The following is a 57,284-nucleotide window of genomic DNA, read 5'->3' as shown; positions in this document are numbered from 1 at the left end:
CATCAGCGCGGACGGAAGTCACAACTGTGGGCACCACCGGCCACTATCCAAAGGCCGCTCCAAGAACTGACTAATCCAAATCACAGGAACCGCGGCCACTATGAATTCAGGGGATTCAGCGAACGGATAGGAGCCTGTGATGGAACCGCGAAGTAATGGAAGCAAGGGTGCGGTTAAGGCCACAGCGCTAGTGGCGGTGGGCGGTCTGGCAGTTGTGGGGATCACCAACGTAACAGTAGACGCCATGAGTAGCACTCACGCCGCAGCATCCAGCACCAGCACGAATCAGAGCTCGCAAACCACCAGCGGAAGCACCAGCAGCAGCGGTACTTCAAGCGATAGTGGTACTTCAAGCAGCAGTGGATCCTCGGACAGCAGCGCTTCCTCAGGTAGTACGGACTCTTCCGGTGATACCTCTGTCCAGCAGGGCAACGGTGGAATGATCAGCGGCCAGTCAACGGGTTCTTAGGATGAGCAATCTCACGACGAGCGGCATTGAGAGAATCGCTCAAACCAACTGGATAGTATGGGGTCTTGAAGCGTCATTGACTGTCACCGACGCCTCGGTGCTAAATGCTGCGGAAGAGATTGTTCGGGAAGTTATAGCGCAGGTGGATGCTGCCGGCAGCCGCTTCCGGCCGGACTCAGAGTTGGCCAAACTTCAGCCTGAACTCGCGTCCGGGGCAACGGTTAGCTCAACCTTGGCCCTGCTGGTGGCTGGTGCACTCGACGCCGCCCGATGGACGGATGGGGCAGTGGACCCCACCTTGGGACGCGACATGGACTCCCTGGGCTATGACCGCGACCTCAAGGAAGTAAAACTTCGCAGCGGGCTAAAACACCCTTCGGCGTCTTCGGTGGTGGTGCAGGTCAGAACTATTGGACGTGCACCGGGCTGGGAGCGCGTTAAGCTCACTGGCCGCACATTGCAGATGCCGCAGACCCTTCGCCTGGACTTGGGCGCCACAGCGAAAGCAATTGCCGCAGACATGGCAGCAGACCGCGTTGCCGCAACCTTGGGCACCGGCGTTCTAGTGTCCTTGGGTGGGGATATTGCGACGGCGGGTCCGGCACCGCTGGGTGGTTGGCAGGTTTTGGTCCAAGACCTCGCCCAAGACCCGTGGCAGCAGGTTGGCTTAGCGGCTGGGCACGCCATGGCCACCTCCAGTACGCAGAAGCGGCGTTGGGTGCAGAACGGTAAAGAAGTTCACCACATTTTGGACCCACGATTTGGCACACCAGTGGAGCCCGTGTGGAGATCAGTCACCGTGGCGGCGCCAACGTGCTTGCAGGCCAATGCGTACAGCACCGCAGGAATTGTGCGCGGCTTTGGCGCCGTTGACTGGTTCAAAGCTGCCGGTGTTGCCGCCAGATTTGTTGATCAGCAGCACAGGGTAGTCACCACCGGCGGCTGGCCAGCGCCCGAGTTAGGGCGCTGACCACACCCAATCGCGAATTTCTGGCATATCCTCCAAATGTTCCTGAACATAGCTGGCGTGCCGGGCCAGCATGGTGTTGCAATGTTCAATCAATTCTTGGGCACCGTCAACGTGCTGCCCGGCCCGGCGGATGGATTCAAGTGCCAAGTGGTAGCGGCTCATCCTGTTAAGGACCACCATGTCGAACGGGGTAGTGGTGGTGCCCTGTTCGTTATACCCGCGCACATGAAAGCGGCCCGGGTGTTGGCGGCCGTGAAGGAGTTGGTGGAAGGCTCGGGCGTAACCGTGCCATGCAACTATCACCTCGCCGTCGGAAGTAAAAAGTTTTTCGAAGTCCGCGTCACTGATACCGTGCGGGTGCGCATCATCGGGCGGCAGGACCATCACGTCCATCACGTTGACTACCCGGACTTTGAGGCGTGGCATGTGCCGTTGCAGGAGCCACGCTGCCGCGAGGGTTTCTTCCGTGGGTACGTCACCGGCGCACGCCATCACCACATCAGGATCGGCGGCCTCTTTGGTTTCAGCCTCGTTCCCGGCCCAATGCCAGATTGAAGCACCAGCTTCGGCATGATGACGCGCCTCTTCGAGGGTCAAATACTGTGGGTGAGCTTGTTTGTCCACCACCACCAAGTTCACGTAGTCCTTGCTCAGGAGAACATGTTCGGAGACTGCTAGCAGAGTGTTGGAATCTGGTGGCAGGTATACCCGAACCACAGATCCGGAGAGCGAGAGGACCGTATCAATGAGCCCGGGGCCCTGGTGGCTGAAACCGTTGTGGTCATTGCGCCAACAGGTCGAGGTCAACAAAATGTTCAGGCTGGGAACGGGGTTCCGCCATGGCAAATCGCGTGCGTGTTGCAACCACTTGGTGTGCTGGATGGTCATGGAGGCGCTGACCATGGCAAAGGCCTCATAGGTGGCAAAAAGACCGTAACGTCCAGTGAGCGAATACCCCTCCAGCCAGCCTTGGCACAAGTGTTCGGAGAGAACTTCCATCACCCGCCCGTCTGGGGAAAGGTGGTCATCGCCTTCTTGAACCGGCTCCATCAGGCAACGATCGGTTACCTCAAACACGGCACCTAGCCGGTTGCTATTTGTCTCATCGGGGCTAAAGAGCCGGAACCGCGGATCGTCTGATGTGTCAGTGTAAATGTCCCGGAGCATCTCGCCCAGAACTTTGGTGGTTTCGTGCTTAGTAGAACCAGGAACGCCCACTTCGAGGGCATAATTTTCCAAGGGCCGGATGGGCAGCGGCGCCAAGGCTGGACCACCTTGAGCCCACTTACTGGAACCCATACGCGCTTCACCGGCCGGGGCCAAAGCCGCAAGCTCAGGCACTAGCCGCCCTTCGTCGTCGAACAGTGTTTCTGGTTTATAGGACCGCAACCACGCCTCAAGCTGGGCCAAATGCTCCGGGTTTTCCTTCACACCGGAGAGCGGTACTTGGTGGGAACGGAAGGTCCCTTCAACCGGGACGCCGTCCACCGAGGACGGTCCGGTCCAGCCCTTGGGGGTACGCAGAATAATCGCCGGCCAGCGGGGAATACCGTTAGTGCCGCGTTCCCGTGCCTGGGCCTGAATCTGCACAATGCGCTTATGAGCTTTTTCTACGGCCTGGGCCAGAGCTGGGTGAACCAATGCCGGGTCATCACCGGAGACCACTATGGGGTCCCAACCGTGAGCACTGAGCAAGTCCATTACCTGTTGGTCCGATTGGCGTCCCAACACAGTGGGCCCAGCAATCTTGTAACCATTCAGGTGCAGGATGGGCAAAACAGCACCGTCACGGCGTGGGTTCAAGAATGCGGGGATTTTCCAGGCACCTTCCAAGGGGCCGGTCTCTGCCTCCCCATCACCCACCACACACGCCACAATCAGTTCTGGATTGTCCATTGCGGCACCGGCGGCGTGCGAGAGTGCGTACCCCAGTTCGCCACCTTCATGGATGGAACCGGGCGTGGGCGGGCCAACATGGCTGGGAATACCGCCCGGGGTTGAGAACTGACGGATCATTTTCCGCAGACCCTTATGGTTCTCACTAACCTCGGGGTAAACCTCGGAATAAGAACCTTCCAAATAGACATTTGCGACGACGGCCGGCCCACCGTGGCCCGGCCCGGCAACAAAAAGAACTTTAGCGCCGGTTTTGTTGATCAGCCTGTTCAAGTGCACGTACAGCAAGGACAATCCAGGGCTGGTGCCCCAGTGGCCTAAGAGTCTGGATTTGATGTGCTCCACACGCAGCGGCTCACGCAAGAGGGCGTTTTCTTGCAGATAAATTTGCGCCACCGTCAGGTAGTTGGCTGCGTGCCAGTACCTGTCCAGCTCAACAAATTCTGCGGGAACGCCGGAGTTTACGGCAGGCGTGAAAGGTGACGCGTTGTGCTGGGTTTCTTCGTTGTTCAAGGCTTGCCCCGGATCCGTTGGGGTGGATGTCCACCGCGTTGGCTGCATGGTCAATGCTGGTAATCAACGTTCTTCCTCAGTGTGGCATCTGCCGGTGCTGACTGAAAGGGACTTTGGACCCTGTGCAGGAACGCTCGGCTACTGGAATATGTAAGGCACGGGACAACTGGGCCCACCACAGGGACAAAACGCAGCAACCACCGCTGCAGGACAGGTTGGCAGTTAGTGAGCCTTGCTGGAGTGAAAGAAGCAACGGATTTCCGCCGCTTCACTGCGCCTGAATCGGCCGGGGATGAGATTGGCAAAGTCCTTCAAGACTTGCAATCCAGGGACAACGGTCTTGATAGCGCCGAGGCCGCCAAACGCTTGCAAGCCGTTGGCCCCAATGCACTGAGAACACACAGGGCCAGTGGCTGGTCGGTCTTAGGCCGTCAGCTCAAAAGCCCCATCCTGATCCTGCTGATCATCACGGCGGGCTTGTCGCTATTTTTGGGTGACGCCACCAACTCCATCGTAATTGGTGTGATCCTCGTGGTCAGTGTGGGCTTGGGCTTCACCAACGAATTCCGCGCTGAGCGTGCCGCCGAAGCGCTGCATGATCGAGTGACACACACAGTGGTGGTCTTGCGGGACGGCAAAGAATCACGCATCAACGTGGTGGATCTTGTTCCCGGTGACGTGGTCCGTTTGGCCTTGGGCGGCTTGATCCCTGCGGACATCAGGCTACTGACGTCGCAGGGTTTGCAGTGCGATGAAAGCATTCTCACAGGGGAATCGCTCCCAGTAGATAAGGACCCAGCACCGTGTGAGGGTGACCGCGTCCTAGCGGAATTGTCCTGTTGCCTCTTTATGGGCACCATCATCGCCGCTGGCAGTTGCACCGGGGTGGTGGTTACTACCGGTGGACGCGCCGAGTTTGGCAAGATCGCTATGGGTTTGGGGGAGCGCCAACCACAAACAGAGTTCCAAAACGGGCTCAAGCGTTTCTCCTTCCTCCTGCTGCAAGTGGCGGTAGGACTGACCACTCTGATCTTTATTGCCAACCTCCTTTTGGGACGCCCGCTCCTGGAGTCACTGCTCTTTTCCCTCGCAATCGCTGTGGGCATTACCCCACAGTTACTGCCAGCCGTGGTGAGCACCTGCCTGGCGGCTGGAACTCGGGCCCTGGCTAAGCGGAAAGTCCTGGTCAAACGTCTGGTCTGTATTGAGGACCTCGGAGACATGGACGTGCTGGTCACGGACAAAACCGGAACCCTCACCGAGGGGCACATCAGTTTTGTGGCAGCCCACCCCGTGCGCACGGACGTTACCCAGGACGAGCTGTTTACCTTGGGCCTGCTCGCCACAGAGGCCGACTACTCCCACACACCAGTACTAACCCTGGGCCAGAACCCGCTGGACACAGCCCTGTGGGACGCAAGCGACGCCCAAGATTTCAGCACCACGGCCCAGCAGCAGTTGGCCATCCTCCCTTTTGATCACCAGCGGCGGATGACCAGCGTACTCATCAGCAGCTCCGCCGGTCACCAGCAGATCGTCACCAAGGGATCACCAGAGGACGTGATGGCAGTCTGCGCCGACGTCCCGGCCGCCGCCCAGCAACTTTTGGACAATGAGTACGACGCCGGATCAAGAGTTATCGCCGTTGCCTACCGGGAAGTGGTGGGCAAATCGGCTATTACACCGGCAGATGAGCACGGTCTGGTCTTGGCCGGGTTCCTCGTGTTTTTGGATAAGCCCAAAGTCAGTGCCCAAGATTCACTCAAGGCGCTCGCGGACCTAGGGATTGCCGTGAAAGTTGCCACGGGGGATAACGCAAGGGTGGCGGCAAAGGTGTGCGCCGACTTGGGTTTGGTTTCCGGCGGGACGCTCACCGGAACTGAGATTGATGCATTCTCCGCAGAAGAGTTGGCGGTAGCTGCGAATGAGGCGAGCATTTTCTCCCGTGTTTCCCCAGAACAGAAAGCACGGATCATCCGGGCCCTGCGCCAAAAAGGCCGGGCTGTGGGCTTTTTGGGCGATGGCGTCAATGACGCCCTCGCCTTGCACGCGGCGGACGTTGGAATTTCGGTGGAGACCGCCACGGATGTTGCCAAGGGTGCTGCTGACATTGTGTTGATGGACAAGGACCTGGGGGTTTTGGCGGAAGGTGTCCGGGAGGGGAGGCGCATTTTTGCTAACACCATCAAGTACGTCCTGATGGGGACTTCGAGCAATTTTGGGAACATGTTTAGCGCAGCAACGGCCTCTGTGGTCTTGAGTTTTTTGCCCATGCTGCCGGGCCAGATCCTGCTCAACAATCTGCTCTACGACACTGGCCAGTTGGCCATTCCGGGGGACCGGGTGGACAAGGAACAATTGCGAGCGCCATCGCACTGGGACATTGCCTTTATTCGCCGTTTTATGTTCCTCTTTGGTCCCATCAGTTCTCTGTTCGACTTCGCCACCTTTGGGTTGATGTTGTTTGTTTTTAATGCAGCCCCTGGCGAGTTCCGGGCAGGTTGGTTTATTGAATCCATCGCCACTCAAACGTTGATCATTTTTGCCATCAGAACCCGCCGTGTACCGTTTTTGCGCAGCAGACCTTCGGCAGGTTTGTTGTGGGCCTCGCTGAGTGTGGTGGCCGCCGGGATCTATTTGCCGCTGTCGCCGGTGGGGCCGGTTCTTGGTTTTGATCCGCTACCTGTGCCGTTCTTCTTAGCGCTTCTGGCCATGACAGTGGTGTATTTGGTACTTGTGGAGACCGCCAAGCACTGGTTCTTTGCCCGGTCCGCTCAAACGGAGCTACCCGCCACTGCCGCGAAGCCTCGTGGGCGGACGCACCATGTTCACCGCCGGGCGGCCCGCTTTAGTGTTTCTCAGCAGCTCTAGCGCGGAGCTACGGGTGAGCGCTTGTGGCCGTCGCCGAGGGCCCGGAGGGCGTTGAGGATGGTGGCCAAATCCACCAATTCTTGCAGGAGCGCGCCGGCAACGGCGGGGATCAGTCCAAATGCGGCTGCCACCATCAAGCCGAGGCTCAGTAGTATCCCGGTCCAAATACTGGTGTGAGCAATCTTGAGTGTGTACTGGCCAATCTCCACGGCGAGTGAGGTTCTGGATAGGTCGTCGATCATAATAACGACGTCGGCTGACTCGCTTGCCGCTGTGGCGCCTTTGGCACCCATCGCTATGCCGACGTCGGCCGCAGCGAGGACCGGTGCGTCATTGATGCCGTCGCCCACCATCATGACGGGGCGTTGGGTGATGGCTGCTACGGCGGTGACTTTGTCCGCGGGCAGGCATTCAGCATGAACCGTGCTGATGCCTACTTCGCGGCCAATGTGCTCGGCGGTTGAGGTGGCATCTCCGGTGAGGAGCAGAGTTTCTTGGACTCCAAGTGCGCGGAGTGCAGCCACCGTGGCGGGGGCGTTTTCGCGCAGCGGGTCACTCATCATGAGGGCCCCGGCGAACTGGCCGTCCACCCCAAGGTAGATGCCCAGTTGCCCGCTCGCAAGGATGGTTCGGGTAAATCCAGTGGTTGCTGCGGCCACAAACGCTGCTTTGCCAAGCACTACGGTGTGACCCTGGCACTGGGCTGTAACGCCGTCGGTGGCGTGTTCGCGGGCATCGGTGGCAGGCAAGAGGGCCAAGCCTTTGGCGCGTGCGGAGTTCATCACGGAACTGGCTAGCACATGGGAAGAATATTGTTCCGCGGAGGCCGCCAATTGCAGCAGACGATCGGCTGTGAGTCCTGCGGGCGCGCTCTGCGCGATCTGGATTCTCTCAAGGGTGGGGTGTCCATGGGTGAGTGTTCCGGTTTTGTCGAACACGGCAGTTTTGACCCGGGCAAGTTGTTCAAGGGTGCCGGCGTTTTTGATGATGATGCCGGCGTGGGCTGCACGGCTGGTTCCTGCCAAAAAGGCCACTGGTGCGGCGATCAGCAGAGGACACGGTGTGGCTACCACTAGGACTTCGGCAAAGCGGTGCGGCTCACCACTGATAAACCAGGCGAGTCCGGCCAGAATCAATGCTATTAGCGTGAAGGGGACGGCGTACCGGTCGGCCAGCCGGACGGTGGGCGCCCGGCTAGCAGCTGCTTCTTGGACCAACGCCACAATTTGGCTGTACTGGGAGTTCGCGGAAGTGGCCGTGGCCCGCAGGTGAACAGCAGCTTCGCCGTTAAGGGACCCGCTCAGAAGAGTGTCACCACGGACGTGCTCCACGGGGAGGCTTTCACCGGTGAGCGCTGACTCATCAAAAATCCCGGCCTCGGTGAGTAGCTCGCCGTCCACTGGAAGGATTTCTGACGGCTTAATCAGCAGCACATCCCCAATTTCCACGTCAGCTACGGGGATGTCCTCGGCAACGCTTCCCACCCCCTTGGCTTCGCGGTGAGCGATCCTTGGTGAGCGGTCCAAGAGCGAGCGGAGCTCCCGGGAGGCCCGGCCTTGCGCAAAGGTTTCCAGCGCTTCACCACCGGTGAGCATCAGGACAATAATCAGCGAGGCGATGTATTCGCCCACCAGAACTGTGGCCACAATGGCTGTCACGGCCAGGAGGTCAATGCCCCACTTTCCGTGAAAAATTTCCCGGACCATGGCGATGGTCCGGACCGCTGTGACGCCGAGTGCAAAAACGGTGGCTGTCCATTGGGCCGCCACCGGCTGGCCGGTCAGTAAAAGAATTCCGACGGCGGCACCCACCAGAACGGTCAAGGCCACCAGCGGGTATTGTTTGACAGCTCTCAGAACGGGTCCGGAGGTTTTGGTGCCGGGCTGGGCGCTCAGTGGCTCGACGTTAAGCGGCTCGGAGTTAAGCGATTCGGTGTTCAGTGGAAGGTCTCCGTGCGGGCGTCAGTGTCCGGTGTGGTCCAAATGTCAGGATGGTTGGTGGTGAAGCGTCGGCCGCTGATGGCCTCGAGGTTCAGGCGTAGGTAGTGGTTCTTTCTACCGGGCTGCCAAGGTTCTAGGTGGAGTTCATCAGCGTTGGCTTTTTCGCCATGGTCCAGCATCAGCTCGCTTTTGCCTCGAGCCACCACGGACCAAGCCTGTTCGGTGTGCGGATCATAGCCATCAATTTCGAAGGCGCACGGATCGCTCAGAGTGGCCCAGAGTTTGGTCCCGGAGGCGGTGCGGAAAACGATGCTGTTCTGATCGAGGACGTAGTTCACCGGGAAGATTTCCGGGTGATTGTCCACAATGACGGCTAGCCGTCCCACCGTGGTGGAGCCTAACAAGTCCCAGCACTCTTCGGGGCTGAGGCGTTCAATGTTTTCTAATTCCTGGTCCATGTACTGTCGCATCCGTCCTATTCGAGTCCTGCGCGGGTGGCATCATCCAAGGGGCTCCACCACGTCAGCGGCGGAGTCACGGAGAAGCGGCGTCCTGTGATGGAGCTGGGGACGATCCGGATGAAGTGGTCTTTGCGCCCGTCCTGCCAAGGGAACAACAACAGCCCCACAGTGTCCATTACTTCTTGGGTGAGAGTTACGGCGGTGGCTTCGCCCTTGACCACAACGCTCCAAGCCGTACCGCCATCGGGACTGACGCCGTCGGCCTCAAAAGCTACTGGGGTCTCACTCAAGGCGGCGTGAAGTTTGGTCCCGTCGCCGGTGCGGAACACCACTGTGCCGTGGTCCGCGCGGTAGTTGATGGGGAAAATATCCGGGTGGTCGGTGACCCAAAGGGCCAGACGGCCCACCGAGGTGGTGCGTAACAAGTCCCAGCACTGATTCGGTGCCAAGTTTTCCGGTTCCGGGGTGGTTGGTTTGTTCGTCATGTCCATGAGGCTACGCGTGCGCCACGTCAGAGACTAGGGTCCAATGGCCCAGTGGTTTACAGGGAGCGCGGTGGAGGTTGTGAACCAGGCATGGTGAACCGAACGTAGCGAACCAGATGCAGGGAACTGGGGCCAGCTGCACTCTAGCTAGTGCCGGTAGCCCCGCGTAGTCTGAGAGCGGCAGTGGCCGCGGCGTATATCCCTGCGTGGACATACGTTGTTTGATGGGTGCAGTGTTTGATGGGTGCAGTGAGGTGGAAGCTGGCATATGGAAAGTTCCAACACGGGTCCCCGGCGATTCCACGAGTTACCAGCGGTAGACGCGAAGATCGAAGACCTGCTCAAGAACTTTTTGGACCGCGGCGGTGAGCTCCTAGACGCTCAGCAGCATATGCGGGGCCTCCTTGAAGCAGTGGTTGCCGTGGCCGAGGACCTGAGCCTTGAGGCTGTCCTTGACCGGGTGGTGAACTCGGCTTGCCGGCTCTTGCATGCCCAGTATGGCGCTCTTGGGGTGATTGGTGAGGACAAGCAGCTCAGTCACTTCATCACCGTGGGCATAAACAAGGATTTGGCCCAGAAGATTGGCCCACTACCCACCGGTCATGGGGTGTTGGGGCAGCTTATTACCGAGCCGGCCCCGTTGCGGCTTCACGATCTGCGGGAACATCCCCATGCTTACGGTTTTCCGGCCAATCACCCGCCCATGAAAACGTTCCTAGGGGTGCCCATCACGGTGCGAGACGTGGTGTTTGGCAACCTGTATTTGACGGACAAAGAGGGGGGTAGGGACTTCACCGCTGAGGACGAAGAACTGGCCGTAGCACTTGCAGCGGCCGCCGGTGTGGCCATTGAGAACGCCCGGCTTTATGAGGATTCGCGGCGCCGGGCTTCCTGGTTGGAAGCGTGTATGGACGTTACGGGCCGGGTTCTGGGCGAGGAACACGCTGCTGGCTCCGCAGGGGTGACAGCTTCGGAGCACATAACCGGCGCCGAGCACGTGGCCTTTGATGTTGTTGCCGAGCGTGCACTCAAGGAATCCGGCGCCCGGCTCGCCCTCATTGTGGTCCCCGGTGATTCCGTGGAGGTAACCAGCGCCGCCGCGTACCGTGTGGCGGGAGCTGCCGGTAAGGGGTCTGCCGGATTTTCTGGTCAGTTGCTGGCCATGGATTCGCCCCTGATTCGTTCTGTTGTTGACACGGGAAAAACCGCCCAAGCTGAGGACGCAAGCACCGTTTTGGGTGGGCTCATTGGGCAGCATAGGGGACGATTATTGGCTATTGATCTCAGCGCACGCGGAGTGCACCACGGCTTGCTGATTTTGGTCCGTGGCCGTGGCGAGGGGCCCTTTTTGAATTCGGATGTGCAGATGGGCGCCGTTTTTGGTTCGCACGTGGCAGTTGCCTTGGAGCTTGACCGGAGTCACCGTTTGCGCGAGGAGTTGGTGGTTTTTACTGATCGGGACCGGATTGCTCGGGATCTGCATGACGTGGTGATTCAGCGATTGTTCGCGGCGGGTTTGAGTATTCAGAGCCTGCGCAGGTTCACGGATGGTGAGCCGGCTTTGTCCAGGATCGATGCGGTTACTCAGGAGCTGGACGAGACCATCCGGGATCTGCGCAACACCATCTATTCCTTGCATTCCACGTCCAACGGCACTGAGTTGTTGAGCACGCGCATCCTTCGCACGGCCAGGAACGTGTCTAGGCCACTGCCATTTGCGCCTCATCTTGAGCTACGCGGCAGGATCGATTCGATCAGCAACCCCACTACTGGGACGCATTTGCTGGCTGTGATCTCAGAGGCGCTGAGCAACGCTGTCCGGCACTCTGGGGCGGAAAGTATCCGGGTGAGTGTTGCCGTTGAGAACGGGGCGCTGTTGTTAAAGGTCGACGACGACGGTGTGGGTTTCGCTGAATGCACGCCCGGGAACGGGCTGGTCAACATGGATTACCGGGCCGCCGAGTTAGGCGGTTGGTGCACCGTTAGCAGCACACCCGGTGAGGGGACCCACGTTCAGTGGTCGGTGCCGGTGAGCACGGGGGCAGTTGGCTAAATACCAGCGCACTAGGCTGAAGCGTGCATTCAGCTACCCGGTTTGTTGGCCATGTATACGGCCGCTTGGGTGCGGCGCTCAAAACCAAGTTTGGCCAGCATCGAGGACACATAGTTTTTGACGGTTTTTTCAGCCAGCGTCATCTGTTCGCCGATCTGCCGGTTGGTCAGGCCCTGGCCCAAGAGCTGGAGTACTCGCCGCTCTTGCGGGGTGAGTGAAGCTACGCGCGGATCGGGAGTTTCCGGCTCTGTGAGGCCCTGAAGGATCCGCGCTTTTATGTCGGCATCAAAGAGTGATTCGCCACGGGCGGTCCGGCGAATGGCGCCCAAGAGATCGGTTCCGCCAATCTCTTTCAGCACATAGCCTGCGGCACCTGCTAGAACGGCGCCGCGGAGAGCTTGTTCGTCGTCGTAACTGGTCAGGATGAGGCAGCTCAGGGATGGGTCCACGGAGCGTACATCACGGCAGACTTCAATGCCGGTGCCGTCAGGTAAGCGGGCGTCCAGAACGCAAACGTCCGGGTGTAATGCCGGGATCCGGTGTGTTGCTTCTACGGCGAGGCCGGACATACCGACTACTTCAAAGCCTTCGCTCTCAAGGAGTTCTTGCAGGCCGCGGCGAACAAGTTCGTGGTCGTCTAGGACGAAGACCCTGATGGGGGCTTCTTGATGATCCACGGTTCTCCTTAGTTATGCGCGTTTGTGGTTTACAAGTGTCAGTGCCAAGCTACGTTTCTATCACTTGTGAGTCTTCCGGATGCGGTAGCTGCCATCAAGGGTCCAAAGTCCCGGTGCGGGCTGGGGATATTCGGGTGAGGTTCGCGCGTTCGGTGACCTTAGACTCTGGTGCTTGGCGCAGGCTCTCATCAGACTTGCAGTAAGACTAGCGGGTTGAGGTGGGAACACATGGGTAACAGTCCAGCACTGATCCAAATCCGGGATCTACGTAAGAACTTCGGTACGTCCACTGCCTTGGACGGGCTGGAACTGAACGTGGAGCACGGGCAAGTGCATGGTTTTCTGGGGCCCAATGGTTCCGGAAAATCCACCACCATCCGGATCATCTTAGGGTTGCTCCGCTCCAGTGGAGGTGACGTCACAGTGTTTGGACGGGATCCGTGGAAGGACGCATCGGCCTTGCATCAGCGCATTGCGTACGTCCCGGGTGACGTGAGTTTGTGGCCAAACCTTAGCGGGGGAGAAGCCATCGATTTGCTGAGCCGGCTGCGCCGAGGGGCCTCCAACAAAAAAGATTACCGGGAGAGGAAAGACCGTCTGCTGGCAGCGTTTGAATTCGATCCGTCTAAAAAGGGCAGGTCTTATTCAAAAGGCAACCGGCAAAAAGTCGCGCTGATTGCTGCCTTGGCAACACCGGCCCAGCTATACGTGTTGGATGAACCCACCAGCGGCCTTGACCCGATTATGGAGACGGTCTTTAACCAGGAAATTGAGCGCGTGGCAGGCGATGGCGCCACTGTGCTGTTTTCCTCCCACATTCTTTCCGAGGTGGAACGTTTGTGTGACAGGGTGACTATCATTCGGCAAGGCAAAACTGTAGAAACCGGAACCCTTGATCAGCTGCGTGGACTAACGCGCAGCGACGTTTCCTTTGGTGTGGGAGAGGCCCCTTCGGTGATCACGGAAGCCATGGCGAAACTGCGTCATACTCCCGGCGTCCAGGACCTTGCCTTGGAAACAACTGGCGCTGAAAGTGCGCGCATAAAGTTCACCGCTGAGAGCCAACACATGGCTGGTGTTTTGCCCTTGCTGGCGCAGTTAAACGCGCAGGCCTTGACCATCACACCGCCTTCCCTCGAGGACTTGTTTTTGCGTCACTACACGCTGGAACTGGCCCACGACGGCGTGAAACAGGACGGATTCACCAAGGACGGATTCACCAACAACGGCCTCCAAGCAGCCGGGCAATGAACGCCGTTTGGGTTTTGCTGCTCCACCGGCTCCGGCGTGACCGATGGCAACTGCTTGCGTGGATTGCGAGCATTGGCTTTCTGGGGTTCTTCTCAGCCGTTGCGGTGGCACAAACATATGGTGACTCGGTGGGCCGTGAAGGAATTATTCGCCTTGCTGTGGCAAACCCCGCCATTTTGATGTTGCGCGGTTTACCCCAAGGTACTGCCTTGGATGCTTTTGTGTTCTTCCAGATCTTTACGTTCCTGGCGTTGATGGCCGGGCTAATGAATACCTTTCTAGCGGTGCGGCACAGCAGAGCGGAAGAGGAATCCGGCCGCGCTGAGCTAGTGGCTTCAACCCCGGCGTCTAGGTACTCACCCACTGTGGCCACGGTGATTCACGCGTTCCTAGCCAACGTGGTGTTGTGTGCCGCTGTGGCTCTCGGGTTTATTGCAGGCGGCTTGGAGCCGTACGGTTCGCTGGTGACTGGGGCGGCTGTCGCTTCTACTGGTGTGGCCTTTTTTGGTTTCGGCCTGTTAGCGGCACAGTTCGTGCGCTCCGGCCGGGCGGCCAATGCTCTCTCAAGTTCCGCCGTCGTACTGGCTTATCTTTTGCGTGGACTGGGGGACGCCTTGGGCATTCCGCATGCGGACGGAACGCATATGACTGCGGCGTGGCCCAGTTGGTTTTCGCCGATTGGTTGGGGGCAGCAGAGCGCTGCATATACGGCCAACAATCTGCTGCCGTTGTTCCTGGGACTTGGCTTGGGGGCCCTATGTACCGTGACTGTTTTTGCCCTTCAATCCCGGCGGGACAGTGGTTCTAGTCTGTTGGCTGAACGCTCTGGCCGGATGGAAGCGCGGCCGGCACTGTCGACCTCCTTTGCTTTGGCATGGCGGCTGCAGTGGCCAACCATCATGGGGTGGTGCGTGGGTGCTGCGGCTACGGGGGTCTTGGCTGGTTCTTTGGCCAAACTGGTGGAACAAGCGGCCCAAACTAATGCCATTTTGGGCCAAACCTTACGCACTATGGTCGCGGCGGGGGAGACCAGTATTTCCCAAGTACTGATCGCTGCGATGTTCGCCATAGTGGGAGTTTTAGCGGCTGCGTGTGCTGTGCAGACAGTGGTGCGGATGCGCCAAGAAGAGGACAGTCGGCGGGCCGAACTGGTCCTTTCTACAACGGCGAGCCGGGTGCACTGGTTGGCTGACTACTTGTTGTTGGGTGTGGTCAGTGTGGTGTTGGTGCTGCTCACCGCGGCGCTGTTTGCCTCCTTGGCTGTGCTGGTTTCCGGGGACTCGCCGGAGCGGATGGGGGACGTATTTCTTGCCGCCGCGGCGCAACTTCCGGCGGCGCTCCTGTACCTGGGCGTGGTGGCACTTCTATTTGTGGTGGTTCCTGGCGCCAGCACCGTTTTGGGTTGGGCTTTCCTGGGCTCAGGGGTGTTTTTGGGTATTTTTGGGGGCATGATCGGCGCCCCGGAAGCGTTGCGGAATTTGTCTCCGTTCACTCATACGCCGGTTCCGCAGGGGATTCGTACAAACGTTGGCGGTGGGGTTTGGATGGTGGGGCTCGCTGTGGTGGTGGCCGCGGCAGCCGTGGTGGGCATGCGGCGGCGCGACCTACACACAGGCTAAAAGTCCGTCCCACTGAGCGCGGGACTTTTGGCCCTTACCCAGCGCCGGTAACCAGCAGAGACTGAAGTTATAGATGTTGGTTCCTAGCCATGTTCAATGTTGAAGAAAGTGCGGCGCAGTGATGAAGAAGTCGATTGTTGTAGGGGTAAACGATTCCGGTAGCAGTGAGGCAGCTGTTGAGTGGGCTATGAAGCGCGCGGCTCGTTTGAAGTTGCCGGTGGTTCTGGTTCACGCAGTAGATGACCGTTGGAGCTCTGAGGCGCCCGAGTTTCATAACGTACTCAGCAAGGCCGGCCACGCGCTAGTTGCCCGCGCCCAGGCCCGTGCATTGGAGCTGGAACCGGGAGTGCACGTTGAAGCGATGATGATGTGGGGCAGCCCAGGCTATGTGTTGAAGCGCCAGTCCAAACGTGCCGAGATGATGGTGGTAGGTTCGGGTAGTTCTTGGCCTAGAGGCCCGGTCACTGACCGCGCTTTGCAAGTGGCCGCGGCAGCCGCCTGCCCGGTAGCGGTTATTGCGGGAGCAAAGGACGACGGCGGTGCTGCCGCGGCTTCCGGGACGGGCGTCCTGGTGGGTGTGGACGGCTCTGAAGAATCCGTTCAGGCGGTGGCGTTTGCTGCGGCGGAGGCTGACCGAATGGGGCAAGAACTGACGGTGTTGCACGTTTTTGGTGCCGCCACTCGGTGGGTTGAGCGGGGGATCCCGGAGAGTGATCTGGCAAAGTTCATTGCTGAGGAAGAGGAACTGATTATGGGTGAGACTGTTGCTGGTTTGGCCGATAAGTACCCGGACTTGGTGGTTCACAGGGTGTTGGATTCTCAGCACGAACCAGCGGTGGCTCTTGTGGCCGCGGCTCAGCACGCGGCCTTGTTGGTTTTGGGCAGCCGAGGTGCCGGGGGATTCAAGCGATTGATGCTCGGATCAACGGCCCACGCTGTTCTCACTGAGGTGCCGTGTCCCACCATCATTACCAGGCTCACCAAGGTCAAGCTCAGTAAGTAGAACATAAGATGACGCAAGGAGGGGGCTGCTACTAGCAGCCCCCTCCTTGTTATGAAGTTCGATTTACTTGCTCTTGGGGGAGTGAACCACCAGGACTGGGCAGTGTGCCATTCCTACAATGGCAGAGCTCACGGAACCTAGAACAAGGCCGCCGAACCCGCCGTGCCCACGCCGGCCAACAACCACCATGTCAGCGGTTTTGCTCGCTTCAATGAGGCCTTCCCTGGCGTAACCGCGGGAGAGTTTTGCCTCAACGTTTTCCGGCAATTCTGTGCCGAACGCCTGGGTGAGGGACTCGGTGAGGATCTTTCCAGCGGTCTCTTCAAAACCGTCAATCCCCATGGTCAGGTAGCCCAAGTACATTTGCGGGAATTCCCAAAAGGCGGTTGCAATGACTTTGGCACCGGTGGGTAAGGCGAGGTGCTGAGCTTCTAGGAGCGCCTCAACTGACGCGTCTGATCCATCTACCCCAACAACGATGGTTTGTAGCGTTGATTCTTTGTTCATGTTTGACTCCTTGAACGTGCACAGAGGCTGGTACGTAAAAGCGTGATTCGTCCTCGGGTTTTGGGGTAGGGCCGAAGGTCACGGATCGGCGTGGAAAAAATAATTCAGTATGACCTTTGACACAATGAAACGATTCATGCTTTCATATTGGAAAGCGCTTGCCCACAATGACGGTGGGAAAAATTGCATTCATTGCAGGTCAAAGGAGATCCAATGCCAAACACAACTTCACCTGAGGTTGGTTTACCAGCATCCCGCCGCCGCGCCACGATGAGTGGCTGGGTAGGTAGTGCACTTGAGTATTACGACTTTTCCATCTATGCCTCGGCTGCGGCACTCGTTTTTCCGCAGGTATTTTTCCCCTCGCATGACCCAGCCGTCGCAGTGGTAGCCTCTCTGGCTACCTACGGCGTGGGCTATGTTGCCCGCCCCATTGGCGCGTTTGTCTTGGGCACCATGGGGGACCGTCATGGACGCAAGAACGTCCTGGTTCTTGCCATGCTACTGATGGGTGTTTCAACATTCCTTGTAGGTATTCTTCCCACGTACCAGCAAGTGGGGCTTTTGGCTCCCTTGCTCCTGGTCCTTCTTCGTTTGGTCCAAGGATTCGCAGTTGCCGGTGAACTCGGCGGCGCGGGTGCCATGATCATCGAACACTCGCCGGACAAGAAACGCGGTTTCTATGCGAGCTTTGCCCTTCAGGGGACCCAAGTCGGGTCCATTCTTGCCGCGGCTAGCTTCATCCCGCTTTCGGCCTTCCTTCCAGCTGCGGACTTTGCCAGCTGGGGCTGGCGTATTCCGTTCCTCTTGAGCGCCGTGGTTATTGTGGCCGCCTACATCATTCGTCGCGGAGTTGAAGAAAGCCAGGCGTTCCTCGGTGAGAAGCAGTCCCGCGACATCGAAAGAGTTCCGGTCTTCACGGTATTCCGTGAGAGCGGCAGCGTAATTTTCCGTGCAGTGTGCATGGGGCTAGCCAATGTTATTGGAACTACGGTGGTTGTTTTCGGTGCCGCATACGCCACACAACCGGCCTATGGCGTCAAAATGAGCCCGTCAACGTATCTGTGGATGCCAGTATTGGCCAATATCGTTGCGGTCATTCTTATCCCTCTCTTCGGCCGCTTGTCCGACCGTATTGGACGGCGTCCGCTGATGATCTTTGGACCGTTGGCAGCTGGCCTGCTTTCGTTCTTCTACCTGCAGGTTGTCAGCCAGCGCAATGTGGTCTTGACGGTGCTACTTGCCATCTTGATCTTCGGCATTCTCTACCAGATGTGGAATGCAACGTTCGCAAGTTTCTTCCAGGAACTTTTCCCCACTCGAACCAGGGTCACTGGCTTCGCGGTTTCACAGAACATCGCACTGCTGCTCACGGCCTTTATGCCGACCGTCTTTACCTTGATTGCCCCTCCTGGATCAACGTCGGTTCCGTTGGTCATCGGCGGACTTACTTTGCTGGTGTGTGTCATCTCCGCTGCCGCAGCGTGGGCGTCCAAGGAGACGGCTCATATCACTTTGGACGAGTTGGGCAGCAAGAAAGCAGGAGAATCCAAGCTAACGTCCAAAAATGCTTCGGTAAACCAGTAACACTTCGCCTAGGCTCAACTGGAGCACCCGTACCCCCGCACGCATGTGCGGGGGTACCCCCATTTATTGCCTCATATTTGCTTCTGAAGGGAATTCAACCGATGCCGTCTTCACATTCTTTGCAACCGGCCCGAGTGGCGCTGGTAGGTGTTCGAGGCTTTGGTGCGCACCACCTGGCCAACCTGCACCGATTGCAAAATGCTGGCTCAGTTCAATTGGTAGCTGTGGCGGATCCACAGCTGTCCCACGAGGATCAGCTCCCAGAAGGCACTCAGCGCTTTCCTGACTTGCCAACGTTGCTGGGTGAAACGGCGGACCTTGACGTCATTATTCTCGCTACGCCTATTCAGACTCACGAGTCTCTTGCACTCCTGGCCATTGAACACGCTCACGTCTATTTGGAAAAGCCGCCCGTGGCCAATCTTGCCGCTTTCGAAGTACTGGAAAAGGCGGCAACGGCAGCCGGCCGTAGTATCCAAGTGGGTTTTCAGGGCTTGGGTTCGCATGCCTTAGGCGCCATTGAGCAGGTGCTTAAATCGGGCGAAATTGGCACGTTGATTGGTGTTGCGGCAACAGGTAGGTGGGTCCGTGACCGCGCTTATTACAAGCGTTCCACGTGGGCCGGAAAACGTCGGCTCAATGGTGTGGATGTAGTGGACGGGGTGGCAACAAACCCGTTGGCTCACGCAATTTCAACTGCTTTGTGCATTGCTGGCGCTAACACGCTGGCTGATGTGGACAGCGTGGAAACGGACCTATTCCATGCCAATGACATTGAGTCTGATGACACTTCTGTGATCCGTATCAAGACCTCCACTGGCTTGCCCATCACGTGCGCTTTGACCTTGTGCGCGGAACATAGTGTTGAACCGTATATTACGGTGCAGGGTAGCGAGGGATCAGCCGTGCTGCACTATACCGAGGACCGGTTGAGCGTTTTCACTGCCAGCGGGGAACGGCACCTGAGCTTCCAAAGAGACGATCTGACCGAGAACCTCATAGAACATATTCGAAGCCTCTCGGGGACCGCTGGCATCGTTGAACTCATCAGCCCTTTGCGTGGAAGCGGCGGATTTATGCGAGTTTTGGAAGCGGTGCGCACGGCGGCCCCACCTCGGCGGATCGAGCCCCAGTACGTTCGGTGGGTTGGCGAGGGGGACCAGGCTCACGCTGTGGTTGACGGTATTGAAGATGCTTTGGAGAGGTCCACGGCAGCCCACGTCACCTTTAGTGAGCTGGGCTTACCGTGGGCGCAGAGCACCCAGCCCTCTGCCGAGTCTCTAACTCTTGGTCTTGCTCTGGAAGCATCGGATCCACGCCCCACTATTGCCACTCAGCAATCCGGCACACAGCTGCCCAACAGACTCTCTCCCCGGCCCTATCTTCACCCCGTGCGGAGCCTGGCGGGCACCGTTGTCACCGATCATTTCCCTGCGGACCACCCCTGGCATCTGGGTGTTGGTGTGGCATTGCAGGATGTGAATGGCATCAATTTTTGGGGCGGAAAGACTTACACTTCCGCCGAGCAGCGCTATGAAGAGCTGGAAAACCAGGGCCGGATCAGTGAAGTGCAGAGGTCTGAACATGACACACAGTCGGTGCAGACTCTTAGCTGGGCTGGACCGGATGGACGTGAAATTCTGACCGAGCAGCGCAGTTTCGGCGCTACGCAGGTCAGCCAAAACGCATGGCAGCTAGACGTCTCCATTAGCCTTGAAGCAAAACAAGATGCAAGCCTAGGCAGCCCGGGCTCCAACGGCGCGCGCGGCAGTGGCTACGGCGGATTCTTCTGGCGGATCGCACCGTGTACTGACATCGAGGTCTTTACTGCTACAACCCATGGCGAGGCAGCCAGCCATGGCAGCCGCAATCCTTGGTTGGCCTACACTGCTCGCTTTGGTGACCAAGACTGCACACTTGTTTTTGCGGCAATGGATCAAGAACCTGACCCATGGTTCGTTCGCGTTGATCAGTATCCAGCAGTTGGTTCGTCACTGGCCTGGGACTCTGCCGTGACGTTGACCCGAGGGCAAAAACTGTCCCGTACGTTCAAGGTATGGATCATTGACGGCCGCCTTGAACAAGATGGTCTGGCAGCGTTGGATCCCATCTTTGCGGACAAGTAGAACGAACAGCAAGAAGGACAACACACACTAGAAAGGTCCCCGTCCTGGAGCACAAGCTCCGGGACGGGGACCTAATCTTTTGCGGGGACTGTTCCCTAGACGTAGGGCTGGACCCTAGACGTAGGGCTGGACTAGGGAGCTGTAGCGCTCCTTGAGAGTCTCAAGAGTGAGGTGACCGTCGGCATCCCAAATCTCCTGATTGAAGATCTCCACTTCAATGTCACCGGTATATCCGGCGTCGCGAACCCAGCTGCTGATGGTGGCGAAGTCAATCACACTATCGCCCATCATTCCGCGAGACAACAACGCGTCCGCAGCAATTGGAAGGTTGAAGTCGCAGATTTGATAAGAAGCGATCCGGTTTTGACGCCCGGCGCGTTCGATTTGCGCCTTGAGCTCTGGATCCCACCAGACGTGGAAGGTGTCCACCGCAACGCCCACTGCCGAAGCATCGTACGGTGCGGCCAGATCCAAGGACTGTCCCAAGGTGGAGATGAGCGCCCGGTCCGCCGCGTACATCGGGTGCAGCGGTTCTAGAACCAGCCGGACGCCGTGCTCGACGGCGAAAGGAACCAGCTCCTCGAGGCGGTGAGCTACGCGCTGGCGTGCCGCTACCACATCCTTCTCGGCGGGAGCGAGCCCTCCCACCACCAAAAACAATTCCGTAGTACCCAGCGCCACTGCTTCCAAGATGGCTGCACGGTTGTCTTCAAGAGCAGCCTTTTGCCCTTCGGGGTCAATAGCGGTCAGGAAACCGCCGCGGCACAGCGAGGAAACGCGCAGTCCTGCATCTTTGATGAGCGCAGCAGCCTTGTCCAGACCTACCTCGGCAACGCGATCACGCCAAGGCCCAATAGCGGGGATTCCCGCCTGGACGCAACCGTTAATGGCTTCCTCCAGGCTCCACTTTTTGGTGGTAGCCGTGTTTAGCGAGAGTCGTGAGAAATCCGCGCTCATGCTCCCGCCCCATTAACCAGCAGGAAGCTGGACATCCGTTGAGCGGCTAAATCAGGATCGGCCAAAAGACCTGCTTGATCAGCGAGTTCAAAGGTTTTGACCAAGTGCAGAACCGATCGGCCAGACTGCAAGCCTCCCACCATCTGGAATCCAGCTTGTTTTCCATTAAGCCAGGACATAAACGCGATCCCCGTCTTGTAGTAGAAGGTGGGGGCGCTGAAAATGTGCTTTCCAAGCTCACGAGTGGAGTCCAAGATGGTGCGTGCCTGGGTTCCTTCGCCGGCGTCGTACTTTTGCAAGGCGACTGACGCGGCCGGGTAGATCGCCGCGAAAATGCCAAGCAAAGCGTCCGAATGGTGGTTCTTGTCACCGTCGATCAGTTCGGGGTAGTTGAAGTCGTCGCCCGTGTAGAGGCGAACGTTTTCAGGCAACTTGGCCCGGAGTGCAACCTCGTGATCGGCATCAAGAAGAGAAACCTTAACCCCGTCCACCTTCTGAGAATGGTCGCGGATCAAACTCAGGAACGTTTCCGTAGCCACTGAAACGTCATCCGAACCCCAGTATCCCGCCAGTGCCGGGTCAAACATGGTGCCAAGCCAGTGCAGGATGACTGGCTGCTCCACTTCCTGCAGCAGTGTGGAGTAAACGTACAGATAATCCTCGGCCCCGCTTGCTACCTTCGCGAGCGCACGTGAGGCCATGAGGATGACTTTTCCACCAGCCTCAGTCACAGTGGCTATTTGTTCGCGGTAGGCGTTGATGACAGCTTCAAGTCCAGCTGCGCCGGTGGCGAGTGCAGCAATGTCCAATTGGTCAGTGCCGGCGCCGCAGGCAATGAGATCCCTGACGGTTTTTCCGGCTGTGGCCGGATTGCCGCTGGCCACTACGGCAGCGGCCTCAGCGCCGGAACGCCTGATCAGCTCCTGGGTGGCTACCCAGTCCAAACCCATACCGCGCTGTGCGGTGTCCATTGCGTCAGCCACACCTAGGCCGTAGGACCACAGCTCATGCCGGTAAGCCAGTGTGCTATCCCAATCCAACTGTGCAGGGGCACCGGGAGTATTGTCCGCCGTAATACGGGGGATAACGTGGGCTGCGGCGTAGGCCCGGCGTGCAGTTAGAGGGGAGGTTGGTTTGTTCCACACGGTGGCGGGCTGCAAGCTGTACTCGTGGATGCCGCCGTCGTTATTTGGAAGAATTAGGGAGCTCATTAGAGGGTGATCTCCGGGATATCGATGGTGCGGCGCTCCTCGGAGGACTGGAGGCCGAGTTCGGCCAGCTGGACTCCGCGGGCGGCTGAAAGCAAGCCAAAACGGTGTTCGCGTCCGGCCACAACATCGCGCAAGAATTCTTCCCATTGGAGCTTGAAGCCGTTGTCCAGATCGGCGTTAGCCGGGACTTCTTGCCATTGGCTGCGGAAGGATTCCGTGACGGGCAAGTCAGGATTCCATACCGGCTTGGGTGTGTGCGCGCGCTGCTGAGCCACACATTTGTTCAAGCCCGCCACGGCGGAACCGTGGGTGCCATCGACTTGGAACTCCACTAGTTCGTCACGGTAAACACGGACGGCCCAGGAAGAGTTGATTTGGCCGATGACCGGGTCGCCGCCGGGTGTTTCGAGTTCAAAGATGCCGTATGAGGCGTCGTCAGCCGTTGCCTTATATTCTTTGCCAGCTTCATCCCAGCGCGTGGGGATGTGGGTGGCAGTCTTGGCGTTGACGCTCTTGACCTGCCCAATGATGCCCTCAAGCACGTAGTTCCAGTGGCAGAACATGTCGGTTGTCATTCCACCGCCGTCCTCCTTGCGGTAGTTCCAGGAGGGGCGCTGTGCAGTTTGGACGTCGCCTTCAAAGACCCAGTATCCGAATTCTCCGCGGATGGAGAGGATACGGCCAAAGAAGCCCTCGTCTACCAACCGGCGCAGTTTTACCAGGCCCGGGAGGTAAAGCTTGTCGTGAACAACGCCAGCGGTGACGCCAGCGTCTTTGCCGATCTGGGCAAGTTCGATTGCTTCTTCGAGGGTCTCGGCAGTGGGCTTTTCGGTAAAGATGTGTTTACCGGCGCGCATAGCCTTCTTCAGCGTGGCTGCACGCAGACTGGTCATGGACGCGTCAAAAACAACGTCCACGGTGGGGTCATTAATTACGGCATCTAGGTCAGTGGACCATTCGCCCACTTTGTGAAGTTCAGCAAGCTCGCGGACCTTGGCTTCATTGCGGCCAACCAGAATGGGTTCGATCTGAACCTTGGTGCCGTCTTCAAGGGTGAATCCGCCAGCATCCCGGATGGGGAGGATGGACCGCAGTAAGTGTTGACGGTAACCCATCCGGCCAGTAATGCCATTCATGGCAATTCGGATTGTTCGTTGTTCGGCACCCATGGTGTCCTCCATCGTCGTTGACTAGAGATTGTGGAAAGCGCTTTCCGCTTGTGACTATTGTGCAGTGTGGCGCGGGCGATGGCAAGCGTTGACGTGCAAGCGCCGGAAATTCCCCTAGCATGGGAGCATTCAGTGACCAGGAACCGGTCACTGTGTACAAAAACTTACGTGCAAACTATGGAGGTCTTGTGGCAGCCAGTACCCTGGCCGACGTCGCTAAGCTGGCCGGTGTTTCACTAGCCACTGCTTCCCGTGTGCTTAATGGTTCAACGCGTACCCCAGGTGCCGCCGTCACCAAGCGGGTTCAAGGCGCAGCCCTTGAACTTGGATATGTAGCCAACGCTCAGGCGCAGTCTTTGGCGCGATCTAGCACGGGTCTGATTGGCCTAGTGGTTCACGACATCGCTGACCCATACTTTTCTACCTTGGCTCGCGGCGTTCAAAAGCAGGCAAAAAGCGCTGGAAAAATGGTTTTGTTGGCCAGCACCGATGGCAGCCCGTCAGATGAACGCGAGGCAGTTGCTGCTTTTGCGGCCCGGCGGGCTGAGGCCATTGTTATTGCTGGTTCACGTTCGCATTTGCCTGGCGCCGAAAAAGACAACAGCTTGCTTGCTGCAGAAATTGAGCGCTACTGCAACTATGGCGGCTCGGTGTCGATGGTAGGTGCGGCCCTGCCTGCGCTGCTGGACGTTGCCGGAGTGCGCGTGTTGAAAGTCCCCAATGTTGAACAGGCGTATGCCCTGGGTCAGGCTTTACTCGGTCTTGGCTATAAAAGATTCCTGGTTGTTGCTGGTCCGGATGGTCTTGTGACCTCGGACGTGCGGCTAGCGGGTTTTCAAAGCGCGCTGGCTGATGCTGGCCGCGCCGCGGCAGAAGTTGTTCGTGTTGAATTCTCCCGAGCGGGCGGGTATGCGGCGGGGCTGAGCATTGCGGCGCAGTTGGGTGAGCGTTCCGCCGCCGAGGCGATTTCTGAGAAGTGCATTTTTGCTGTTAATGACGTGATGGCCATGGGGGTCATTGCAGGGCTTTTGGAGCGCGGACTGCAAGTGCCCCATCACATTGGTGTGGCCGGGTTTGACGATGTTGAGACCCTGCGTGACTTTAGGCCCAGCTTGACCACTGCACAATTGCCGGTAGAAGAAATAGGTTTGCGCGCTTCCGCATTGGCACTGGGGATGGACGACGACGATCCACTCGCCGATGTGGTGGGCCGGGTTATGTTGCGAGGTAGTACCAGGGGAGTGGATTCTGCTCACGTTGGCTGAGGCCGATTGTAGCGAGCTGCGCCCACTTAAAGCTAGCTGCGTAAGGTGCTCTGCCTGATAACCAGTTCCGGAGTGAAAACCACCTGACTGTGTACGTGGGGTGAATCGGCGTTTATCTCGTCAAAAAGGAGCTGTGCGGCGCGTTCGCCAATCAAGTGCCGGGGCTGGTGGATGGAGCTCAGGGGGATGCTGGATTGGGAGGCGAAGTCGATGTCGTCGAACCCGATGATGGCCACGTCGTTGGGCACCTTCAGGCCGTTGGCTGTGAAGGACTGCAGGAGCCCCAGTGCCAGTTGATCGTTAGCTGCAAAAAGCGAGTCTGGACGTTTGGATGGTTGCATCCTTGCTATCTGATCACCAATTTGGCGGCCGCGCTCAAAATTCAGATCACGCGTTTCAAAAAGCTGCAGCGGCACACCTGCGGCAGCGGCGGCGTCCGTGGCGCCACGGTAACGGTCTTGGACCTGTTTCAAGGTGAAGGGTCCGCCTACAAAGGCCGGGCGCACCGAGCCGGTTTCTATAAGGTGCTGCATGGCGCTGTGGCCACCGGCAACGTCATCAACGGAAACTGAACAGAAATCGCCGGTGCCAGCCAGCCGGTCAACCAGAACCGATGGAATTCCCCGCGCACGCATGGTTTCTAGACGTTCAAGAACCTCGCCCAACGGTGTCACAAGGATGCCTTGGACGCGTTGTTGTTCAAAGAGATCTAGGTACGCCAACTCTCGTGCTGCATCTTCTGCTGTGTTAGCCAGGATGAGGGAGTGTTTGCGCTCTTCAGCTACGTTCTCAGCGCCAAGAGCAACGTCAGTGAAGAAGGGGTTTCTGATGTCCAGTACCAGCATGCCTAAGCTCCTGGTAGATCCGGACCGGAGTGAGCGAGCGGATTCGTTGCGGATGAATCCCAATTGCTCGATGGCCGCTAGCACTAGGTCCCGCTTGTTTTGTGAAACTTGATCCGGCCGGTTCAACACATTGGAGACGGTGCCAACCGAAACTCCTGCCAGTGCAGCGACGTCCTTCAGTTTGGCACCGGCCCCGCTGGACATCTGGCAACTCCATTCCTGAATCGACTCAACTAGCTGCCCCCATGCTACGTGCTGCACTTCGGCACCAGAATTTCCCAACTGTTGACACGCCGCGCCCAAACACCATAACGTGTGATGTGGTTTACATTTGAATCGATTCATTCAGTCTGTTTTCAGGAGATTTTCGCATGAGGGTGTGCTTTCGCTCGTCGATCCAGCCACGTCAGATCGAGGAGTACAAAAGACGCCATGCTGCTGTCTGGCCAGAGATGCTCAGAGAGTTGAAGGCGGCCGGGTGGAACAACTATTCGCTGTTTTTAGCAGATGACGGCTTGTTGGTGGGCTATGTGGAATGCGATGACTTTGACGCCGTCCGGGCGCGTATGGCTTTAACCGAGGTCAATGCCCGCTGGCAGGCCGAAATGGCACTCCTCTTTCAAGACGATAAACAAGCCCCGGATCAGGGCTTTGTTCAGCTGGAAGAAATTTTCAATCTTGACGATCAACTGTCCGCGGCCAATGACGCCCCGGGCAGCAACTAAACGCAAAGGGAAAAACAATGACTACCATCCCATCGGCCTGGAGCCGCCTCGGGGAACTTGCTATTGAGGTCCCTTCGTGGGCTTATGGAAATTCGGGGACTAGGTTCAAGGTTTTTGGAACTGCTGGGACTCCCCGTACGGTTCAGGAGAAAATCGCTGATGCCGCTAAGGTTCACGAGCTCACGGGTTTGGCGCCTACGGTTGCGTTGCACATCCCGTGGGACAAGGTGGATGATTATTCGGCTCTGAAGGATTACGCGGCCGGTCTTGGTGTTGGTTTGGGTACTATCAACTCCAACACTTTCCAGGATGATGAGTACAAGTTTGGTTCTTTGACCTCCTCGAATGAGTCGGTTCGCCGCCGTGCCATTGATCACCACCTCGAGTGCTTGGAGATCATGCACGCCACGGGCTCGCGTGATCTGAAGATTTGGCTTGCGGACGGTACTAACTACCCGGGCCAGGATGACATGCGTGGCCGGCAGGATCGTCTGGCCGAATCCTTGCAGGAGATTTACGCCGGCCTGGGTGCGGAGCAGCGCCTGGTGCTGGAGTACAAGTTCTTCGAGCCGGCTTTCTACCACACCGATGTTCCGGACTGGGGGACTTCTTATGCCCAGACGCTTGCTCTGGGGGAGAAGGCGTTTGTTTGCTTGGACACTGGTCATCACGCTCCGGGCACGAATATCGAATTCATCGTGATGCAGTTGCTGCGGTTGGGCAAACTGGGTTCGTTCGATTTCAACTCACGCTTCTACGCGGATGATGACTTGATTGTGGGCGCGGCTGATCCGTTCCAGTTGTTCCGGATTATGCATGAGGTGATCCGTGGTGGCGGTTTTGGGGCGGAGTCCGGTGTGGCGCTGATGTTGGACCAGTGCCACAACTTGGAGGAAAAGATTCCGGGTCAGATTCGCTCGGTGCTCAACGTTCAGGAAATGACGGCTCGTGCACTGTTGATAGATACCGCGGCGTTGGAAGATGCTCAGAAGAGCGGGGACGTGTTGGCCGCCAACGGCATCTTCAACGATGCCTTCTACACGGACGTACGGCCCATGCTGGCGCGGTGGCGTGAAGAGCGGGGACTGCCTGCGGACCCGATGGCCGCGTACAAGGCCAGTGGTTACCAAAAGAAAATTAACGAGGACCGCGCAGGCGGCCAGCAAGCTGGATGGGGTGCCTAAGAGCTATGACTGAGAACAAGGCTGTTCAAGAACTGATTTCCCGTTCCAACCGGCTCGGTGCGGACAAACGCAATACCAACTTTGCCGGTGGTAACACCTCGGCCAAAGGCACCGAGAAAGATCCGGTGACTGGAGAAGACGTGGAGTTGATGTGGGTCAAGGGCTCCGGCGGTGACCTCGGCACGTTGAAGGCTGAGAACCTCGCGGTCCTGCGCCTAGACCGGTTGAAGGCACTGAAGTCCGTTTACCCTGGTGTGGAGCGTGAGGACGAGATGGTGGCGGCGTTTGACTACTGCCTTCACGGTAAAGGTGGCGCCGCGCCTTCCATTGATACGGCGATGCACGGGCTGGTTGACGCGGCTCACGTAGATCACTTGCACCCGGATTCTGGCATTGCAATCGCTACAGCTGTGGACGGCGAAGCGCTCACGGCCAAGATCTTTGGCGAGAAAGTGGTGTGGGTGCCGTGGCGTCGCCCCGGTTTCCAGCTGGGCGTAGATATTGCGGCGATCAAGGAAGCAAACCCCCAGGCCATCGGTACTATTTTGGGTGGTCATGGCATCACAGCGTGGGGCGCCACTAGCGATGAGGCCGAAGCCAATTCGCTGTGGATCATTGATCAGGCTGAGAAGTTCATCAAGGAGAACGGTAAAGAGGAGCCTTTTGGAGCTAAGCTTCCGGGCTTTGGTGCGCTTCCTGAGGCTGAACGCCGGGCCAAGGCCGCCGCTTTGGCGCCGGTCATCCGGGGCCTCGCGTCCACTGACAAGCCGCAGCTGGGCCATTTTAGTGATGATGCTGCTGTTCTAGAGTTCCTCGAGGCCGCTGAGCACCCGCGGCTCGGGGCCCTGGGCACTTCCTGCCCGGACCACTTCCTGCGCACCAAGGTCAAGCCCTTGATTGTGGACCTGCCTGCGGATGCGCCGGTAGAGGATGTGGTGAGCCGGCTTAAGGAGCTTCACGCGGCGTACCGTGACGATTACCAGGGGTACTACGACCGCCACGCTACCGCCGATAGCCCGGCGTTGCGTGGCGCGGATCCGGCCATTGTGCTGGTCCCAGGCGTGGGTATGTTCTCCTTCGGCGCGAACAAGCAGACCGCCCGGGTGGCGGGGGAGTTCTACCTGAACGCTATCAATGTGATGCGTGGTGCGGAGGCCATTTCTACGTATGCGCCCATTGAGGAATCGGAGAAGTTCCGCATTGAGTACTGGGCCCTTGAAGAGGCCAAGTTGGCTCGGATGCCTCAGCCGAAGTCTCACGCGAGCCGTATCGCTTTGGTGACCGGTGCGGCGTCGGGTATTGGTAAGGCGATCGCCACCCGTTTAGCGTCCGACGGCGCGTGCGTAGTGATCGCGGACCTGAACCTTGAGAACGCACAGGCCGTCGCTGCGGAATTGGGCGGCGCGGACGTGGCCATCGGTGTCCAAGCCGACGTCACTGACGAGGCACAGATCAACACCGCTATCCAGGCGGCAGTTCTGGCTTTCGGTGGCCTGGACCTGGTGGTCAACAACGCAGGGTTGTCCATCTCCAAGCCGCTTTTGGAGACCACGGAAAAGGATTGGGACCTGCAGCACAACGTCATGGCTAAGGGTTCATTCCTGGTGTCCAAGGCTGCCGCGAAGGTCATGATTGATCAGGAAATGGGCGGGGACATCGTCTACATCTCCTCGAAGAACTCCGTCTTTGCCGGGCCCAACAACATTGCCTACTCCGCCACCAAGGCTGATCAGGCCCACCAGGTTCGCCTGCTCGCAGCCGAACTGGGTGAGCACGGCATCCGCGTCAACGGCATCAACCCCGACGGCGTGGTCCGCGGCTCCGGAATCTTCGCCGGCGGCTGGGGTGCCAAGCGCGCGGCCGTATATGGCGTGGACGAGCAGGATCTTGGCAAGTACTACGCCCAGCGCACACTGCTCAAGCGCGAAGTGCTCCCAGAAAACGTGGCCAACGCGGCAGCGGTTCTGACCGGGAGCGAACTCTCCCACACCACGGGCCTGCACATTCCGGTAGACGCCGGTGTGGCAGCAGCCTTCCTACGATGAGCACAGTGCTACCCAGCGATGTCGACGGCGGCCTGTTCGCCGCCGTCGACATCGGCGCTTCCTCAGGCCGGGTGATTCTGGGCCGTGTCGCTGGTACTGCCGGTGTCGCTGGTACTGCCGTTGGGGGAAGGGTGGAGCTGGAGACAGTTCATCGTTTCCCTAACGGCGTCAAAGAGCTGGGCGGCGGCCTGCGCTGGGACTTTGAGGCCTTGTTCAATGAGGTGTTCACCGGGCTTGCGGCTGCGCAGCGCACTGCCCAGGCGAGCGGTGAAGTTATTGCAAGCGTGGGGATCGATACGTGGGCTGTTGATTACGGGTTGGTCAACGAGCCCGGTGATTTGCTCGGGCCCCCGTTTAGTTACCGTGATGACCGCAGCCGTGATGCGGTGGCCGGGGTTCACCAGAAACTGGATCCGTCCCGGCTCTACGCCACCACCGGGCTGCAGTTTCTGCCGTTCAACACCATCTACCAGCTGGCCACGGAGACCGATTTGGGAGGACTGCAGGCACTGCTTATCCCGGATTTGATCGGCTTTTTGCTGACCGGCCAGCGCCGCACCGAGGCCACCAACGCCTCCACCACCGGGCTCTTCGACGCAGTGGCCGGGGAGTGGGCTACGGAGTTGTTTGATTCTTTGGGTTTGCCCGCGGGTTTGTTCCCGCCGCTCATCCAGCCCGGCGAGATCCTGGGTACCCTCACCAAGGACATCGCGGCACGCACGGGCCTGCCCATAACCACCAAGGTGGTAGCGGTGGGTTCACACGACACCGCCTCTGCGGTGGCTGCCGTTCCCGCCCAAGTGCGCAGCACTCAGGGGAGTTTCGCGTACGTCTCCTCGGGCACATGGTCCCTGGTCGGCGTCGAACTCTCACATCCGGTCCTGACTGAGGCCAGCCGGGCAGCGAACTTCACCAACGAACGCGGCGTGGATGGAACCATCAGATACTTGCGTAACGTTGGTGGGCTCTGGTTACTCAGCGAGTGCCAGCGGACGTGGGCGGCCCAGGGGTCCACCACAACGCTTGAGGAGTTATTGGAAGCTGCCGCGCAGCTACCTGCTGGTGGGCCATTGGTGGACGCCGATGACGCGCTCTTTATTGCCCCTGACAACATGCCCCAGCGGATTCGAGCCGCCGTGCGCACTGCTGGCGGCGAGCTTCCTGAGTCTCACCCGCACATTGTTCGATGCATTCTGGACAGCTTGGCCGCGGGGTATGCCCGGACCATCCTCGATGCCGAACGACTCGCCGATGTACGGGTGGGTGTGGTTCATATTGTTGGCGGCGGTTCGCAGAATGCGTTGTTGTGTCAACTCACCGCCCAGGCCACGGGAAAACGCGTCATTGCCGGACCGGTCGAGGCCACAGCACTGGGAAATGTCCTAGTTCAGGCCCGCGCAGCTGGTGCGCTTTCTGGAGGACTAAGCCAACTGCGAGCCATAGTTCAAAACTCAGAAACCACGGCGGAATACATGCCTAGCGTTACTGTTTAGGACCGGCACGGCTCCGCGTTCGGGCGGTGTTCAGCACCGCCCGAACACTAGTGTTGGCCCTGCTACCTGACTTCTGCGGGTACCTCGTCTGTGTGGATCGGCATCGGCCCAATTGGCTGCGGGATTGTTTTGTTGGAGTGCATTTCAGGTTGCGTGGAGTGGACTTCCGGGCCACGTAGTGCCCAGGCGCCGCAGCCTTGGCTGACGGCGCACAACGCGCCTGCCGCTGTAGCATCGATGGTGGCAACTGCCGGACTTTTTATGACGCTTTGGGCCATGATGTTGCGTCTTTCCAGTCAGAGCGTCATCGTGAAATCTTGCGGCGCGCCATCAGCTGGCTTACCGCGACTTCAAAATCGGCGTAAGCAAAAACCGACGGCGCATGGTCACCTATGCGCCTAGCGTGCGGCCCGGGGTCATAGCCTTTTCACCGGTGTTGGCGTTCTCCCCGGCATCGACGCCATCGTAATAGGTGTAGTCGAGTTTGAGCCGTCGAGGCCGGGACTCCGGCAGGTTCTTTGCTTCCATAAATTCGTCTACGCGTTCTTTGCGGGAGCGAAGGACTAGCTCGGTTCCGGTCCCTGATTCCGCAACGGCTTGGTTTCGGTTGGATTTGATGCGAGCCGAGACGGCCGCGGTGAAGCCGTGGATGAAGCTCACCCGCATTCGACGTTTCTCGGTTTCAGAGAGGTACTGCCAAACGACTCCGCCATCTTCCTGCAGTTCTTTGCGTTTGCTAGCCCAAAATGTTCGCAAGGCGACCATGGCTTGCAGCTCGAGGCTGGCAACGAGTGTGAGAGCTTGGTTCACGTCTGATTCGAAGCCCACAATCATGAGGCCTTCTTGGCGGGTTCTTTTGTAGCTGCGCCGGAATGCGTTGAGGGAGCCTAAGGACCGCACCACGCTTGAGCCCATCATGTGCAGGTCCAGGGCGTAGGTGCCGGAGAAGATGATTTCTTTCTCGATGATTTGCTCGTGCGCGTTGCCTTCTTTGGCACGACGTTCGTCAATGAGCGCCTGCTCAATGCCGTAGCGAATCATCAGTCGCTCAGCGTGCTCGGTGAGGGCTTCAGCTTCTTCAGGGGTGGTGCTCTCGGCTTTGGCTAGTAGCTGGGCGATGAGTTCCAGCTTCTTCTCTATCTTGCTCATAACCACCATGTCTGCCGAAGGGACGGTATCGATGTTCGTCGGAACCACCATAGACGCGTTCGCCTGAGTTCTGCCGGATAGAGTTTAGTGCTTGAGGTATGACTTTTTTGTTCCTACGGCCCAGGCCGTTTTGGGCATCCCTGCTGGAAGACTGGACTCATGACTGAAACCATGCGCGCGATTGTTCTTGATGGTCCCGGTGCGCCGGATGCGTTGAAGATTCGTGAGGTGCCGCGGCCGGTTCCGGAGCCGGGCTGGGTGCTGATCCAGGTCAAGGCTTTTGGGCTGAATCGTTCAGAGTTTCATTTCCGTACGGGCATGGGTTCTTTTGGCTCGTTCCCGCGCATTCCTGGGATTGAGGCTACGGGGGTTGTGTTGGAAGCGCCGGGCGGCGAATTCGCTCCGGGTACCCAGGTGGCCGCTTTGATGGGCGGTATGGGCAGAACGTTCGACGGCGGTTACGCCGAGTACGTGGTGGTTCCGGCAAGCAGCGTTATCCCGTTCAAGAGCGAGCTGGATTGGGCCACGCTCGGTGCAGTGCCGGAGATGCTGCAAACCGCTAACGGGTCATTGACCGTTGGTGTTGACGCACAGCCGGGGAGTAGTCTGCTGATCCGCGGTGGGACGTCGTCGATCGGTTTGGCGTTGGCGGTGCTGGCCAAACGGAAGGGGATTACGGTGGTTTCCACCACGCGTAACCCGGCCAAAACGCAAACATTGTTCGACGCCGGAGCGGACCATGTGGTGATCGACGCCGGTTCTATCGCTGAGGAAGTTCGGCGAATTTTCTCTGAGGGTGTTGGGGGAGCGGTGGAGCTGGTGGGAACGAATACGCTGGCCGATACCCTCAAAGCCACAGCTGTTCACGGGACTGTGTGTTTTACCGGGATGCTCTCTGACCAGTGGACGGTCAAGGATTTTTACCCGATGGACTTTATCCCCAACGGGGTTCGCCTCACCGCGTATTCGGGTGAGGCGAACGATCTGCCCGCCGAGGTTCTGCAGGAATTCTTGGACGCCATCGCAGACGGCCAGGTGAGTGTCCCTATCGCTAAGGTGTACGCCTTCGATGAGATTGTCCAAGCGCATCAGGACATGGAGGACGGTGCCGTGGCGGGCAAGCTCGTCGTCGTTGTCTAAAACCGCAGCTAGTAGGCGATGTTTTGCATCGAGTTGAAGCCGTACCCAATGGTGCGTGCGTCGCCCCAGTAGCTGTTGCCAAGCGGGTAGTAAACCACTTGGCCCTTGGTGTTGGTCATGGTCACGCCGCGGCTTCCCCGGCCGTCTAGGCCGTAGCTTGCGCGGATGCTGCGAATGCCCACCCAGCCGCGGCCGATGATGGGCCGGGCTTGGTTCAGGAAATTACCGCGTCCGTCTTGGCGGTATAGCCGCATCACACCGCTGGTGTCTGTGGACAGCAGCTCAGGGGTGCCGTTGTTGTCCCAGTCGGCGATGGTCAGCGTGGTGCTGGACTGCCAAGCGTTGCCGATGAGCCTGCGGGTGCTCAAAGCACTGCCGGAGGGGTTGCTGTAGAGCCACAATTTCCCGGAAGTGTCCTTGGCAATCACGCCAGGAAACTTCCTGGACTTATCCCACACGCCAGCCACAATCTTCATTGAGCCCCAGCCGCCGCTACCTACCAGAATGGGTGCGTTGAATCCGCCAGATGCCTTGCCGGTGTAGACGGTCATGGTGCCGTTTTTCCACTGGGCCAGTAGGTCAAAGATGCCGTCACTGTTCCAATCGACTGGGCGGACGGTGAGAAGGTTCCACCAGCCAGCGCCGATTTGGTAGCGCATGGTGAGTCCACCGTTGCCAGCTGCCGGGTAGTTCCATAACCGGCCGGAAGCATCGGCCGCCGTAACGTCTGACCCTGAGCGGATGGACGCCAGGGTTTTGCCTAAGGTGGTGTCCGTGCCGTAGGCGGAGCCTTTGAAAACATCGCTTACTGCGCCCATCACAATCCGGTCCCCGGGCCGGTTGGTTTGGAGCAGACGGGTGACGGTCCCCAAGTGGGTGGAGATGCAAGCGGCGGAGGGCACGTTGCCGGCGTGGAAAAAGATGGCAAAGGAGGCGTGCTGGGTGACTTCCATGTCTGGTTGGCGGTTCCAGTTGATGACGGCGGCTTGTTCGTAGTAGCCGGCGTTCATGTTGGTGTAGAGGTTCTCGTCTGATTCGCCGCCGCGGCCCTCAAAGTACTGGTTGTACTTTGGGCCAGGTTCCCCGCCCCAACGCGAGGTGGGTTTGATCGTGTGATAGCTCAGTGCTGTGCCGGGGTTCTTGCGGCCCAGCGCTTCAGTGAAGGTGAAGGAACCTGTGGGGGAGCGGTACGTGTCTTCCCACTCATTATTGAATGTGGCAAAACCGTTGCTGCCTGCATAGCCGGTGGTTTGCCACTCTTGCTTGTAGCGGACTTCACGCAGCCGGTGATCAGGACGTTGCTGGTGTTCCTGTTTACCGCTGTTGCGAAGGTGACACGGTTGGCGCCGTAGGTGTTGTAGGAGACTTGACCGGCGGTCAGCCGGGCGCACGGGTTGGTGACTTGAGCTGCGGCCTCAGCAGCCGGTGCAGTTACGACGCCGATACCCACCAAAGCGGGTACGGCAAGGGCCACTGCGGTGAGGACAGAGGCGAGTGACTTGCGCTTCAGCACAGGATAAAACCTTTCCGAAAGTGCCAGATGAGGAGATCAGCCTATGGGGTGGTGCGGGGTCTCGGAGCGGTGTGGAGGCAAGTTTGTTCGTGTTGCGTATTGAGTCTTGTTTTACAGTCGGATTCGATGCGTTGAGCGTTTACCGGGGCTGCCAGCATGCACAGACGTTGATGCTGTTCGACGGCGGCTATGCCGACTATTTTGTGGCTCTGGCAAGCAATGTCGTCCCGTTCAAGATTGCAGTGGATGCGGCGGTTCCGGAGATGCTGCAAACTTCTACCGGTTCGCTGGCCGTTGCTGTTGTTAGAGGCTGGCTACTTGCTGGCGATGCCAGCCATGAAATTGAAGCCAAGACGAAGAAAGCGGCGTCTGCCTTGGATGGCGGAAAGTTGCATGTCGGACTATTGCCCAACGGATGGACATGGCCCTTCGCCCAGTCGACCTATCTCAAATTTCTTCTGATCCTTGTTACCGTGCGTACAAGAGCTGCAAACTTGTACTGTTGCGTCGTTTTGGGGCAAAAGGAAACTCCGGCATAGATTCAGGGCATGAATGCCGTGAATCAATGGGCAATATCATCGTCAACGTCCCAGTACGGTATTGTTCGGCTCAACAGTGACTCAGTGAACGTCCGTTAGGACTTCGCAGCATACTTGATGACATCACGCAATAGTTTTTTGTTCACTACTTGGCAACAGCTCGACTAGGAGAATTTCCATCATGAAAAGGCTTGCTCTCAGCCTGGCTCTAACCTTAATTATTTCTGGCTGTGCGGGTATTGGAGAAGAGTCTCCAACGAAAAAAGGCGAAGGGAAAAACTCAACACCTGTTACTAGTTCTATAAAACCGGAATCCGAAGTTGATGGATCGCTTTGCAATATTGAAGAGAATTTCGGGAAATGTTTATTTGACCAAACTGCTGTGTATGAAGATTCGCGACGAAATGGCGATGAAGTTAAGCTTGAAATTACAGTAAAGAATCCTCGCCGATTTACCCCTAGCACGAACGCTGACTTCGCAATCAAAACACTTGGCGGTACACCAGGCAGGGGTCCGGATAATCTTTATTTTGAAATCACAATAAAGAACACATCGCAGGTTGCAGTCTTGGCCCATAATGATGTTGAATTATCTGCCAACAGTGCAACGGATGGCAATGGGGATGTCCGAACTGTGCAGGACGACAACGTAAGGCAATTCTGGGAAGCGACTCTCAAACCTGGGCAAAGTTCTACCATGAAGAGTGGTTGGAATTTCAATAACTCAGCTTCCCCGACCTTTGAGGTCAGCGTTGACGGACTTGGCGGTAATAGTGTCACCTTTTCGCAGAAGTGACGATAGCCAAAGCGGAAGTTCCACTTGGACAGAGCCCGTCGTGTCAAGCGTCCGGAGGGCATGCATTGGAGCGCTCGCTACGAGAGGTCCCCCGAAGGCGGCTTTCGACATCACGGCCTGGATCTTCTGCTTGGCGAATCCAGCTTGGCGCAAAGTATCGTGTTTCAGCGTGAAGGAAAGGCGCTCATGGAGAGACTTGCCTGCCCCGCTATTGCGACGACAGAGAAGGAAGAAGTGACGATGGGCGGGACTGCACGAACAATTTCGAAGATCGTATGGATTTCCATGTCCGCTCCTCGTCCGGCAATTCTAAGGTGCCTATTGTGTTTTGGGGCTTATTAGTGGAGAGGTCTGAGGGCCACGTAGGTCAACTCAGAGCTGTGGAGGCTAAAGAGTGGTGGGTGGATACTTGACGTGAGGATCCACGGAGCGGAACGAGGCTGCCAAGACTACAGTGAATTTCTATCCTGGCCGGTTTGACCCACCGAGAGTCTTTTGAAACTACCGATAGGCCGGCTAGGGCGCGACGACCTCTGGCCTATCCAATCCAGCTGGGTTGGGATCCCCGCGCTTTTCTAGCTCGATGAGAATCAGGCGCCGCAGTACGGCGCGCGCCTGAGCGAATGAAACCACTGACCTTTTCCGCCCCGGCGCCTGGCCAAATATGTCGTCCGACGATGTAACCGGTCGCTTGCCAGAATGCATGAACTGAGAGCGGACTTGATAGGCCTTCTTGAAGGCCTTCTTTGTCAGTTCACGATTAGCACCGAAGCATGGATCACGTGGACGTTCTGGCAGCCAAGCACCCTCTATGATCTTGCCGGTTTCCCCTTGGACTCCCCAGATGTAGTCGCTGACAGGTTCATCCCAAAAACCTTCAGGCAGTGTCTCTGTGGCATATTTAGCAAAGGTTTCTGCCAGTCGCATGAACCTGTCCTGGGTCAGACGGCCCCGGAAAGCACTCGCCTGCTCTTCGGATAGCTTCTGGCTTGCAAAGAACTTGTCCCAATCGGTGGCTTGGTCCCAATCAGCCCAGGTAGTCGGAGGGGTACCGAATGTCATGGCCAATGTTTCGATACCGGCTATTACCAGGGCATACGCTCCAGTCATGTCCCTCGTCAGTAGCAGGCTCGCACAGTAGTGGAGATGAATAGCCGCGCTAATGGCTGAGGCTTCGTTGACTGGGAGGCTGGACAGGCGTGCTAGAGCATCTCTGAAACCTGAGTCAATCTCCTTCCACTTGGGCATTGGTGCCCCCAACTGAGGATCGGTAGCTCCGGCGATAGGCAAGAAGAAGTTCAGGCCAGTTGACCCGCCAGGTGGAATCTCCGGAACGACCTCACACATGCGGTCCGAGACGAGGGTAAGAAGACCGCCGAGTATGTTGTCCGAGACAAAGAGGTCCGTTATTTCGTCCTTGCTGATGGATTCCTCATCAAGATACTGCAAGACAGATAGTGATAAGGCGGTCTGCCCCGCACTCGCCACACTTCCAAGCGGAATTGAGGACACTAACCCGGACCCGGCGGCTGGATCCAACCCTGGATGGATCATGCGTTGTAAAACCACTCGAGAACCTTTAGCAGGATCGAATACACGTAGAAACTGGGCCCAGTGCTGTATGTGCTTTGCACCTGATGGATCTTGTTCGGGATCGAGCATATGCCCAGTCAATCATGAGCATTTGGTGAAAGTAGAGACCGCAGCGATTGATGACAGCTGGCATAGTTGAGTGTGCAACGGATGACTGGTCTCTTCGCTGTGACCCACCCGTCTGGTTGCATTTGAACGTGCCAAGTTTCGAGTCGTCAAATACGAGCGTTAATGCAATAGGTGGCGAATGTGTGGATTTGGGCGCAGCTATGACCAGCCGTTGTACATCAAGACGTCTAGACAAATGCAGCGTTGAGGTGGGCGAGTGTAGCTACCATTGGCAAGTGATCCGTCCCCCTATCTTTGCAACTCCTCATAAAGAGTCCCGATAAGCAAGGCTGCGACGGCTTTCAACTTGTTCTTGTCGCTGAGCACTTGGAGGCTAAGGTTTTGGTGGCTTTCCATGGCGTTAGTAACCGCAGCAATCATTGCTGATTCAAGGTGTGGGCTGGCACTGAAGTGCTGGCGAGAGTTATTACGGGCTTGGACTTGCAAGGTTGGATTCTTGACAAGTTCGCGGCGGATGCCGTCCATGAAGTGTGCCACGGTTGGCATATCTTCTCCTTCGAAAGGCAGGTTCGCTTGCTCGATCACTTCCTGCCACGTCGCAAGGACCGGGTCCTTGACCTGACCGGTGCCCGGGCTAGTCAGGGGTGTGAGCGTCTCTCCGTCACCGCCAAGTTTCAACGATGCTGAGCCGTTGTCCTTGAGGGCGTACTTCGCCAATGTCACCTCTGACAGGTCCAAATCCACGCGGGCGTCATTGGTCCGCAACCCCGGCAGCAGATGCCGGTAGTAGATGGCACGTTTTTCAAGGTCCGTGTCCGCGTAGTTGACGATTTGAGAGAGGAAATCGTAGGCCCGGACAAAGGAGCCCAGGTCTTTCCGGAACAGTTCTAGTTCATCTTGAGCAGCTTTGTCGCCGCCGGCAACAGCCTCGTTGTGCCTCGTGTTGAACCGTGACTTGGCAGGGGAGACCCACTTAGAAAGAGCGTTGTTCCCTTCCTCGCGCACATACGCGTCCACTAGCCCATCAACCTCAGATTCCAAGTAGATCTGGGCCGCGTCGAGTTTGCCCTGAAGGTCGTGGACAACGTTGGGATCGGAAACGCCTTCGAGGGTGGCTTCACGGTAGTACGGCTGGAACGAAGCCAAGATTTCTGCCGGATCGTTCACGAAGTCCAGTACAAATGTCTGGTCTTTACCTATTGCCGTTCGGTTCAGCCTTGAGAGCGTTTGAACGGCTGTGACTCCGGAGAGCTTCTTGTCCACGTACATGGCCACAAGCAACGGCTGATCAAACCCGGTCTGGAACTTATTGGCCACCAGCATGATCTTGTATTCGTCGGTGGAAAACGCCTGGGGGAGTGTGCGCCCCTTCAACCCCGGGTTCATGTTCAGCTCAGTAAACGGCTCCGGACCGGATTCCAGGTCAACTACCTCGCTGGAGAATGCGACCATTGCACCTAAGCCGGTGTATCCGGAGTCGTGAATGTATTTGTCGATGGCGAGCTTGTAGCGGACGGCTTCTTTGCGGGAGCCGGTGACCACCATCGCTTTAGCTTTGCCGTCCAGACGCCAGGCGACGTTTTCGCGGAAGTGTTCCACGATTACCTGCACCTTTTGGCTGATGTTGTACGGGTGCAGTTTCACCCATTTCATGAGGGATTTGAGCGCCTCGGTCTTCTCCACTTTGGAGTCTTCCGAGTCGTAATCGCGGCCGTTGTGTGCCAGCCGGTAGGCCACCTTGTAGCTGGTGTAGTTCTGCAGCACGTCTAGGATGAAGCGCTCTTCGATGGCCTGTTGCATGGAGTAGAGGTGGAATGGCTGCGGCAGCCCGTCCTCACCCTTGCGCCCGAATAGTTCGAGGGTTTTGGACTTGGGTGTGGCGGTGAACGCGAAGTAGCTGATGTTTTTGGCATCGGCGCGTTCGGCCATCTCGGCGGCCAGGAACGCTTCAACGTCGAATTCGCCGCCGTCGTTGACTGCCGCGAGTTCCTCGGAGGAGAGGACCTTTTTGAGTTTGTTCGCTGTGGACCCGGTCTGAGAGGAGTGGGCTTCGTCGGCAATGATTGCGAAGTTGCGGCCACGGAGGGCTTGGGCTTCGGCGATCGCTTTGAGCGCGAACGGGAAGGTTTGGATGGTGACCACAATGATCGGCGTTCGCGCGACGAGGGCGTCGGTGAGTTCGGCGGATTTGGAGCCGCCGTCGCCGCGGATGGGAACTACCACCCCGGACTTGTGTTCGATCTGGTAGATCGCGTCCTGGAGCTGAGTGTCCAAAACCGTCCGGTCAGTCACCACGATCACAGAGTCGAAGATCTTCTGGTCCGCGGCATTGTGAAGCGAACTAAGCTGATGCGCTGTCCACGCGATCGAGTTGGTTTTGCCCGAGCCTGCCGAGTGCTGGATGAGGTAGCGGTGCCCAGGTCCTTCTACGCGTGCGGTGTTGATGAGCTGACTGACGACGTCGAGCTGGTGGTAGCGAGGGAACAACAGGGATTTGCGGATCTTGCGTTCGCCGGTGACTGGGTCGGTTTTGTCGTCGACGTTCAGGTGTAGGAACTTGCCGATGATGTTCAACCACGAGTCGCGCTGCAGGACCTGTTCCCAGAGGTAGCTGGTGCGGGACCCGTTGGGGTTGACCGGGTTGCCAGCGCTGCCGTTGTCGCCGAGGTTGAACGGCAGGAAGTAGGTGTCTTTGCCTTTGAGCTCGGTGGTCATTTGGATTTCGTCGTTGCTGACGGCGAAGTGCACCAGTGCGCGGCGGCCAAAGGACAGGAGGGGTTCGTCGGCGTTCTTTTCGTTGCGGGGGAGCCGGTTCTTTTTGTACTGTTCGACGGCGTCACTGATGTTTTGCGTGAAGTCCGTCTTGAGTTCTATGGTCGCCACCGGGAGGCCGTTGACGAACAGAACTAGGTCGATGCTGTTGGTGTTGGCGGTGGAGTAGTAGACCTGCCGGAGGACACGGAGCCGGACCTTGTTGTAGCGTTCCTCGGTGGCTGGGTTGAGGCCGGTGGCAGGTTTGAACTGACACATGTCGAACTTGGCGCTGACGTCCTTGAAGCCTTGGCGCAGTACCGAAAGCATGCCGGATTCTTTGGTGGCGGGCTTGTCCAGGACCTTGCATAGCCTGTTCAGAACTATGGCCCTGGCCATCTGCTGTTCGCCCAATGAATCGGTCGGCTTGATCACCTTGGCGAGTTCTTCTGGCTGAGTGTCTGCCAACCAGCCGAATACGTCTTCGGGGATCAGTGCGCGCTCAGCATCGTAGAGTTCGCTGGATTTCCGGTGCGGCTCGTAGATCCAACCGGCCGAGGCGAGTGCCTGGCAGATCTCGTCTTCGAGAACCGATTCATTGTGTTGTGCCATGTTTCCCCCTAGAAACTGTCGAAGAAGTCTTGGTCGAGTTTCTTTACGACGACGGTACGGTCCACTTGGACGCCGACGCCGTACTCGAACATCAGCGAGGCCAGTCGTTGCCCGTCGATGAGGATGAGTGTGTAGTGGGCGGTGTCGCGTGCGACGGCGCGGGCGCCACTTGTGAAGGTGGACGTGGTGATGAAAATGCCCTTCGTGGCACGGAATTGGCCTAGCGCACCGCTGAAGGCTTGGACTTCTGGTGCACCGACGGTATTGCCTTCGGAGTATCGCTTCGCCTGAAGGTAGACGCGGTCGAAGCCGAGTGCGTCCTGCCAAACGATGCCGTCGATACCGTTGTCCCCGGAACGCTGAGTTGGTTTGAGGTTATCTTCACGGTCGGTGCCGTAGCCAAGCGCCTTCACAACGAACGGAATGAGACGTTCGAACGCGTCGGGGGAGAGTTCGAGCAGATTCCGATAAATTTCGTCGATGACCACCCGGTTGAGCTGGTCCGCGGACTGTTCGAGTGCCTCCGACGGATCCGCATCGACTGCGATTTCGGAGACTGCACTCATCGTTTCAGCACCGGGCCGTGCCGTCTTCTTCGGCGCCTTGGAGGTATTTTGGTACGCCCGGTACGAGTCGTATTCCATCAACGTCTGGTAGGTGATTTCTGCAGTGGAGGACACACGGCGGAGACCTTCAGCGCTGATCTTGTATTGCCCGCGGGCCTCTCGCACGAGCAACCCGGCCTTGAATGAGTCGAAGACCGCCCAGTTGATCCGGTTGGCCCAGCGCGCCTCACCCGAGGCCATGACTTCGCCCATATCTTCGTCTGAAAGCCGAGTCACTACAGCGACAGCATTTCGAATGTCCGCATTGCGACGAACTTGGCCGTCGGCCATGACCCGAAGGACGGGATCGATGAAACCATGCCACTGAGGTAACGCCATTTCTAGGCTCCTTCGGTCACGTTGATCTTGCCAGTCACTGCAGCGGAAATGAGCGCCGAGCGGCGTTCACGAAGGACAGCGACCGCCGACCCGGCCCTACTGACCAACCGCTCGATTTGGTCATCGACGCTGCGGATCTGCGCGAGAAACTGGCTTTGAGAATCGAGTGAGGGGATTCGAATTCTCATTCCTCCTAAGTCAGTTGTGTTGATTCTTGGGGTGCGTATGACGCCCTGATCAATCGAACCGATTCCTCTCAAACGCGCCTGCATCTGCCCGACGGCCCAGGTGGACCGAAGCACACGGCTCAGCCAATCGGCATCAGCGTACCGACCGGGACGTACGACCAAATAGTCGGGGCTTACGAGACCTGGCTCACGGGCAACCCCAAGGGCGCCTTGGAACGCGCGCATTCGATTGATGACGATGTCGCCTCGGCGGCAGAGTTTGTAGTTACTTAAGTCATCCGCACGTGGCTCGTCAGCTGTAGTTTCACTACGGCGCTGAACACCGTGATGAATTGAGACAGACATGAGAGGGAGATCAGCACCGTTCGCGCGGTCGTCAACCGCGCGCCATGTGTACTTCAAACGCAGTCCGGGATCGTCGGCCAGAGGTTCCACAGTTTCCGCTACGTAGCTGTCGGTTACGGCTTGGCGCTTCTCCGCCAGAAGCTCGATCAGGCGCTCCTGCTTCGCGATGAGGTTGTCGATCTGGGCAGTCTCGCGGTCGAGGAAGTTGGCCACCCTTTGCTGAGCCGACAGAGTGGGGACCAGTATGGGGATTCTGACGAGATCCGATGCATTAATTGCTGGGTAGGAAATCCCCGTGGAACGAGCAATAACCCTATCAACGAAGTCCGGGCTTAGTACAGCAAATTTGAGGTATGCGGGGTGAATTTGTTTCGGGCGAAGCACGCAGAAGCCGGTGGAGGCGATGAATTTATCGTGATGATCTTCGACTGGAGCGATTGCACGGAGGTAGGTACGAACGGTTGAGACCAGTACGTCATTTTCTCGAACGATGCGTCTGGCTCGGGACGGAGCATCGCCAAATTTGACGTGAGTTGCACCGGTGATGCCACGTTGGCTGTCAACGTCTGATATTTCGATGTAGCTAATTTCAGAATCGGAATTGTATGACTCAGGGAGAACTTCGTCGTTATATGTAACGACGTGTTTGAGGGGCACCGATCTGTAGGTTTTGGTCACTTCTCGACCTCGGAAAGGAGCACCGTGATCTCGGAGATCAGCTTGTTGAGGTCGGCGTCGATTTCTTCCAATGAACGTGGCGCGACGTACTTGTAGAAGTGCCGGGTGAATGGAATCTCGTAGCCGACCTTCGTCTTGGACTCGTCGATCCACGCATCAGGGACATGGGGGAGCACTTCACGCTCGAAGTACGCCTGAGTGTCTTCGTTGAGCGGCACATTCTCGGTATCGCGAAGATCCGTATCAGGTTCGGGTGCGCCCTTAGCGCCAGTGCACACATCGGCCGTTTCATCCCGCTCAGAGAGGGCACCGAGCAGGGCTTTGAAAGCCGGGGCAGCCAGCGTGATGCCGGCCAACTTCAGCTCGTTCTTAAGGAGCTTGGTGAACGACTCGCGGTTCTTACAGACTTCGGTGACCGAAGCGCCGTCGTTCGCGGCCTTGGACTCAAGGTGAGCCCGCAAACGATCCTGGGTGTCGGCGTCGAGCTTTTCAATCGGTTTCTGTACAAAGACGCGTTCAACGCGTTCGGCATCGAACGAGAAATTCAGTTTCAGCGGGCGTTCAACTGTGATGGTGGAATAACCGAAATCTCGGTTGTTGAAGATCTTGGAGGTTTCGCCGTTGTCCGCGAACTCGCCGTAAAGGCTCACAATCTGGGCGATGTCCGTGGCCCCAAGTTCCTTGCGCTTAGACCCGAGGCTTTTGCGCATCTTCTGGAACATGTCCACGCCATTGATCAACTGGACTTTGCCAACTCGATCGGCGTGCTTCTGCTTCTTGTTGTTGGACAGGATCCACACATAAGTCGCGATGCCAGTGTTGTAGAACATGTCCGTAGGCAGCGCAATGATTGCCTCTACAAGGTCATTCTCAATAACGTACTTACGGATCTCAGACTCGCCAGAGCCCGCGCCACCCGTAAACAACGGGGAGCCGTTCAAAACTATGCCGATGCGGGAACCACCCTCATGCGCCGGACGCATCTTACGGATCAGATGCAACAAGAACAGCAGCGAACCATCGCTCACACGGGGCAGGCCCGGACCGAACCGGCCCTCAAAACCGTGCAGCTCGTGCTCCTTGACGATCTGCGGCTGAATCTTCTTCCACTCCACACCGAACGGCGGATTGGACAGCATAAAGTCGAACTGCTGGCCGATGTTCTGATCGTTCGCCAAGGTATCGCCCACTGCGATCTTGGAAATGTCCTGCCCCTTGATGAGCAGATCCGACTTGCAGATGGCGTAGGACTCGTCATTGATTTCCTGGCCATAAGCCACCAGGGAAGCGCTCCCGTTTAGTTCGCGCAAGTGCTCCTGCGCGACCGTTAGCATGCCGCCCGTCCCAGCAGTGGGATCATAAATGGACCGGACGATTCCCTCCTTGGTGAGGACTTCGTCGTCGTAATTCAACAACAACTGAACCATCAGTTGAATCACCTCACGCGGGGTGAAATGCTCACCAGCAGTCTCATTAGACGCCTCAGCGAAACGACGGATCAGCTCCTCAAACATCAAGCCCATCTCGATGTTGCTGATCGAATCCGGGTGCAGATCGATCCCCGCGAAATCCTTGGTCACGTGATACAGCAGATCAGCCGCATCCAGCTTCTCGAGCGTCTTGTAAAACTCAAAGCGCTCAAAGATGTCCCGGGTGTTCTCCGAGAACCCCTGCACGTAATTGAGCAGGTTCGCCTTGATGTGGGTGGGGTCATCAAGAAGCCGCTTGAAATCGAAGAGCGAAGTATTGAAGAACTTGTGCCCGGCAGCCTTCTCCAAGAACGTGTCCAACGGGATGTTCAGGTTCTTTTTGGCTTCTTGCTCCGCCAAGACAGCAGGCTTAGTGTCGGCGAGAACGCAGTCCAAACGCCGCAAAATGGTGAACGGGAGAATCACCGAACCGTACTGTGCTGGCTTGTAGGTGCCCCGCAAAATGTTCGCGATGCTCCACACTAAGTTGGCGTTGTTATTGCTGGCCACTATTCCCCATTCACTGCCACAGCCTTCAGCGGCGCGGCGTAGATCACGTACTTGCTTTTGCATTCTATGGGGCGGGGGAGACATTTCTTGAAGGTTGGAGTTTAGGTGTGTTTGATCGTCGGTCTTGCATTCTGACCTGGCCCTATGCGTTCTGCAATGGATTACCTAGACTGACGCAATGAATAGCACCCTGACTGTTGGCGGCCTGAAGATTTCTGTCGACGAAGCCACGGATCTTGCCCGGCCCTACCTCTCTGGCGATGGTTCCGTGTGGGCATATCCGGCCTATGATGCATATCCGGGTCACCCCGGACCGGAAGTAGGGCGAGCCGACTTGCTGGCTGTCGCCTTACTGAATGCTCAGCAGCGCCCGTTGGAGAGCTACTACGGTTTGGAATCATTACTGCCCCTGATCAACGGGCGACTGGCAGATCTGGCACTGCAGGGCACGCTTGCTAAAGCTGAGCCCGCGACTCTCAAAGCGATCGCACGGCTCTACGGGATCCTCGACGAACAGAAGCCCAAATACGTGGGCCTCACGAAGCTGTCCAAAGTGCTCCATCGCAAACGTCCTGAACTATTACCGCTCTACGACAAAAACATCTGGAAGTGCTATGCCGCCGGTGACAGGATTCCTCGGTCCAGCAACCGGAGCTGGTACGAGTACTCCAAGAAGTTGCTGGAAGCCATGCAGAGTGATCTGAACGACGGTTTAGACGCTTGGCACGAGATTGCCAATCTGGCTGCTGGCCCGAAGGTCTCGCCACTGCGGGCGTTGGACATTGTCGGTTGGAACTTGGGAAGACAGATTAAGTAGCTGCCTGTGTCCGGTGGCTACCAGGCTCCGGCGTTGCGTCCGTCAACCACCGCGGCCACTGCCTCAATTTCCACCAACCGCCCATAGCGTAAGGCGAAGATTCCGAACGCGCTGTCGCGCCTGCTCGGCGTAATCGGCCGGCGCCACTGTTGCGCCGTCGTCGTTCAGGGCGCAGACACCGTCTCCTAGCCAGCCGGGCGCAACCGCTGCATCCAGTTCTCTGGAACGTCCACCACGTCAAAACCAAACTTCGAATACAAGCCCTGGGCGGTCGCCGTCGTTAGTAGCATCCGCTTGAGATTCAACGGATCCAGCTCAGCCACCACGCCGTCAATGAGCGCGACACCAACTCCCTCACCACGTGCCTCAGTTGCCACAAAAACATCGCACAACCAAGCGAATGTCACGCCGTCCGTGACCACCCGCGCATAAGCGAGCTGTACCCCCGTTTCAGCGTTATAGACCCCGAAGTTGCGGGACGCGTCCATCGCCGCCTCCTGCGTGGCGCGTTCCCGGCCCAATGCCCAGTACGCTTCCTCGCTGAGCCATCGGTGAACCGTGGCGCGGTCAATCTTGCTCTCATCCGCAGAAAAGTAGAACTGCACACTCATAGCGCTATCCAAACACAAGTGCCTGGCGAGTAGGAGCACTACCGTGGGGCAGAATCGAACCATGGACCCCCTTGAACCCGAGCTCCGTGTGATCAAAGCTGCAGAAGAACTCGCGGCAACCCTTGGCGCCAATGACAACCACACTGTGGCGGCAGCTGCCATGGACGCTCACGGTGTCATTCACAGTGCGGTGAACTTGTACCACTTCACCGGTGGCCCTTGCGCGGAACTGGTGGTGATTGGCCTCGCCGCGAGTCTTGAAGCCGGGCCGCTGGTCACCATGGCGGCCGCGGGTGACCGTGGGCGGGGCCTGATTGCGCCGTGCGGAAGGTGCCGGCAAACCATGTTGGACATGCACCCGGACATTGTTGTTGCCGTGCCTAGCACCAACGGGCCGCACATGGCTCCCATCCAAGAACTGCTCCCGTACTCCTACTACGCACCGGCCTAGACGGCCCGCAGACGTTACCCAAAGCGCACCACATTGCCCCGTGGAATATAGTCGAAAAAGGATTTAGTTTAACCATCAACGAAAGAGCCGATATGACCACCCCCAGCACACCGTCGTCAACCACGGCCGTTCTAGTCATCGACATGCAAAACGACACCGTACATGCTGACGGCGCCTACGCCGCCAGCGGTGCCGTTGAGCACGCGCAGGAACAGAATGTCATCAGCAACGTTGGCTCCGTACTGGACAGCGCAAGGGCCAACGGGGTTCAAGTCTTTTACAGCCGCATTGTTGTTTATCCCGTAGCCGGACTCAGCGGCAACAACGCGCCCATCTTCAACATGCTGGCGCCAGACACGTTTAAGTTGGGCTCATGGGGTGCCCAAATCGTGGACGAACTGACCCCCGAACCCGAGGACATTGTTCTGGACCGCACCCGAATGAGCGTTTTTAACGGAACCAGCATCGACAACATGCTGCGCAACCTCAACGTCCAGAAGCTCATTGTGGTGGGCGCCTGGACCAACATGGCCGTTGAACACACCGTGCGCGATGCTGCAGATCATGGCTACGAAGTCACCATCGTCACCGACGCAACCTCAAGCCTCAGTGCACAATGGCAGGAAGCAGCTGTTGGGTACGCACTGACCAACATTGCCAACATCAGCACCACGGCCGCTGTGATTGAGCAGCTTAAAGGCTGAGAACAGCCCCGAAGGGCTGCGTATAAGCGCTATATTGCCTTCCCAGGGCTAGATATTTAGCCCTGGGAAGGGCCGGCTCAATCGGTGGGACCAATCAATGATGCGGCATACTTTGCGAACAGCCACAGTGCTGTTGCCCGTATGTAGAGTCAAGAGTTTCATTACTTGTTGCGTCCTTCGCTGTAGCTGCGGTGAAGCTCAGACGTTCAAAAATTGGTGCCTAGCTAAGACGAATCAGGTCGACTTCCGTTTGGGGCTGGAAGGCCCATTCCACCCATGAAGGGACCACAAACAGCTCACCCGTGACTAAGGTCATAATCTCGTCGTTGAGCATGACTGTGCCGGTACCTTCGAAGGCTGGCCACTCCCTCGACCTAACCTCGTGCAACGGTTCGGTTGAGGCTCCGACGCAGAAGAATGACGGCGGGTGCGTACCCGCCGTCGTTCTTCTGATGCAGTCTCTCAACCCCGCAGGGCCAGCTGACTTTTTACTTGGTGATCAACAGGCCGGTGTCCCAGTTGAAGTCTGCGAAAGCCGGGTTGGCCTGCATGGTCATCAGGACAAACTGGAAGCCTTCGAGTTCGCGAGCGCGCTTCAGCGGGCCCACCACCAGTGGGCGCATGCCGCTGGCACTGACAAAGTTGCTCACTGCGGAAGTGGCCTCGGCGTTGTCTCCGGCAATGAAGACATCCAAGGGCTGGCCACCGGACTGGCCGGCTACAAGGACGCCAGCGAAGTTGGTGTTGAACGCCTTCACTACGTTCACGCCGGCAGCGGCGAGCTGGGAGATTTCCTCAGCAGCGGAGGAGCCGGGGGCAACAACCAGCGAATCAAAGGTTTCGAAGTTCACCGGGTTGGTGATGTCAATGACGGTCTTGCCTGCGAGCGCGTCACCGTAAGTGGAAACGATGGTCTTGGCTGCGTCAAACGGAACGGCGAGAACAACAATCTCGCCCTGCGGAGCGCTTGCGGTGGTCCCTGACGTCACGCCAGCACCGAGCTCGGTAGCTAGGGCCTGTGCTTTAGCGGCGTCTTGGCCGAGGATCTCCACTGTGAAGCCGCCAGCTAGTGCGCGGGTGGCGATGCCGCGGGCCATGTTTCCGTTTCCGATGATGGTCAGATTTGTCATTACAGTCTTCTTTCCGAATAGGCGGGCAAGGAGCTTTTTCATGGTTTCCTGCTTTGTTGATGTCGATAAGTTGAAGCTACAACCAAAGTTAGACTCATTTAGTTGAACCGTCAAGTAATGGGATCAACTGCCACCCGCCAGTGCTAACGGTTCGGGTAGCTAGCCTTTTTGTTGTGCGTCTAGGGCTAGTAGTTGGGCATTTTGAACCATAAAGCTGCGACGACGCTCTGCGGTTGCGTGGCCGGTGATAACTGCATGGATGTTGGGGGCGGAGACCCAAGCGTGCGCGAGGGTCACGATCGAGAGAAGGAGGTCCTGTGCCTGGGTAACGGATAGCTCTGGGAGGGCTGCGCGCAGTTCCGCGACCTTGTTTGACGCTTTGATGGTGCGAGTTTGAATGCCCACTGGACTGTTGCGCTCTAGGCCTTCCCAGGCCGTGAGGCGGGACCATCCGCGGTTCCTACTTTGTGATCAAAGGCGAATACTGAGGGCCGTTCTACTCAAAGCGGGAGGTGTCGCCCATTCCGCGGCGAACTATTTCAGCGGACCCTGAAGAGAAGTCAATGACCGTGGTGGGCTCAGCACCGCAGTCGCCAGCGTCTATCACAGCGTCCAAGACGTGATCTAGCAGCTCCTTGATTTCCCATCCCTGCACCATCGGCTCGGGCTCATCAGGCAACAACAGAGTGCTGGAAAGCAATGGCTCGCCCAGCTCAGCAAGTAGCGCCTGGACCACAGCGTTGTCCGGGATGCGTACACCCACTGTTTTCTTTTTGGGGTGCATCATTCGGCGCGGCACTTCCTTGGTGGCCGGCAAAATGAAGGTATAGCTGCCAGGCGTCACTGCCTTAATCGCGCGGAAAACATCGTTGTTCATCATCACAAATTGACCCATTTGGGCAAAGTCCTTGCAGATCAAGGTGAAGTGGTGCTTGTCATCGAGCTGGCGAATGCTTTTGATCCGGTCCAGGGCATCCTTGTTGCCAAGTTGTGCACCTAGCGCGTAACAAGAATCGGTGGGGTAAGCCACCAATCCGCCATCGCGCAAAATGTCACCAACTTGGGAGATGGAGCGCGGCTGAGGGTCATCGGGATGAACATCGAAGTATCGGGCCATGGAACGAGCCTACGCCCCAAGACCGTGGTGATCACTCCATTTTTTGGTTGAGCACATCTGTTCCGGCTAGTACGCTTATTGGGGCTCCGGGGCGGTGGTCTGAAACTCGTGGCGGTAAACGGCACAAGGCCTTAGTTCTTAACACTTAGTGAACTATGATTTCCAAGTGCGTCCCGAGCTTACGGATCGCTTTGCCACACACTTTTCTGCAGATTGGGCACCGGGTGGACATCACCTTTATGGTCGCAATGGTCATTGTTTTGGCCTTGTTTTTCGACTTCACCAACGGCTTTCATGACACGGCCAACGCCATGGCCACGCCTATCGCGACGGGGGCTATTAAGCCGAAAACCGCCGTCGCACTGGCAGCTTCCTTAAATCTTGTTGGTGCGTTTCTGTCCACGGAGGTTGCCAAAACAATCTCCGGTGGAATCATTCGAGAAGGCTCCGAAGGCATTCACATCACCCCGGAGATCATTTTTGCGGGTCTTTTGGGCGCAATCTTGTGGAACATGTTTACTTGGCTCAAGGGACTGCCCTCCAGCTCTTCGCACGCCTTGTTCGGTGGTTTGATCGGTGCCGCCCTTGCCGGTATTGGCTTGCACTCCGTGAACTTTGACACCGTCATGCTGAAGGTCATTCTCCCAGCAGTATTCGCTCCGATCGTGGCCGGTAGTGTTGCCTATCTCTGCACCCGCGTAGCCTACGCAATCACGTCCCGTCACGATCCCGAAACAGGGGACAAGCTGACCCAAAAGCGCGGCGGATTCCGCACCGGTCAGATCTTTACCTCGAGCCTTGTGGCCTTGGCGCACGGTACTAACGATGCACAAAAAACCATGGGTATCATCACCCTGGTTCTGATCGCAGCTGGCACACAATCCGCAGGCTCCGGTCCGCAGTTCTGGGTTATTTGTGCTTGTGCCTTGGCTATTGCCATTGGCACCTATTCCGGTGGATGGCGGATCATTCGCACCATGGGAACGGGTCTCACAGAAGTTAAGCCTGCTCAGGGCTTCGCCGCTGAAGCCAGCACCGCCTCTGCCATCTTGGCGTCTTCGCACTTGGGTTTTGCCCTCTCAACGACTCAGGTGGCCTCAGGCTCTGTGATCGGTTCAGGACTGGGCCGCAAAGGCACTTCGGTGCGGTGGGGCACTGCAGGACGGATCGCCGTCGGCTGGTTGTTTACGCTCCCGGCAGCCGGCATTGTTGGCGCCCTCGCTGCCTACCTTGTTGCGATTGGCCCGGTTGGTGTGTTGATCGCCGCTGTTGCCGGCGTTGGAGCAATTGCCTACATGTTCTGGTACTCACGCAAAGACCACGTCAACCACCAAAACACTGTAGAGGTGGAAGAAGCTGGCGAGGTAGTGCGATTCCGGAAAAAGCGCAGAAGCAAGCCCAGCTCGGCTATCACCTCAGCAAAGAAGCCAGCGGGTCCGCCCCAGACGCGAGGGACGTCCAACACTGACGCAACGTCCAAGGAGACCGGCAAATGAAGTGGCTAGAACTCGTTATGGTGGCCGGTGCCACGCTGGTTTCGGCGATGACTGTTGTTGTCCTCTACTCACTGGGGGTGCGCCTCACCGCGATCTCAACCGGCAGTGGGACCGTGCCCGCAGGCCGTCAGCGCCTCGCCAAATTCTTCTCGATCGTTTGCTTCGCGGTATGCGGTTTGGCAGTTCTTTTTGGCATTTACCTGATAGTTCCGTACTTCTCTAAGTAGAGTCAGCTCTATGGCTGACTTTGTGTACTACGTAGCGACGTCCCTCGACGGATTTATTGCCACCGACGATGACTCCCTGGACTGGTTGATGCAGTTCGATTCACCCGAACTGAACCAAAGCATTTCCACCTTTATGGCATCAGTGGGGTCCATCGTTATGGGCGCCAGCACCTTCCAGTGGCTTCGCGAGCACGACGACGGCACTTGGCCGTACGCTGGCACGCCCTGTTGGGTTTTCACACACCATGAGTTCTCCGCACCGCCCGGAGCGGACGTCACTTTTGTGCGGGGCCCGGTGGCCGAATTTGTTCCGGACCTCGCTGCCGAGGCCGGGGACAAAAACGTTTGGCTTATGGGCGGTGGGGACATCGTGGCCCAATTCGCCCAAGCAGGCGCCCTGAATAAAATCATCCAGACAGTAGTGCCCGTAGCCCTAGGTTCCGGACGTCGTATGCTTCCCTTGGTTACTCCGACGCCGGTCTTGGCGCTGGATTCGAGCCGCACAGTGGGCGGGGGAGCCGTAGAGATGTGCTTCAGCTTTCCGGACACCCCCGCAGAGTCTTAGCTGGTTTTTGGGTTAGGCCTTACCAAGTTGGTGATTCGGCACGTCGAGAGGCGGCGTCCCTGCTCGTCCGTCATCACAATTTCATGGGTGGTCAAAGTCCGGCCCAAGTGAACGGCCGTGCATGTGCCCGTGACAGTTCCGGCAGCAATGGAGCGGTGGTGGGTACCGTTGATTTCGATTCCTACTGCGTGGGCGTTAGGTCCAGCGTGAATGCCGGCAGCGAAGGAGCCCAGGGTTTCGGCCAGCACCATGTGGGCGCCACCATGTAGGATCCCCACAACCTGGGTGTTCCCTTCAACCGGCATGGTTGCCACCGCTCGCTCAGCCGAGAGCTCGCTAAAAACTATTCCCATCTTCTCCACCAGCGCGCCAACGCCGTGTCCGCTCAGCCAATCATGCATATGCGCCGGCACTCCGGCGGCTTCAAGCTGGTCTGAGAACTTATTGCGCGTGAAATTGTCCGTCATGGGAACTAGGCTGGCACTTGTGAGTGAAACAACCAAAACGGTCCCGTCCCCGTCCGCCCCTGAAGCCTCAGCAACCCAGGCACCAGTAGTCCCCACCGACGAGGGGCGTAAGCGGTTACTTGTGTTGGATGGACACTCCATGGCGTTCCGGGCGTTCTATGCGCTCCCGGCTGAAAACTTTGCAACCTCCACGGGGCAGCACACCAACGCCGTGCATGGATTCACCTCCATGCTCATCAACCTCATCAAAGAACAGAAACCCACACACGTAGCCGTGGCCTTTGACGTTTCTGACGACACCACGTTCCGCAAAGCCGAGTATGACGGCTACAAGGGTGGACGCAACGCTACCCCGCCCGAGTTCTACGGGCAGATCGATCTGATCGACAAAGTGATGGGTGCGTGGGGCGTAAAAACCATCAAAATGCCCGGTTATGAAGCTGACGACATCTTGGCCACCCTCGCTGCTCAAGCCGGCAACGAAGGCTGGGAAGTTCTTCTAGTCTCAGGTGACCGGGACTCCTTCCAGCTGATCACCGACAACGTTTTTGTGCTTTACCCCAAACAGGGTGTGTCCAACATTCCTCGGATGGACGCTGCAGCTATTCAGGAAAAGTACTTTGTTTCACCGCAGCAGTACTCTGACCTCGCAGCGCTGGTGGGTGAGACGGCGGACAACCTGCCTGGTGTCCCAGGCGTTGGTCCCAAAACAGCAGCTAAATGGATCAACCTTTATGGTGGGCTAGAAGGCATCCTCGAAAACATCGACAAGATCGGTGGAAAAGTCGGGGATTCCCTGCGGGCCCATGTTGACGATGTCAAGCGCAACCGGCGGCTCAACCGTTTGCTCACGGACCTTGAGCTGCCCGTAAGCCTTGATGAGCTTGAAGAGCCGCGGCCAGACCAAGACGCCGTTGAAGAACTCTTCGACACCCTCGAATTCAAAACGCTGCGCACACGCCTCTTCGCCCTGTATGGTGAGGACGCAAAAACCACGTCCGTGCCGGATTTCGAAACCCCCGAATATGTCACTCTGGACACCGCTGATGGCCTTTCGCAGTTCATCGCCGATGGTGGCTCCGAGCGTATTGCCCTTGCCGTAGCTATGGTGCCGCTGAACCTTGGGCTCGACGCTGAAGCCGTGGCTTTGCTGCACTCTCAGGGTGCAGCGTTCCTAAACCTCAGTGATTTGGATGCTTCCACTGAGTCCGTTCTTGCGGCATGGTTGGGCGACACTCAGGCGCCAAAGATTGTGCATGAATTCAAAGAGTCCCTCAAAGCTCTCCATGAGCGCGGGTTGCCGCTGGCCGGGGTAGTTGATGACACCTCAATTTCTGGCTACCTCATCCAACCCGACCGGCGTAATTATGATCTCGCCGAGCTCGCTACACACCACTTGAAGATCCAGCTCGCAACCGCGGCAGCTCCTAGCGGCCAACTTGAGCTCAACCTGGGTGAGGACCGCGGAGCTGCAGCCGCCGCGCTTGTCCAGCGTGCCGCCGTCGTACAGAAACTCAGCGCCTTTTTTGAAGGCGAACTCCGCGACCGGAAGGCGCAGGAGCTCCTCACTACGCTTGAATTGCCCGTGGCGCAGGTGCTGGCGGAGATGGAGATCGCCGGCATTGCTGTCTCGCAGGAGCGGATGAATGACCAGCTAGCTGATCTGGCTAAAGTCGTTGAGCACGCTCAGGAGCAAGCGTTTGCGGCCATTGGGCACGAGGTGAACCTGGGCTCGCCCAAGCAACTGCAAACCGTGCTCTTTGAAGAGCTCGAGTTGCCCAAAACCAAAAAGATTAAATCCGGTTACACCACCGATGCTGCTTCTTTGAAGAATCTTCTGGAAAAGACCGGGCACGAATTTTTGGTCCAATTGATGGCACACCGTGAGTCCTCCAAGCTGCGGCAAATGGTGGAGACGCTCAAGAAGTCTGTTGCTGCTGACGGAAGAATTCACACCACCTACGCGCAGAACGTTGCAGCGACGGGCCGTATCTCGTCCAACAATCCCAACCTTCAAAACATCCCGGTTCGCAGTGAAGAAGGCCGGCGTGTGCGGGGCATTTTTGTGGTCAGCGACGGCTACGAATGCTTGCTCTCCGCGGACTACTCACAAATCGAGATGCGGATTATGGCGCACCTGTCCGGGGACGCGGGACTGATTCAGGCGTACAAAGAAGGTGAAGATCTTCACCGCTACGTTGGTTCCCACATCTTCAAGGTGGAACCGGCTGAGGTCACTAGCGCTATGCGTTCAAAGGTCAAGGCGATGTCCTACGGCCTGGCATACGGGCTTACGTCCTTTGGCTTATCCAAACAACTGGAAATCTCAGTTGATGAAGCCCGGACGCTGATGAAGGAGTACTTCGACCGCTTTGGGGCGGTGCGCGATTACCTGCGTACCGTGGTGGAACAGGCTCGGATTGATGGGTACACCTCAACGATTGAGGGCCGCCGGCGCTACCTACCGGACCTGACCAGCACTGACCGTCAGTTGCGTGAAATTGCCGAACGCGTGGCTCTCAACTCGCCCATCCAAGGCTCGGCCGCAGACATCATCAAGCGCGCCATGCTCGGTGTGGCAGGGGAGCTACAGTCGCAAGGCCTCAAGTCCCGAATGTTGTTGCAGGTCCATGACGAACTTGTGCTTGAAGTGGCGCCGGGGGAGTTGGCCGCAGTGGAGAAGCTCGTGACTGAGCAGATGGGTGCCGCCGCGGATCTATCTGTGCCTCTTGAAGTGCAGATCGGGATTGGTTCAAGCTGGCACGACGCCGGACACTAACCCCTTCACCACCAACACCCGGGCACCAAAAGTTGAATCGGAGCGGCGCGTGAGCGAGCCTAAGTACGATCTCAAGAAAGCCTACCGGGAGCTGTACGCCCCCAAACCGGACAGCTTTAGTGTGGTCACCGTTCCGGAGTTCAGCTATTTAGCGGTGGAAGGGGCGGGGGACCCCAACACCTCAGCCGAGTATGCCGCTGCTGTGACGGCTCTATTTACGGTTGCCTACACGGTGAAGTTTGCTAGCAAAGTGGCCGGACAGAATTACGTGGTGGGTCCGCTTGAGGGATTGTGGAGCGCCGAGGATCCGGGTGCCTTTGCGCGTCGAGAAAAGGACGCCTGGGTGTGGACCATGATGATCGCGCTGCCGGAGTGGATTACGCAGAGCGACGTCGAAGCCGGGGTGGAAAAGGCTGCCTCGAAGTTCGATTCTGGGACGGGGAAAGCTGAAGCGGACGTTCAAGTGGTTAGCCCGTCATTTGACGGCGTGCGCATGGTGAAGTTCGAAGAGGGCCTCGCCGTGCAGGTCCTCCATGTCGGCAGCTACGACGACGAAGGTCCCATCCTCGAGCGCCTGCATCAGGAGTACATGCCCGCGCATGGCTTCGAGTTTGCCGGCCCGCATCATGAGATCTATTTGAGCGATCCGCGCAGGGTCGCCCCGGAGAAGCTACGGACGGTTCTCCGTCAGCCGGTCCGGCGGAGCTAGACATTTGGTACCACCTGGTGTGCGAGTAGCTAGGCACTGAGACTATCTAGCCTCTCGGTCCTAGGTTTTCTCGGTCTTAGGTTCTCGCGACTTGCTGGGTGTCGCCACATGCTGGGTGTCGCCACAGGGGGTCCACGTAGTTTTCGCCGAAAATCGGGCGGATATGGATGGGTAGACTTCTGAGCTGGGGATCTATGGGCTGGCTGGAAGGGTTGTTTTGGCTACGCAGGTGTTTGCTGAAGAGGAACTGGAGCGTCTGCGGCGGTTCCCAGAGATCAGTCGTGTGAGGTGTACTACTGATCTGAGACAGTCTTTGAAAGGATTGTTCTCATGTCTTCTCGACCCACCTATTCTGATGAGTTCAAGGCTGATGCTGTTGCGTTGGCTAGTTCCTCTGGCCGGCCATTAGCTCTGGTAGCCGTTGAGCTTGGCGTTTCCCTGACCGCTCTCAAACGCTGGATCAGGCTCGACCGTGAAGGCGAGACTGGCGGCGCCCGAACACCGGACACCCCGGTTGATGCAGCGAAGTACAAGGCGATGGAAATCCGGTTACGTGAAGTGGAACGGGAGAACGAATTCCTAAAAAAAGTTTC

The 57,284-nt window shown here is 57.8% G+C and carries 48 protein-coding genes and 1 pseudogene; 26 read left to right on the top strand and 23 right to left on the bottom strand.

All coding sequences use genetic code 11. The annotated features are described in order from the left end of the window. Window positions 1-139: 139 nt before the first annotated feature. Window positions 140-469 (top strand): hypothetical protein, encoded by a 330-nt coding sequence (locus ACQR35_RS13020; protein WP_430270292.1) that lies wholly within the window; start codon window positions 140-142, stop codon window positions 467-469. A 1-nt stretch (window position 470) separates the two neighbouring features. Continuing rightward, complete coding sequence (locus ACQR35_RS13015; RefSeq protein WP_430270291.1) at window positions 471-1,439, top strand: FAD:protein FMN transferase; 969 nt, start codon at window positions 471-473, stop codon at window positions 1,437-1,439. On the opposite strand, the gene ACQR35_RS13010 is transcribed toward ACQR35_RS13015, so the two are convergent. Next, window positions 1,428-3,896 carry a phosphoketolase family protein gene (locus ACQR35_RS13010; protein WP_430270290.1) on the bottom strand — a complete coding sequence of 823 codons (2,469 nt, stop codon included), beginning with the start codon at window positions 3,894-3,896 and terminating at the stop codon, window positions 1,428-1,430. The genes ACQR35_RS13015 and ACQR35_RS13010 overlap by 12 nt on opposite strands. Before the next feature lie 192 nt (window positions 3,897-4,088). Between ACQR35_RS13010 and mgtA the strand changes: the two genes are divergently transcribed. Next, window positions 4,089-6,719 carry a magnesium-translocating P-type ATPase gene (mgtA, locus tag ACQR35_RS13005; RefSeq protein WP_430270289.1) on the top strand — a complete coding sequence of 877 codons (2,631 nt, stop codon included), beginning with the start codon at window positions 4,089-4,091 and terminating at the stop codon, window positions 6,717-6,719. Here mgtA and ACQR35_RS13000 read toward each other — a convergent pair. From ACQR35_RS13000 to ACQR35_RS12990, 3 genes are all read right to left on the bottom strand, one after another. After that, a complete protein-coding gene (locus ACQR35_RS13000; RefSeq protein WP_430270288.1) occupies window positions 6,716-8,548 on the bottom strand; it encodes a heavy metal translocating P-type ATPase in 1,833 nt (610 codons plus the stop codon). The two genes, mgtA and ACQR35_RS13000, sit on opposite strands and share 4 nt — an antisense overlap. Before the next feature lie 107 nt (window positions 8,549-8,655). Then, the gene (locus ACQR35_RS12995; RefSeq protein ID WP_430270287.1) at window positions 8,656-9,117 is read right to left on the bottom strand and encodes a pyridoxamine 5'-phosphate oxidase family protein; all 462 of its coding nucleotides are present in this window, start codon (window positions 9,115-9,117) and stop codon (window positions 8,656-8,658) included. A gap of 17 nt (window positions 9,118-9,134) precedes the next feature. After that, the gene (locus ACQR35_RS12990; RefSeq protein ID WP_430270286.1) at window positions 9,135-9,605 is read right to left on the bottom strand and encodes a pyridoxamine 5'-phosphate oxidase family protein; all 471 of its coding nucleotides are present in this window, start codon (window positions 9,603-9,605) and stop codon (window positions 9,135-9,137) included. Between the two features lie 268 nt (window positions 9,606-9,873). On the opposite strand from ACQR35_RS12990, the gene ACQR35_RS12985 reads away from it, so the two are divergent. Further along, window positions 9,874-11,658, top strand: a complete 1,785-nt coding sequence (locus ACQR35_RS12985) for a GAF domain-containing protein (RefSeq protein ID WP_430270285.1) — start codon at window positions 9,874-9,876, stop codon at window positions 11,656-11,658. Between the two features lie 29 nt (window positions 11,659-11,687). Here ACQR35_RS12985 and ACQR35_RS12980 read toward each other — a convergent pair whose 3' ends face one another. Continuing rightward, window positions 11,688-12,335 carry a response regulator gene (locus tag ACQR35_RS12980; RefSeq protein ID WP_430270284.1) on the bottom strand — a complete coding sequence of 216 codons (648 nt, stop codon included), beginning with the start codon at window positions 12,333-12,335 and terminating at the stop codon, window positions 11,688-11,690. Window positions 12,336-12,563: 228 nt separating this feature from the next. Between ACQR35_RS12980 and ACQR35_RS12975 the strand changes: the two genes are divergently transcribed. The 3 genes from ACQR35_RS12975 to ACQR35_RS12965 all read left to right on the top strand — a co-directional run bounded on the left by ACQR35_RS12975 (window position 12,564) and on the right by ACQR35_RS12965 (window position 16,208). Continuing rightward, the gene (locus tag ACQR35_RS12975) at window positions 12,564-13,586 is read left to right on the top strand and encodes an ABC transporter ATP-binding protein (protein ID WP_430268779.1); all 1,023 of its coding nucleotides are present in this window, start codon (window positions 12,564-12,566) and stop codon (window positions 13,584-13,586) included. Continuing rightward, window positions 13,583-15,205: an ABC transporter permease gene (locus tag ACQR35_RS12970; RefSeq protein ID WP_430270283.1), complete on the top strand. Its 1,623-nt coding sequence runs from the start codon at window positions 13,583-13,585 to the stop codon at window positions 15,203-15,205. Before ACQR35_RS12975 ends, ACQR35_RS12970 begins: the two co-directional genes overlap by 4 nt. A gap of 121 nt (window positions 15,206-15,326) precedes the next feature. Then, window positions 15,327-16,208: a universal stress protein gene (locus ACQR35_RS12965; RefSeq protein WP_430270282.1), complete on the top strand. Its 882-nt coding sequence runs from the start codon at window positions 15,327-15,329 to the stop codon at window positions 16,206-16,208. Window positions 16,209-16,271: 63 nt separating this feature from the next. Here ACQR35_RS12965 and ACQR35_RS12960 read toward each other — a convergent pair whose 3' ends face one another. Continuing rightward, window positions 16,272-16,715, bottom strand: coding sequence for a universal stress protein (locus tag ACQR35_RS12960; RefSeq protein WP_430268782.1), 444 nt, complete (start codon window positions 16,713-16,715; stop codon window positions 16,272-16,274). A 213-nt stretch (window positions 16,716-16,928) separates the two neighbouring features. Here ACQR35_RS12960 and ACQR35_RS12955 point away from each other — a divergent pair, with 213 nt between their 5' ends. Together ACQR35_RS12955 and ACQR35_RS12950 are read left to right on the top strand one after the other, a co-directional pair. Continuing rightward, window positions 16,929-18,302 carry an MFS transporter gene (locus ACQR35_RS12955; protein ID WP_430268783.1) on the top strand — a complete coding sequence of 458 codons (1,374 nt, stop codon included), beginning with the start codon at window positions 16,929-16,931 and terminating at the stop codon, window positions 18,300-18,302. Window positions 18,303-18,403: 101 nt separating this feature from the next. Next, a complete protein-coding gene (locus ACQR35_RS12950; RefSeq protein WP_430268784.1) occupies window positions 18,404-20,428 on the top strand; it encodes a DUF6807 family protein in 2,025 nt (674 codons plus the stop codon). A gap of 114 nt (window positions 20,429-20,542) precedes the next feature. Here the strand turns inward: ACQR35_RS12950 and ACQR35_RS12945 are convergent, their stop codons facing one another. From ACQR35_RS12945 to ACQR35_RS12935, 3 genes are read right to left on the bottom strand one after another with little or no spacing between them, the layout of a single operon-like run. Next, the gene (locus ACQR35_RS12945) at window positions 20,543-21,385 is read right to left on the bottom strand and encodes a sugar phosphate isomerase/epimerase family protein (RefSeq protein WP_430270281.1); all 843 of its coding nucleotides are present in this window, start codon (window positions 21,383-21,385) and stop codon (window positions 20,543-20,545) included. Further along, complete coding sequence (locus ACQR35_RS12940; protein WP_430270280.1) at window positions 21,382-22,596, bottom strand: dihydrodipicolinate synthase family protein; 1,215 nt, start codon at window positions 22,594-22,596, stop codon at window positions 21,382-21,384. The genes ACQR35_RS12945 and ACQR35_RS12940 overlap by 4 nt, the downstream gene beginning before the upstream one ends. Next, window positions 22,596-23,765 (bottom strand): Gfo/Idh/MocA family protein, encoded by a 1,170-nt coding sequence (locus ACQR35_RS12935; protein WP_430268790.1) that lies wholly within the window; start codon window positions 23,763-23,765, stop codon window positions 22,596-22,598. The genes ACQR35_RS12940 and ACQR35_RS12935 overlap by 1 nt, the downstream gene beginning before the upstream one ends. Before the next feature lie 188 nt (window positions 23,766-23,953). Here ACQR35_RS12935 and ACQR35_RS12930 point away from each other — a divergent pair, with 188 nt between their 5' ends. Beyond that, window positions 23,954-25,030, top strand: coding sequence for a LacI family DNA-binding transcriptional regulator (locus ACQR35_RS12930; RefSeq protein ID WP_430270279.1), 1,077 nt, complete (start codon window positions 23,954-23,956; stop codon window positions 25,028-25,030). A gap of 32 nt (window positions 25,031-25,062) precedes the next feature. Here the strand turns inward: ACQR35_RS12930 and ACQR35_RS12925 are convergent, their stop codons facing one another. After that, complete coding sequence (locus ACQR35_RS12925) at window positions 25,063-26,079, bottom strand: LacI family DNA-binding transcriptional regulator (RefSeq protein ID WP_430270278.1); 1,017 nt, start codon at window positions 26,077-26,079, stop codon at window positions 25,063-25,065. 167 nt (window positions 26,080-26,246) lie between these two features. Between ACQR35_RS12925 and ACQR35_RS12920 the strand changes: the two genes are divergently transcribed. Genes ACQR35_RS12920 through ACQR35_RS12905 form a run of 4 tightly spaced genes read left to right on the top strand, consistent with a single transcriptional unit; the run spans window position 26,247 to window position 31,322 of the window. After that, on the top strand, window positions 26,247-26,600 hold the full coding sequence (locus ACQR35_RS12920) for an L-rhamnose mutarotase (protein WP_430270277.1): 354 nt from the start codon (window positions 26,247-26,249) through the stop codon (window positions 26,598-26,600). Window positions 26,601-26,617: 17 nt separating this feature from the next. Next, a complete protein-coding gene (rhaI, locus tag ACQR35_RS12915; RefSeq protein WP_430270276.1) occupies window positions 26,618-27,784 on the top strand; it encodes an L-rhamnose isomerase in 1,167 nt (388 codons plus the stop codon). A 5-nt stretch (window positions 27,785-27,789) separates the two neighbouring features. Further along, the gene (locus ACQR35_RS12910; protein WP_430270275.1) at window positions 27,790-29,829 is read left to right on the top strand and encodes a bifunctional aldolase/short-chain dehydrogenase; all 2,040 of its coding nucleotides are present in this window, start codon (window positions 27,790-27,792) and stop codon (window positions 29,827-29,829) included. Beyond that, window positions 29,826-31,322, top strand: coding sequence for a rhamnulokinase (locus ACQR35_RS12905; protein WP_430270274.1), 1,497 nt, complete (start codon window positions 29,826-29,828; stop codon window positions 31,320-31,322). The genes ACQR35_RS12910 and ACQR35_RS12905 overlap by 4 nt, the downstream gene beginning before the upstream one ends. 390 nt (window positions 31,323-31,712) lie before the next feature. On the opposite strand, the gene ACQR35_RS12900 is transcribed toward ACQR35_RS12905, so the two are convergent. Further along, on the bottom strand, window positions 31,713-32,522 hold the full coding sequence (locus ACQR35_RS12900) for a DUF2786 domain-containing protein (RefSeq protein WP_430270273.1): 810 nt from the start codon (window positions 32,520-32,522) through the stop codon (window positions 31,713-31,715). 108 nt (window positions 32,523-32,630) lie between these two features. Here ACQR35_RS12900 and ACQR35_RS12895 point away from each other — a divergent pair, with 108 nt between their 5' ends. Further along, the gene (locus tag ACQR35_RS12895) at window positions 32,631-33,611 is read left to right on the top strand and encodes a zinc-binding alcohol dehydrogenase family protein (protein WP_430270272.1); all 981 of its coding nucleotides are present in this window, start codon (window positions 32,631-32,633) and stop codon (window positions 33,609-33,611) included. An 8-nt stretch (window positions 33,612-33,619) separates the two neighbouring features. Here ACQR35_RS12895 and ACQR35_RS12890 read toward each other — a convergent pair whose 3' ends face one another. Beyond that, window positions 33,620-35,002 (bottom strand): hypothetical protein, encoded by a 1,383-nt coding sequence (locus ACQR35_RS12890; RefSeq protein ID WP_430270271.1) that lies wholly within the window; start codon window positions 35,000-35,002, stop codon window positions 33,620-33,622. Window positions 35,003-35,105: 103 nt separating this feature from the next. On the opposite strand from ACQR35_RS12890, the gene ACQR35_RS12885 reads away from it, so the two are divergent. Together ACQR35_RS12885 and ACQR35_RS12880 are read left to right on the top strand one after the other, a co-directional pair. After that, on the top strand, window positions 35,106-35,663 hold the full coding sequence (locus ACQR35_RS12885) for a hypothetical protein (RefSeq protein ID WP_430270270.1): 558 nt from the start codon (window positions 35,106-35,108) through the stop codon (window positions 35,661-35,663). Between the two features lie 181 nt (window positions 35,664-35,844). Then, complete coding sequence (locus ACQR35_RS12880) at window positions 35,845-36,459, top strand: hypothetical protein (RefSeq protein ID WP_430270269.1); 615 nt, start codon at window positions 35,845-35,847, stop codon at window positions 36,457-36,459. Between the two features lie 164 nt (window positions 36,460-36,623). Here the strand turns inward: ACQR35_RS12880 and ACQR35_RS12875 are convergent, their stop codons facing one another. The 6 genes from ACQR35_RS12875 to ACQR35_RS12850 form a co-directional block, all read right to left on the bottom strand. Continuing rightward, window positions 36,624-36,746, bottom strand: coding sequence for a hypothetical protein (locus tag ACQR35_RS12875; protein WP_430270268.1), 123 nt, complete (start codon window positions 36,744-36,746; stop codon window positions 36,624-36,626). Between the two features lie 229 nt (window positions 36,747-36,975). Then, on the bottom strand, window positions 36,976-38,121 hold the full coding sequence (locus ACQR35_RS12870; protein ID WP_430270267.1) for a hypothetical protein: 1,146 nt from the start codon (window positions 38,119-38,121) through the stop codon (window positions 36,976-36,978). 288 nt (window positions 38,122-38,409) lie between these two features. After that, the gene (locus tag ACQR35_RS12865; protein ID WP_430270266.1) at window positions 38,410-41,484 is read right to left on the bottom strand and encodes a type I restriction endonuclease subunit R; all 3,075 of its coding nucleotides are present in this window, start codon (window positions 41,482-41,484) and stop codon (window positions 38,410-38,412) included. Window positions 41,485-41,492: 8 nt separating this feature from the next. After that, window positions 41,493-42,428, bottom strand: coding sequence for a restriction endonuclease (locus tag ACQR35_RS12860; RefSeq protein ID WP_430270265.1), 936 nt, complete (start codon window positions 42,426-42,428; stop codon window positions 41,493-41,495). Window positions 42,429-42,430: 2 nt separating this feature from the next. Continuing rightward, a complete protein-coding gene (locus ACQR35_RS12855) occupies window positions 42,431-43,639 on the bottom strand; it encodes a restriction endonuclease subunit S (protein WP_430270264.1) in 1,209 nt (402 codons plus the stop codon). Next, a complete protein-coding gene (locus tag ACQR35_RS12850; RefSeq protein WP_430270263.1) occupies window positions 43,636-45,681 on the bottom strand; it encodes a type I restriction-modification system subunit M in 2,046 nt (681 codons plus the stop codon). The genes ACQR35_RS12855 and ACQR35_RS12850 overlap by 4 nt, the downstream gene beginning before the upstream one ends. 115 nt (window positions 45,682-45,796) lie before the next feature. On the opposite strand from ACQR35_RS12850, the gene ACQR35_RS12845 reads away from it, so the two are divergent. After that, a complete protein-coding gene (locus ACQR35_RS12845; RefSeq protein WP_430270262.1) occupies window positions 45,797-46,435 on the top strand; it encodes a DUF6308 family protein in 639 nt (212 codons plus the stop codon). A gap of 185 nt (window positions 46,436-46,620) precedes the next feature. Here ACQR35_RS12845 and ACQR35_RS12840 read toward each other — a convergent pair whose 3' ends face one another. Next, window positions 46,621-47,046, bottom strand: coding sequence for a GNAT family N-acetyltransferase (locus ACQR35_RS12840; RefSeq protein ID WP_430270261.1), 426 nt, complete (start codon window positions 47,044-47,046; stop codon window positions 46,621-46,623). A gap of 61 nt (window positions 47,047-47,107) precedes the next feature. On the opposite strand from ACQR35_RS12840, the gene ACQR35_RS12835 reads away from it, so the two are divergent. Next, a complete protein-coding gene (locus ACQR35_RS12835) occupies window positions 47,108-47,497 on the top strand; it encodes a cytidine deaminase family protein (protein ID WP_430270260.1) in 390 nt (129 codons plus the stop codon). Window positions 47,498-47,589: 92 nt separating this feature from the next. After that, on the top strand, window positions 47,590-48,201 hold the full coding sequence (locus tag ACQR35_RS12830) for a cysteine hydrolase family protein (RefSeq protein ID WP_430270259.1): 612 nt from the start codon (window positions 47,590-47,592) through the stop codon (window positions 48,199-48,201). A 488-nt stretch (window positions 48,202-48,689) separates the two neighbouring features. Here ACQR35_RS12830 and ACQR35_RS12825 read toward each other — a convergent pair whose 3' ends face one another. From ACQR35_RS12825 to ACQR35_RS12815, 3 genes and pseudogenes are all read right to left on the bottom strand, one after another. Continuing rightward, complete coding sequence (locus ACQR35_RS12825) at window positions 48,690-49,331, bottom strand: NADPH-dependent F420 reductase (protein ID WP_430270258.1); 642 nt, start codon at window positions 49,329-49,331, stop codon at window positions 48,690-48,692. A 159-nt stretch (window positions 49,332-49,490) separates the two neighbouring features. Then, a pseudogene (locus ACQR35_RS12820) lies at window positions 49,491-49,769 on the bottom strand (hypothetical protein); the annotation flags it as partial. A gap of 58 nt (window positions 49,770-49,827) precedes the next feature. After that, window positions 49,828-50,448: an L-threonylcarbamoyladenylate synthase gene (locus ACQR35_RS12815; protein ID WP_430270257.1), complete on the bottom strand. Its 621-nt coding sequence runs from the start codon at window positions 50,446-50,448 to the stop codon at window positions 49,828-49,830. Window positions 50,449-50,672: 224 nt separating this feature from the next. Between ACQR35_RS12815 and ACQR35_RS12810 the strand changes: the two genes are divergently transcribed. The 3 genes from ACQR35_RS12810 to ACQR35_RS12800 are packed head-to-tail and all read left to right on the top strand — an operon-like array spanning window position 50,673 to window position 52,736. Continuing rightward, window positions 50,673-51,944 (top strand): inorganic phosphate transporter, encoded by a 1,272-nt coding sequence (locus ACQR35_RS12810; protein WP_430270305.1) that lies wholly within the window; start codon window positions 50,673-50,675, stop codon window positions 51,942-51,944. Continuing rightward, entirely contained in the window at window positions 51,941-52,171 is a 231-nt protein-coding gene (locus ACQR35_RS12805; RefSeq protein ID WP_430267049.1) for a hypothetical protein, read from the top strand. The genes ACQR35_RS12810 and ACQR35_RS12805 overlap by 4 nt, the downstream gene beginning before the upstream one ends. 10 nt (window positions 52,172-52,181) lie before the next feature. After that, window positions 52,182-52,736, top strand: a complete 555-nt coding sequence (locus tag ACQR35_RS12800; protein WP_430270256.1) for a dihydrofolate reductase family protein — start codon at window positions 52,182-52,184, stop codon at window positions 52,734-52,736. On the opposite strand, the gene ACQR35_RS12795 is transcribed toward ACQR35_RS12800, so the two are convergent. Continuing rightward, a complete protein-coding gene (locus tag ACQR35_RS12795; protein ID WP_430270255.1) occupies window positions 52,733-53,203 on the bottom strand; it encodes a hotdog fold thioesterase in 471 nt (156 codons plus the stop codon). The genes ACQR35_RS12800 and ACQR35_RS12795 overlap by 4 nt on opposite strands. Before the next feature lie 139 nt (window positions 53,204-53,342). Here ACQR35_RS12795 and polA point away from each other — a divergent pair, with 139 nt between their 5' ends. From polA to ACQR35_RS12780, 3 genes are all read left to right on the top strand, one after another. Next, on the top strand, window positions 53,343-55,982 hold the full coding sequence (gene polA / locus ACQR35_RS12790; RefSeq protein ID WP_430270304.1) for a DNA polymerase I: 2,640 nt from the start codon (window positions 53,343-53,345) through the stop codon (window positions 55,980-55,982). Between the two features lie 49 nt (window positions 55,983-56,031). After that, window positions 56,032-56,691: a GyrI-like domain-containing protein gene (locus ACQR35_RS12785; RefSeq protein WP_430270254.1), complete on the top strand. Its 660-nt coding sequence runs from the start codon at window positions 56,032-56,034 to the stop codon at window positions 56,689-56,691. A 330-nt stretch (window positions 56,692-57,021) separates the two neighbouring features. Then, on the top strand, window positions 57,022-57,284 hold a 263-nt coding region (locus ACQR35_RS12780; RefSeq protein WP_430269233.1), incomplete at its 3' end, for a transposase.

The sequence above is a fragment of the Pseudarthrobacter sp. J1738 genome (genome assembly GCF_050490315.1).
Classification (GTDB): domain Bacteria; phylum Actinomycetota; class Actinomycetes; order Actinomycetales; family Micrococcaceae; genus JBNPEO01.
This window is presented reverse-complemented; position numbering and strand designations above follow the sequence as displayed.

Excerpts from the sequence above, each read along its gene's own strand:
- ACQR35_RS13020 (WP_430270292.1), top strand. The coding sequence starts at position 140 with ATGGAACCGCGAAGTAATGGAAGCAAGGGTGCGGTTAAGGCCACAGCG.
- ACQR35_RS13015 (WP_430270291.1), top strand. The coding sequence starts at position 471 with ATGAGCAATCTCACGACGAGCGGCATTGAGAGAATCGCTCAAACCAAC.
- ACQR35_RS13010 (WP_430270290.1), bottom strand. The coding sequence starts at position 3,896 with ATGCAGCCAACGCGGTGGACATCCACCCCAACGGATCCGGGGCAAGCC.
- ACQR35_RS12995 (WP_430270287.1), bottom strand. The coding sequence starts at position 9,117 with ATGGACCAGGAATTAGAAAACATTGAACGCCTCAGCCCCGAAGAGTGC.
- ACQR35_RS12990 (WP_430270286.1), bottom strand. The coding sequence starts at position 9,605 with ATGACGAACAAACCAACCACCCCGGAACCGGAAAACTTGGCACCGAAT.
- ACQR35_RS12985 (WP_430270285.1), top strand. The coding sequence starts at position 9,874 with ATGGAAAGTTCCAACACGGGTCCCCGGCGATTCCACGAGTTACCAGCG.
- ACQR35_RS12975 (WP_430268779.1), top strand. The coding sequence starts at position 12,564 with ATGGGTAACAGTCCAGCACTGATCCAAATCCGGGATCTACGTAAGAAC.
- ACQR35_RS12970 (WP_430270283.1), top strand. The coding sequence starts at position 13,583 with ATGAACGCCGTTTGGGTTTTGCTGCTCCACCGGCTCCGGCGTGACCGA.
- ACQR35_RS12965 (WP_430270282.1), top strand. The coding sequence starts at position 15,327 with ATGAAGAAGTCGATTGTTGTAGGGGTAAACGATTCCGGTAGCAGTGAG.
- ACQR35_RS12960 (WP_430268782.1), bottom strand. The coding sequence starts at position 16,715 with ATGAACAAAGAATCAACGCTACAAACCATCGTTGTTGGGGTAGATGGA.
- ACQR35_RS12955 (WP_430268783.1), top strand. The coding sequence starts at position 16,929 with ATGCCAAACACAACTTCACCTGAGGTTGGTTTACCAGCATCCCGCCGC.
- ACQR35_RS12950 (WP_430268784.1), top strand. The coding sequence starts at position 18,404 with ATGCCGTCTTCACATTCTTTGCAACCGGCCCGAGTGGCGCTGGTAGGT.
- ACQR35_RS12945 (WP_430270281.1), bottom strand. The coding sequence starts at position 21,385 with ATGAGCGCGGATTTCTCACGACTCTCGCTAAACACGGCTACCACCAAA.
- ACQR35_RS12940 (WP_430270280.1), bottom strand. The coding sequence starts at position 22,596 with ATGAGCTCCCTAATTCTTCCAAATAACGACGGCGGCATCCACGAGTAC.
- ACQR35_RS12935 (WP_430268790.1), bottom strand. The coding sequence starts at position 23,765 with ATGGGTGCCGAACAACGAACAATCCGAATTGCCATGAATGGCATTACT.
- ACQR35_RS12925 (WP_430270278.1), bottom strand. The coding sequence starts at position 26,079 with ATGTCCAGCGGGGCCGGTGCCAAACTGAAGGACGTCGCTGCACTGGCA.
- ACQR35_RS12920 (WP_430270277.1), top strand. The coding sequence starts at position 26,247 with ATGAGGGTGTGCTTTCGCTCGTCGATCCAGCCACGTCAGATCGAGGAG.
- rhaI (WP_430270276.1), top strand. The coding sequence starts at position 26,618 with ATGACTACCATCCCATCGGCCTGGAGCCGCCTCGGGGAACTTGCTATT.
- ACQR35_RS12910 (WP_430270275.1), top strand. The coding sequence starts at position 27,790 with ATGACTGAGAACAAGGCTGTTCAAGAACTGATTTCCCGTTCCAACCGG.
- ACQR35_RS12905 (WP_430270274.1), top strand. The coding sequence starts at position 29,826 with ATGAGCACAGTGCTACCCAGCGATGTCGACGGCGGCCTGTTCGCCGCC.
- ACQR35_RS12900 (WP_430270273.1), bottom strand. The coding sequence starts at position 32,522 with ATGGTGGTTCCGACGAACATCGATACCGTCCCTTCGGCAGACATGGTG.
- ACQR35_RS12895 (WP_430270272.1), top strand. The coding sequence starts at position 32,631 with ATGACTGAAACCATGCGCGCGATTGTTCTTGATGGTCCCGGTGCGCCG.
- ACQR35_RS12880 (WP_430270269.1), top strand. The coding sequence starts at position 35,845 with ATGAAAAGGCTTGCTCTCAGCCTGGCTCTAACCTTAATTATTTCTGGC.
- ACQR35_RS12875 (WP_430270268.1), bottom strand. The coding sequence starts at position 36,746 with ATGGAAATCCATACGATCTTCGAAATTGTTCGTGCAGTCCCGCCCATC.
- ACQR35_RS12870 (WP_430270267.1), bottom strand. The coding sequence starts at position 38,121 with ATGCTCGATCCCGAACAAGATCCATCAGGTGCAAAGCACATACAGCAC.
- ACQR35_RS12865 (WP_430270266.1), bottom strand. The coding sequence starts at position 41,484 with ATGGCACAACACAATGAATCGGTTCTCGAAGACGAGATCTGCCAGGCA.
- ACQR35_RS12860 (WP_430270265.1), bottom strand. The coding sequence starts at position 42,428 with ATGGCGTTACCTCAGTGGCATGGTTTCATCGATCCCGTCCTTCGGGTC.
- ACQR35_RS12850 (WP_430270263.1), bottom strand. The coding sequence starts at position 45,681 with ATGCAAAAGCAAGTACGTGATCTACGCCGCGCCGCTGAAGGCTGTGGC.
- ACQR35_RS12845 (WP_430270262.1), top strand. The coding sequence starts at position 45,797 with ATGAATAGCACCCTGACTGTTGGCGGCCTGAAGATTTCTGTCGACGAA.
- ACQR35_RS12840 (WP_430270261.1), bottom strand. The coding sequence starts at position 47,046 with ATGAGTGTGCAGTTCTACTTTTCTGCGGATGAGAGCAAGATTGACCGC.
- ACQR35_RS12835 (WP_430270260.1), top strand. The coding sequence starts at position 47,108 with ATGGACCCCCTTGAACCCGAGCTCCGTGTGATCAAAGCTGCAGAAGAA.
- ACQR35_RS12830 (WP_430270259.1), top strand. The coding sequence starts at position 47,590 with ATGACCACCCCCAGCACACCGTCGTCAACCACGGCCGTTCTAGTCATC.
- ACQR35_RS12825 (WP_430270258.1), bottom strand. The coding sequence starts at position 49,331 with ATGACAAATCTGACCATCATCGGAAACGGAAACATGGCCCGCGGCATC.
- ACQR35_RS12815 (WP_430270257.1), bottom strand. The coding sequence starts at position 50,448 with ATGGCCCGATACTTCGATGTTCATCCCGATGACCCTCAGCCGCGCTCC.
- ACQR35_RS12805 (WP_430267049.1), top strand. The coding sequence starts at position 51,941 with ATGAAGTGGCTAGAACTCGTTATGGTGGCCGGTGCCACGCTGGTTTCG.
- ACQR35_RS12800 (WP_430270256.1), top strand. The coding sequence starts at position 52,182 with ATGGCTGACTTTGTGTACTACGTAGCGACGTCCCTCGACGGATTTATT.
- ACQR35_RS12795 (WP_430270255.1), bottom strand. The coding sequence starts at position 53,203 with ATGACGGACAATTTCACGCGCAATAAGTTCTCAGACCAGCTTGAAGCC.
- polA (WP_430270304.1), top strand. The coding sequence starts at position 53,343 with ATGGCGTTCCGGGCGTTCTATGCGCTCCCGGCTGAAAACTTTGCAACC.